Annotated in this window: 61 protein-coding genes, 1 tRNA gene and 3 pseudogenes (1 of these 65 only partly in view); 41 read left to right on the top strand and 24 right to left on the bottom strand. The window is 70.0% G+C overall.

The genetic code is table 11. The features are described 5' to 3' along the window. The 7 genes and pseudogenes from FG385_RS18890 to kdpF form a co-directional block, all read left to right on the top strand. On the top strand, nucleotides 1-201 hold the 3' portion of the coding sequence (locus FG385_RS18890; RefSeq protein WP_139098084.1) for a DUF190 domain-containing protein. Its footprint begins 138 nt before the window's first position; 201 of the gene's 339 nt are visible here — the last part of the coding sequence; its start codon lies off the left edge, out of view; the stop codon is at nucleotides 199-201. Further along, nucleotides 198-566 (top strand): fluoride efflux transporter CrcB, encoded by a 369-nt coding sequence (gene crcB, locus FG385_RS18885; RefSeq protein ID WP_139098083.1) that lies wholly within the window; start codon nucleotides 198-200, stop codon nucleotides 564-566. Before FG385_RS18890 ends, crcB begins: the two co-directional genes overlap by 4 nt. 62 nt (nucleotides 567-628) lie before the next feature. After that, nucleotides 629-970 carry a DUF190 domain-containing protein gene (locus FG385_RS18880; RefSeq protein WP_139098082.1) on the top strand — a complete coding sequence of 114 codons (342 nt, stop codon included), beginning with the start codon at nucleotides 629-631 and terminating at the stop codon, nucleotides 968-970. A 164-nt stretch (nucleotides 971-1134) separates the two neighbouring features. Then, nucleotides 1135-1669, top strand: a pseudogene (locus FG385_RS18875) (hypothetical protein); the annotation flags it as partial. Then, a pseudogene (locus FG385_RS18870) lies at nucleotides 1663-2241 on the top strand (winged helix-turn-helix domain-containing protein); the annotation flags it as partial. The pseudogenes FG385_RS18875 and FG385_RS18870, both read left to right, overlap by 7 nt. A 48-nt stretch (nucleotides 2242-2289) precedes the next feature. Next, nucleotides 2290-2472, top strand: coding sequence for a hypothetical protein (locus FG385_RS34395; RefSeq protein WP_200834547.1), 183 nt, complete (start codon nucleotides 2290-2292; stop codon nucleotides 2470-2472). 3 nt (nucleotides 2473-2475) lie between these two features. Further along, nucleotides 2476-2568 carry a K(+)-transporting ATPase subunit F gene (kdpF, locus tag FG385_RS18865; RefSeq protein WP_139098080.1) on the top strand — a complete coding sequence of 31 codons (93 nt, stop codon included), beginning with the start codon at nucleotides 2476-2478 and terminating at the stop codon, nucleotides 2566-2568. Nucleotides 2569-2615: 47 nt separating this feature from the next. Here kdpF and FG385_RS18860 read toward each other — a convergent pair whose 3' ends face one another. After that, nucleotides 2616-3254: a TetR/AcrR family transcriptional regulator gene (locus FG385_RS18860; RefSeq protein ID WP_139098079.1), complete on the bottom strand. Its 639-nt coding sequence runs from the start codon at nucleotides 3252-3254 to the stop codon at nucleotides 2616-2618. A gap of 105 nt (nucleotides 3255-3359) precedes the next feature. Here FG385_RS18860 and FG385_RS18855 point away from each other — a divergent pair, with 105 nt between their 5' ends. Both FG385_RS18855 and FG385_RS18850 read left to right on the top strand, forming a co-directional pair. Beyond that, complete coding sequence (locus FG385_RS18855) at nucleotides 3360-4451, top strand: NmrA family NAD(P)-binding protein (protein WP_160148842.1); 1092 nt, start codon at nucleotides 3360-3362, stop codon at nucleotides 4449-4451. Beyond that, entirely contained in the window at nucleotides 4448-5263 is an 816-nt protein-coding gene (locus FG385_RS18850; RefSeq protein ID WP_139098077.1) for a class I SAM-dependent methyltransferase, read from the top strand. The genes FG385_RS18855 and FG385_RS18850 overlap by 4 nt, the downstream gene beginning before the upstream one ends. Nucleotides 5264-5289: 26 nt before the next feature. Here the strand turns inward: FG385_RS18850 and FG385_RS18845 are convergent, their stop codons facing one another. The 4 genes from FG385_RS18845 to FG385_RS18830 are packed head-to-tail and all read right to left on the bottom strand — an operon-like array spanning nucleotide 5290 to nucleotide 7527. Next, the gene (locus FG385_RS18845; protein WP_139098076.1) at nucleotides 5290-6057 is read right to left on the bottom strand and encodes an ABC transporter permease; all 768 of its coding nucleotides are present in this window, start codon (nucleotides 6055-6057) and stop codon (nucleotides 5290-5292) included. Then, nucleotides 6054-6824 carry an ABC transporter ATP-binding protein gene (locus tag FG385_RS18840; protein ID WP_139098075.1) on the bottom strand — a complete coding sequence of 257 codons (771 nt, stop codon included), beginning with the start codon at nucleotides 6822-6824 and terminating at the stop codon, nucleotides 6054-6056. The genes FG385_RS18845 and FG385_RS18840 overlap by 4 nt, the downstream gene beginning before the upstream one ends. Further along, complete coding sequence (locus tag FG385_RS18835) at nucleotides 6824-7195, bottom strand: DUF1048 domain-containing protein (protein ID WP_139098074.1); 372 nt, start codon at nucleotides 7193-7195, stop codon at nucleotides 6824-6826. The genes FG385_RS18840 and FG385_RS18835 overlap by 1 nt, the downstream gene beginning before the upstream one ends. A gap of 2 nt (nucleotides 7196-7197) precedes the next feature. Next, nucleotides 7198-7527 (bottom strand): PadR family transcriptional regulator, encoded by a 330-nt coding sequence (locus tag FG385_RS18830; RefSeq protein ID WP_139098073.1) that lies wholly within the window; start codon nucleotides 7525-7527, stop codon nucleotides 7198-7200. A 134-nt stretch (nucleotides 7528-7661) separates the two neighbouring features. Between FG385_RS18830 and FG385_RS34390 the strand changes: the two genes are divergently transcribed. The 5 genes from FG385_RS34390 (at nucleotide 7662) to FG385_RS18800 (ending at nucleotide 12436) form a co-directional block, all read left to right on the top strand. Beyond that, nucleotides 7662-8762 (top strand): GNAT family N-acetyltransferase, encoded by a 1101-nt coding sequence (locus FG385_RS34390; protein ID WP_200834529.1) that lies wholly within the window; start codon nucleotides 7662-7664, stop codon nucleotides 8760-8762. Nucleotides 8763-8848: 86 nt separating this feature from the next. Further along, complete coding sequence (locus FG385_RS18815; RefSeq protein WP_235022654.1) at nucleotides 8849-10204, top strand: MFS transporter; 1356 nt, start codon at nucleotides 8849-8851, stop codon at nucleotides 10202-10204. Nucleotides 10205-10238: 34 nt separating this feature from the next. Continuing rightward, nucleotides 10239-10448, top strand: a complete 210-nt coding sequence (locus FG385_RS18810; protein ID WP_235022653.1) for a hypothetical protein — start codon at nucleotides 10239-10241, stop codon at nucleotides 10446-10448. A 99-nt stretch (nucleotides 10449-10547) separates the two neighbouring features. Continuing rightward, a complete protein-coding gene (locus FG385_RS18805; RefSeq protein ID WP_200834528.1) occupies nucleotides 10548-11174 on the top strand; it encodes a GntR family transcriptional regulator in 627 nt (208 codons plus the stop codon). Between the two features lie 20 nt (nucleotides 11175-11194). Beyond that, the gene (locus FG385_RS18800) at nucleotides 11195-12436 is read left to right on the top strand and encodes an alpha-hydroxy acid oxidase (protein ID WP_139098071.1); all 1242 of its coding nucleotides are present in this window, start codon (nucleotides 11195-11197) and stop codon (nucleotides 12434-12436) included. Nucleotides 12437-12590: 154 nt separating this feature from the next. Here FG385_RS18800 and FG385_RS18795 read toward each other — a convergent pair whose 3' ends face one another. From FG385_RS18795 to FG385_RS18765, 6 genes are all read right to left on the bottom strand, one after another. Next, nucleotides 12591-13457 (bottom strand): site-specific integrase, encoded by an 867-nt coding sequence (locus tag FG385_RS18795; protein WP_235022652.1) that lies wholly within the window; start codon nucleotides 13455-13457, stop codon nucleotides 12591-12593. A 446-nt stretch (nucleotides 13458-13903) separates the two neighbouring features. After that, on the bottom strand, nucleotides 13904-14455 hold the full coding sequence (locus FG385_RS18790; RefSeq protein ID WP_235022651.1) for an RHS repeat-associated core domain-containing protein: 552 nt from the start codon (nucleotides 14453-14455) through the stop codon (nucleotides 13904-13906). Nucleotides 14456-14518: 63 nt separating this feature from the next. Then, nucleotides 14519-15079, bottom strand: a complete 561-nt coding sequence (locus FG385_RS18785) for a hypothetical protein (RefSeq protein WP_139098070.1) — start codon at nucleotides 15077-15079, stop codon at nucleotides 14519-14521. Between the two features lie 693 nt (nucleotides 15080-15772). Continuing rightward, on the bottom strand, nucleotides 15773-16075 hold the full coding sequence (locus FG385_RS18775) for a HigA family addiction module antitoxin (protein WP_139098068.1): 303 nt from the start codon (nucleotides 16073-16075) through the stop codon (nucleotides 15773-15775). A gap of 18 nt (nucleotides 16076-16093) precedes the next feature. Continuing rightward, nucleotides 16094-16372: a type II toxin-antitoxin system RelE/ParE family toxin gene (locus FG385_RS18770; protein ID WP_139098067.1), complete on the bottom strand. Its 279-nt coding sequence runs from the start codon at nucleotides 16370-16372 to the stop codon at nucleotides 16094-16096. 191 nt (nucleotides 16373-16563) lie between these two features. Next, nucleotides 16564-16637 (bottom strand) — tRNA-Ile (locus tag FG385_RS18765). 334 nt (nucleotides 16638-16971) lie between these two features. Here FG385_RS18765 and FG385_RS18760 point away from each other — a divergent pair. The 7 genes from FG385_RS18760 to FG385_RS18730 are packed head-to-tail and all read left to right on the top strand — an operon-like array spanning nucleotide 16972 to nucleotide 25908. Continuing rightward, nucleotides 16972-17760 carry an SDR family NAD(P)-dependent oxidoreductase gene (locus FG385_RS18760; protein WP_139098066.1) on the top strand — a complete coding sequence of 263 codons (789 nt, stop codon included), beginning with the start codon at nucleotides 16972-16974 and terminating at the stop codon, nucleotides 17758-17760. Further along, nucleotides 17757-18818, top strand: coding sequence for a LacI family DNA-binding transcriptional regulator (locus FG385_RS18755; protein ID WP_139098065.1), 1062 nt, complete (start codon nucleotides 17757-17759; stop codon nucleotides 18816-18818). Before FG385_RS18760 ends, FG385_RS18755 begins: the two co-directional genes overlap by 4 nt. Next, entirely contained in the window at nucleotides 18815-20425 is a 1611-nt protein-coding gene (locus tag FG385_RS18750; RefSeq protein WP_139098064.1) for an FAD-dependent oxidoreductase, read from the top strand. Before FG385_RS18755 ends, FG385_RS18750 begins: the two co-directional genes overlap by 4 nt. Before the next feature lie 2 nt (nucleotides 20426-20427). Then, on the top strand, nucleotides 20428-21843 hold the full coding sequence (locus FG385_RS18745) for an FAD-dependent oxidoreductase (RefSeq protein WP_200834526.1): 1416 nt from the start codon (nucleotides 20428-20430) through the stop codon (nucleotides 21841-21843). A 29-nt stretch (nucleotides 21844-21872) separates the two neighbouring features. Continuing rightward, entirely contained in the window at nucleotides 21873-24011 is a 2139-nt protein-coding gene (locus tag FG385_RS18740; protein ID WP_139098063.1) for a hydantoinase/oxoprolinase family protein, read from the top strand. Beyond that, nucleotides 24008-24628: a hypothetical protein gene (locus tag FG385_RS18735; protein WP_200834525.1), complete on the top strand. Its 621-nt coding sequence runs from the start codon at nucleotides 24008-24010 to the stop codon at nucleotides 24626-24628. Before FG385_RS18740 ends, FG385_RS18735 begins: the two co-directional genes overlap by 4 nt. Further along, nucleotides 24628-25908, top strand: a complete 1281-nt coding sequence (locus FG385_RS18730; RefSeq protein WP_139098062.1) for a transporter — start codon at nucleotides 24628-24630, stop codon at nucleotides 25906-25908. Before FG385_RS18735 ends, FG385_RS18730 begins: the two co-directional genes overlap by 1 nt. A 36-nt stretch (nucleotides 25909-25944) precedes the next feature. Here the strand turns inward: FG385_RS18730 and FG385_RS18725 are convergent, their stop codons facing one another. Further along, complete coding sequence (locus FG385_RS18725) at nucleotides 25945-27207, bottom strand: LuxR C-terminal-related transcriptional regulator (protein WP_139098061.1); 1263 nt, start codon at nucleotides 27205-27207, stop codon at nucleotides 25945-25947. 159 nt (nucleotides 27208-27366) lie between these two features. On the opposite strand from FG385_RS18725, the gene FG385_RS18720 reads away from it, so the two are divergent. Beyond that, on the top strand, nucleotides 27367-28452 hold the full coding sequence (locus tag FG385_RS18720) for an S-(hydroxymethyl)mycothiol dehydrogenase (RefSeq protein WP_139098060.1): 1086 nt from the start codon (nucleotides 27367-27369) through the stop codon (nucleotides 28450-28452). Next, complete coding sequence (locus FG385_RS18715; RefSeq protein ID WP_139098059.1) at nucleotides 28449-29078, top strand: MBL fold metallo-hydrolase; 630 nt, start codon at nucleotides 28449-28451, stop codon at nucleotides 29076-29078. The genes FG385_RS18720 and FG385_RS18715 overlap by 4 nt, the downstream gene beginning before the upstream one ends. A gap of 16 nt (nucleotides 29079-29094) precedes the next feature. Here FG385_RS18715 and FG385_RS18710 read toward each other — a convergent pair whose 3' ends face one another. Further along, nucleotides 29095-30144: a LacI family DNA-binding transcriptional regulator gene (locus FG385_RS18710; RefSeq protein ID WP_235022650.1), complete on the bottom strand. Its 1050-nt coding sequence runs from the start codon at nucleotides 30142-30144 to the stop codon at nucleotides 29095-29097. Between the two features lie 131 nt (nucleotides 30145-30275). Between FG385_RS18710 and FG385_RS18705 the strand changes: the two genes are divergently transcribed. The 6 genes from FG385_RS18705 to FG385_RS18680 all read left to right on the top strand — a co-directional run bounded on the left by FG385_RS18705 (nucleotide 30276) and on the right by FG385_RS18680 (nucleotide 35840). After that, entirely contained in the window at nucleotides 30276-31295 is a 1020-nt protein-coding gene (locus tag FG385_RS18705) for an asparaginase (protein ID WP_139098058.1), read from the top strand. A 1-nt stretch (nucleotide 31296) separates the two neighbouring features. Continuing rightward, entirely contained in the window at nucleotides 31297-32175 is an 879-nt protein-coding gene (locus FG385_RS18700) for a polysaccharide deacetylase family protein (RefSeq protein ID WP_139098057.1), read from the top strand. 25 nt (nucleotides 32176-32200) lie between these two features. Further along, nucleotides 32201-33520: an MFS transporter gene (locus tag FG385_RS18695; RefSeq protein WP_139098056.1), complete on the top strand. Its 1320-nt coding sequence runs from the start codon at nucleotides 32201-32203 to the stop codon at nucleotides 33518-33520. Continuing rightward, entirely contained in the window at nucleotides 33517-34275 is a 759-nt protein-coding gene (locus FG385_RS18690) for an SDR family NAD(P)-dependent oxidoreductase (protein WP_139098055.1), read from the top strand. Before FG385_RS18695 ends, FG385_RS18690 begins: the two co-directional genes overlap by 4 nt. A 261-nt stretch (nucleotides 34276-34536) precedes the next feature. Beyond that, nucleotides 34537-35247: an SDR family NAD(P)-dependent oxidoreductase gene (locus FG385_RS18685; protein ID WP_139098054.1), complete on the top strand. Its 711-nt coding sequence runs from the start codon at nucleotides 34537-34539 to the stop codon at nucleotides 35245-35247. Further along, nucleotides 35247-35840 carry a hypothetical protein gene (locus FG385_RS18680; RefSeq protein ID WP_139098053.1) on the top strand — a complete coding sequence of 198 codons (594 nt, stop codon included), beginning with the start codon at nucleotides 35247-35249 and terminating at the stop codon, nucleotides 35838-35840. Before FG385_RS18685 ends, FG385_RS18680 begins: the two co-directional genes overlap by 1 nt. On the opposite strand, the gene FG385_RS18675 is transcribed toward FG385_RS18680, so the two are convergent. The 4 genes from FG385_RS18675 to FG385_RS18660 form a co-directional block, all read right to left on the bottom strand. Then, nucleotides 35810-36961: a sulfotransferase family protein gene (locus FG385_RS18675; protein ID WP_139098052.1), complete on the bottom strand. Its 1152-nt coding sequence runs from the start codon at nucleotides 36959-36961 to the stop codon at nucleotides 35810-35812. The genes FG385_RS18680 and FG385_RS18675 overlap by 31 nt on opposite strands. Beyond that, nucleotides 36958-37734 carry an SDR family oxidoreductase gene (locus tag FG385_RS18670; protein ID WP_139098051.1) on the bottom strand — a complete coding sequence of 259 codons (777 nt, stop codon included), beginning with the start codon at nucleotides 37732-37734 and terminating at the stop codon, nucleotides 36958-36960. Before FG385_RS18670 ends, FG385_RS18675 begins: the two co-directional genes overlap by 4 nt. Next, nucleotides 37734-38897, bottom strand: a complete 1164-nt coding sequence (locus FG385_RS18665; protein WP_139098050.1) for a hypothetical protein — start codon at nucleotides 38895-38897, stop codon at nucleotides 37734-37736. Before FG385_RS18665 ends, FG385_RS18670 begins: the two co-directional genes overlap by 1 nt. Nucleotides 38898-38999: 102 nt before the next feature. Beyond that, a complete protein-coding gene (locus tag FG385_RS18660) occupies nucleotides 39000-39485 on the bottom strand; it encodes a nuclear transport factor 2 family protein (protein WP_139098049.1) in 486 nt (161 codons plus the stop codon). Between the two features lie 57 nt (nucleotides 39486-39542). On the opposite strand from FG385_RS18660, the gene cysD reads away from it, so the two are divergent. Genes cysD through FG385_RS18645 form a run of 3 tightly spaced genes read left to right on the top strand, consistent with a single transcriptional unit; the run spans nucleotide 39543 to nucleotide 42773 of the window. Beyond that, nucleotides 39543-40454, top strand: a complete 912-nt coding sequence (gene cysD, locus FG385_RS18655; RefSeq protein ID WP_139098048.1) for a sulfate adenylyltransferase subunit CysD — start codon at nucleotides 39543-39545, stop codon at nucleotides 40452-40454. Between the two features lies 1 nt (nucleotide 40455). After that, nucleotides 40456-42276 (top strand): adenylyl-sulfate kinase, encoded by a 1821-nt coding sequence (gene cysC, locus FG385_RS18650; RefSeq protein WP_139098047.1) that lies wholly within the window; start codon nucleotides 40456-40458, stop codon nucleotides 42274-42276. Then, nucleotides 42273-42773: a pyridoxamine 5'-phosphate oxidase family protein gene (locus tag FG385_RS18645; protein WP_235022649.1), complete on the top strand. Its 501-nt coding sequence runs from the start codon at nucleotides 42273-42275 to the stop codon at nucleotides 42771-42773. The genes cysC and FG385_RS18645 overlap by 4 nt, the downstream gene beginning before the upstream one ends. Here the strand turns inward: FG385_RS18645 and FG385_RS35820 are convergent. After that, nucleotides 42770-43522: a multicopper oxidase family protein gene (locus FG385_RS35820; RefSeq protein ID WP_456061880.1), complete on the bottom strand. Its 753-nt coding sequence runs from the start codon at nucleotides 43520-43522 to the stop codon at nucleotides 42770-42772. The genes FG385_RS18645 and FG385_RS35820 overlap by 4 nt on opposite strands. 93 nt (nucleotides 43523-43615) lie before the next feature. On the opposite strand from FG385_RS35820, the gene FG385_RS35815 reads away from it, so the two are divergent. Further along, nucleotides 43616-43783: a hypothetical protein gene (locus tag FG385_RS35815; protein WP_456061881.1), complete on the top strand. Its 168-nt coding sequence runs from the start codon at nucleotides 43616-43618 to the stop codon at nucleotides 43781-43783. Here FG385_RS35815 and FG385_RS35810 read toward each other — a convergent pair. The 3 genes and pseudogenes from FG385_RS35810 to FG385_RS18630 all read right to left on the bottom strand — a co-directional run. Then, nucleotides 43723-44172: pseudogene (locus FG385_RS35810) on the bottom strand (multicopper oxidase domain-containing protein); the annotation flags it as partial. The gene FG385_RS35815 and the pseudogene FG385_RS35810 sit on opposite strands and share 61 nt — an antisense overlap. Beyond that, nucleotides 44120-44884 carry a tyrosine-protein phosphatase gene (locus FG385_RS18635; protein WP_139098046.1) on the bottom strand — a complete coding sequence of 255 codons (765 nt, stop codon included), beginning with the start codon at nucleotides 44882-44884 and terminating at the stop codon, nucleotides 44120-44122. The gene FG385_RS18635 and the pseudogene FG385_RS35810, both read right to left, overlap by 53 nt. An 11-nt stretch (nucleotides 44885-44895) precedes the next feature. Continuing rightward, nucleotides 44896-45636 carry a rhomboid-like protein gene (locus FG385_RS18630; RefSeq protein ID WP_200834524.1) on the bottom strand — a complete coding sequence of 247 codons (741 nt, stop codon included), beginning with the start codon at nucleotides 45634-45636 and terminating at the stop codon, nucleotides 44896-44898. Between the two features lie 80 nt (nucleotides 45637-45716). On the opposite strand from FG385_RS18630, the gene FG385_RS18625 reads away from it, so the two are divergent. Next, a complete protein-coding gene (locus FG385_RS18625) occupies nucleotides 45717-46733 on the top strand; it encodes an aminotransferase class V-fold PLP-dependent enzyme (protein ID WP_139098045.1) in 1017 nt (338 codons plus the stop codon). Nucleotides 46734-46735: 2 nt separating this feature from the next. Here the strand turns inward: FG385_RS18625 and FG385_RS18620 are convergent, their stop codons facing one another. Further along, entirely contained in the window at nucleotides 46736-47923 is a 1188-nt protein-coding gene (locus tag FG385_RS18620; protein WP_160148841.1) for a sulfatase/phosphatase domain-containing protein, read from the bottom strand. On the opposite strand from FG385_RS18620, the gene FG385_RS18615 reads away from it, so the two are divergent. Next, nucleotides 47901-48461 (top strand): MFS transporter, encoded by a 561-nt coding sequence (locus FG385_RS18615; RefSeq protein ID WP_160148840.1) that lies wholly within the window; start codon nucleotides 47901-47903, stop codon nucleotides 48459-48461. The genes FG385_RS18620 and FG385_RS18615 overlap by 23 nt on opposite strands. Before the next feature lie 130 nt (nucleotides 48462-48591). Here FG385_RS18615 and FG385_RS18610 read toward each other — a convergent pair whose 3' ends face one another. Further along, nucleotides 48592-49170: a TetR/AcrR family transcriptional regulator gene (locus FG385_RS18610; RefSeq protein WP_139098042.1), complete on the bottom strand. Its 579-nt coding sequence runs from the start codon at nucleotides 49168-49170 to the stop codon at nucleotides 48592-48594. Nucleotides 49171-49257: 87 nt separating this feature from the next. Here FG385_RS18610 and FG385_RS18605 point away from each other — a divergent pair, with 87 nt between their 5' ends. Continuing rightward, the gene (locus FG385_RS18605; RefSeq protein ID WP_139098041.1) at nucleotides 49258-50430 is read left to right on the top strand and encodes a cytochrome P450; all 1173 of its coding nucleotides are present in this window, start codon (nucleotides 49258-49260) and stop codon (nucleotides 50428-50430) included. 63 nt (nucleotides 50431-50493) lie between these two features. After that, the gene (locus FG385_RS18600; protein WP_139098040.1) at nucleotides 50494-51120 is read left to right on the top strand and encodes a hypothetical protein; all 627 of its coding nucleotides are present in this window, start codon (nucleotides 50494-50496) and stop codon (nucleotides 51118-51120) included. Here the strand turns inward: FG385_RS18600 and FG385_RS18595 are convergent. Further along, nucleotides 51117-52043 carry a ferritin-like domain-containing protein gene (locus FG385_RS18595; RefSeq protein WP_235022648.1) on the bottom strand — a complete coding sequence of 309 codons (927 nt, stop codon included), beginning with the start codon at nucleotides 52041-52043 and terminating at the stop codon, nucleotides 51117-51119. The two genes, FG385_RS18600 and FG385_RS18595, sit on opposite strands and share 4 nt — an antisense overlap. 207 nt (nucleotides 52044-52250) lie before the next feature. On the opposite strand from FG385_RS18595, the gene rimP reads away from it, so the two are divergent. The 4 genes from rimP to FG385_RS34885 form a co-directional block, all read left to right on the top strand. Continuing rightward, complete coding sequence (gene rimP, locus FG385_RS18590) at nucleotides 52251-52787, top strand: ribosome maturation factor RimP (protein ID WP_139098038.1); 537 nt, start codon at nucleotides 52251-52253, stop codon at nucleotides 52785-52787. Further along, nucleotides 52784-53809 carry a transcription termination factor NusA gene (gene nusA / locus FG385_RS18585; RefSeq protein WP_139098037.1) on the top strand — a complete coding sequence of 342 codons (1026 nt, stop codon included), beginning with the start codon at nucleotides 52784-52786 and terminating at the stop codon, nucleotides 53807-53809. Before rimP ends, nusA begins: the two co-directional genes overlap by 4 nt. Before the next feature lie 131 nt (nucleotides 53810-53940). Then, on the top strand, nucleotides 53941-54132 hold the full coding sequence (locus FG385_RS34890) for a YlxR family protein (protein ID WP_235022663.1): 192 nt from the start codon (nucleotides 53941-53943) through the stop codon (nucleotides 54130-54132). Nucleotides 54133-54284: 152 nt separating this feature from the next. Next, a partial coding sequence (locus FG385_RS34885) for a translation initiation factor IF-2 N-terminal domain-containing protein (protein WP_235022647.1) occupies nucleotides 54285-54594 on the top strand: 310 nt, incomplete at its 3' end.

Here is a 54594-nt window from a genome sequence, read left to right as displayed (position 1 = left end):
TGCGAGGGTTACGGCGCGGGCTCGGTCGTCCATACCACCCGGCTGCTCGACCTGACCGAGGACCTGCCGGTGGTCGTGATCATCGTCGACACCGACGAGAAGATCCGCGCTTTCCTGCCGCAGCTGGACGAACTGGTCGCCGAGGGCATGGTGACGCTGGAAGAGGTCGAGGTCGTGCACTACGCCGGGAGGAAGCCGTGACCGCCGTGCTCGTGTTCGCCGGCGCGATGATCGGCGCGCCCCTGCGTTACCTGACCGACCGGATGGTCCAGACCCGCCACGACAGCCTGTTCCCGTGGGGCACGTTCAGCGTCAACCTCGCCGGATGCCTGATCCTCGGCGGTCTCGCCGGGGCCGGCGCCGCGCTGCCCGCGCCCGCGCTCGCCTTGCTGGGCACGGGCCTGTGCGGCGCGCTGACCACGTACAGCACGTTCAGCTACGAGACCCTGCGACTGGCCGAGCAGCGGGCGTATTTCTACGCGACGGTCAACATCGTGGTGAGTGTGCTGGCGGGACTCGGCGCCGCCCTGCTCGGGTACGCCGTCGTCCACGCGAGCCTTGCGTGACCACCCCGTTCGCGGTGTACTGAACGCCAGGCGATGGAGCCCGCCCACCTCGGGAGGCGCCGGTGAAACTGCGCGATCGGGAGCTGCGGCTGTCGATCTTGATCGACGAGGGCGACCACTGGCACCACAAACCGCTGTATGCCGAAATCGTGCACCGCGCCCGCGAAGCCGGCCTGGCCGGCGCGACCGTGATCCGCGGCATCGAAGGCTACGGCGCGAGTTCCCGCATCCACACCACGCACCTTTTCCGCGTCGGCGACGATCTCCCGCTGCTGATCGTCATCATCGACACCGAAGACAGGATCCGCGGATTCCTGCCGAGGCTGGACGACCTCGGCATCGAAGGGCTGGTCGCGCTCGACGACGTCGAGATCGTCCGCTACACGGTGGAGAAACATCGCTGAAACCGTTGGAGGAACTGGGGTGGACGTCCTCGTCGCAGGAGCCGGCATCGGGGATTGAGCACGTTCAGCCTGCCGGCCCTGCGCTGGTTGTAGGGCCATGAGGTCCTGCCGGGACCAGCCGGTGCGGCCTGGAGGTGACGCCGCGCCGGACGGTCCGGTACCGGGACGCCGGGATCGAGGTGCTGTCCACGGTGAACGTGCAGCATCTGGAGAGCCTCAACGACGTGGTCGAGCGGATCACCGGCATGAAACAGCGCGAGACGGTGCCGGACGAGGTGGTGCGCCGCGCACGGCAGATCGGGCGCGCCGGATCGCGACGCGGGCCGGGGCGGATCTACTGGTGGTGCACGCGCTGCGCAGCGACGGTCTGGCCGGGGCGCCGGCCGACGCGCTGGCCCGCTACCGGCGGCTGGCCGAGGACGTCGGCGGCAGCTTCCACACCGTGGTCGGCGATGACGTGCCCGGCGCGCTGCTGGACTTCGCGCGCGGGGTCACGCGACCCAGCTGGTGCTGGGCACGTCCCGGCGATCCCGGCTGGCGCGGTTGTTCGACGAGGGCATCGGGGCGGCCACCGTGCAGGCTTCGGGTCCGATCGACGTGCACATGGTGACGCACGAGGAGGCGGCGCGGCGCCGGCTGCGGCATCTGGGGGAGGTGACCCGGGCCCCGGCGGGGTGGGTGCTCGCGGCGGTGCTGCCGACGAGCACAAACCCGATGTGGCGGTGCTCGACCTGGGGCTGCCCGACCTGGACGGCGCCGAGGTCATCACCGGCCTGCGCGGCTGGAGCCGGGCGCCGATCATCGTGCTGTCCGGCCGCACGGCCACCGCGGACAAGGTGGCCGCGCTGGCCGCCGGCGCGGACGATTACGTGACCAAACCGTTCGACGTCGCCGAGTTGCTGGCCCGCATCCGGGTCGCGGTGCGCCACGCGACCGTGACCGCACCCGATCCGGGCGAACGGGCGGTGGACGCGGGGGACTTCACGGTGGATCTCGCGGCGAAGAAGGTGGCCAGGGACGGCCGGGACGTTCGCCTGACCCCGACCGAATGGGCTGTGCTCGAGATCCTGGTACGCGACGAGGATCTGCTGGTCACCGGGGCGCAGCTGCTGAATGAGGTGTGGGGGCCCGAGCACGCCGAGGACACCCACTACCTTCGGGTCTACGTCGCCCAGCTGCGCCGCAAGCTCGAGCCGAACCCTTCGCACCCGCGGCATTTGATCACCGAGCCCGGCGTGGGCTACCGATTCACCCGCGAACCGGAGCGCTGACGGGTCGTTCTCCCGGGAAGAGTGTAAAGGCCGGTATGCACCTTACGGGTGATTCCGGTCTGCTGGGCCACGCGCAACTACTGGGACGTACCGGAACAATGGCCGATCTCGTCTTCATCCCAAGTCATCCTCGCCTTCTTCGGGCTGTCCGTGCTCTACGTGCGCGGGTGCGACCGGATCATCCGGCGTGACGAGGCCGCCGCGGAGCCCGAGCGTGAGGTGGCCCGGTAGGCCGTGGACACCGTAGACAACATCGTCGGGCTCGTCATCGCCGTGGCGCTGATCGCGTTCCTGCTCGCGGCGCTCCTGTTCCCTGAGAGGTTCTGATGTCGTTCAGCCGCGGATGATGCCCTCGTAACCGTAGCCGTGATTGTTCACGGTTCTTCGGCCGGACGGCGCAGCAATCCTCGTTCGATGAGGCCGAACACCTGCCGGAGCGCGAAGTCGAGATCGGCGCCGGTGGCCGGTAACGGTCCGTCGAGCAGCAGGCTGGCCAGGCCGTGGACCGCCGACCAGACGGCGATCTCGGCACCCGGTCTGCGGTCCTGGTCCAGCAGGCCGGCGGACTGCGCCTGATCGAGAACCTGACCGAGGATGTCGAACGGTTCGGCCTCGCCCCTGGCCGGTGCGCCGTCGTTGCCACCGGTGGCCGGGTGCTGGGCGAACGCGGTGCGGAACAGCCCGGGATTGGTCAGCGCGAAGTCGATATAGGCTGTCCCGACCGCAGCGAGCCGCTCCGGGGGATGGGTGACGCGGTTGAGGCGCCGGCGCATCTCCGCGGCCAGTTCGCCTCTGGCATGGCGCGACACCTCGGCGAGCAACGCCTCGCGGTCGGCGAAGTGGCGATATGCCGCCGAGTGCGACACCCCGGCCGCGCGGGCGGCCTCCCGCAGGATCACCCGGTCTGGCCCCCCTTCGCGCGCCAATGCGATACCCGCGTCGAGCAGAGCCTGTCGCAGCGCGCCGTGGTGGTAGGGCTTACGGCGGTCCGGATGGCCGCTGGCTGGACTCATGACGTCAGGATCGCACACCGACCCCGGATGTTGACAACGGTCACATGCGCCCGCATACTGACGATGTGACCAATGGTCACATGTCTTGATGTGAAGGGGAATCCGATGGCACAAACACGTGTGCTGGTCACCGGCGCCACGGGCAGGATCGGCGGCGCGGTTGCCGCGCAACTGCTGGCACAGGGCGTGCCGACCAGGGCGCTGGTGCACCGTGACGACGAGCGCGGCGCCCGCCTGCGGGCTTTGGGCGCCGAAGTCGTGGTGGCCGACATGGCCGACTACCAGCAAGTCCACGCCGCGCTCGGCGGGGTCGACCGGATGTTTTTCAACCCGCCCTACCATCCCCACGCGCTGGACAGCGCGGTCGCCTTCGCGGTGGCCGCGCGGCGCCAGGGGGTGCAGGCCGTGGTGGCGTTGGGGCAGTGGCTGGCCAGCCCCGAGCATCCGTCGCTGATGACCCGGCAGCACTGGCTGACCGGCAAGCTGTTCGCGCTGCTGCCCGACACCGCGCATGTCGCGGTCGATCCGGGATTTTTCGCCGACAACTACATGAATCTCATCCCGGTGGCCGCCCAGCTGGGCGTGCTGCCGATGCCGGCCGGCGCCGGCCGGAACGCACCGCCCTCCAACGAGGACATCGCCCGCGTCGTGGTGGGCGGACTGCTCGATCCCGGCCGGCACGACGGGCGGGCGTACCGGCCGACCGGACCGGCGCTGCTGTCGGCGCCCGAGATCGCCCAGGCCATCGGCGACGCGCTGGGCCGGCGAGTCCGCCACGTCGACGTCTCCCCGTCGATGTTCATGCGGGCCGTGCGGGTGGACGCAAAGCGCCTGCGGGCCGACCTGTTCTTCCAGTCCAGCCTGCGTCACTACCTTCCCGAGCACGCACTGGGGACCTGGGCGGTCGGCGGAGTGACCACGCACGTCCGCGACGTCGCCGGTGTCGAGCCGGAAGACTTCCCGACCATCGTCCGCCGCTACACCACGGGCCCGCGGACCCGGCGAACGGCCGGGAACTTCCTGCGCGTGCTGGCGGAGTCCATGGTGATGGCGGTCGTGCCGATGCACCGGCTGGACTCCTTCGACCGCAGGCAGCAGCATCCCCGGCCGGCGCACCCGGCGTTATCGGGCGAATCCGAATTCTGGAGCCGCGAGCACCCGGAGCGCGGCATCGGCTTGAAAAGGAGCAGACCATGACGGACGCCTCGATCCAGCACCAGTACGCGACCGGCGCCTCACGGGCCGGCATCGAGAATGCCCTGATCGCTGCCGGGAAAGACCTCCACCGCCTGGTGCCCGCCGACCTCGCGCCGCTGGAAGACTTCCACACCATGGGCCGATTGGCCACCAGTCACCTGGTGGGCCTGACCGGGCTCACCCCGCGGACCCGGGTACTCGACGCCGGCAGCGGGATCGGCGGTACCGCCCGCTACATCGCCGACCGATGTGGGTGCCGGGTGACCACTGTGGACGCGACCGAGGACTACTGCGGCACGGCCCGCCGGCTCAACCACCTCGTCGGGCTGGATGACCGGATTTCCGTTCACCACGGGGATGTCACCGCGCTCCCGTTCGCCGGGGCCGCCTTCGGGGTCGTGTTCACTCAGCACCTGCACATGAACGTCGCCGACAAGTCCCGCCTTTACCGGGAAGCGCGCCGGGTCCTGGTCGGCGGGGGACTGCTTGCGCTCTGGGAAATCACCGCCGGCGCGCCCGGCGAACTCGGCTATCCGCTGCCCTGCGCCGACCACCCCCGGCACAGCCATCTGGTCACCGCCGATGCGTTGCGCGGGGTCATCCAGGACGCGGGGTTTGCCGTCCAGACCTGGAACGACCTCACCGATCAGGCGTCCGCCACGATGCACGCGATGCTGGCCTCGCCGCCCGGCGCCCTGGGGCTGCACGCCTTCGTGCCCAACTTCACCGAGAAGGCCAGGAACCTGAGCCTGGCCCTCTCCGACGGCAGGCTCCGCGCCATCCAGGGCATCGCCCGGGCCGGCGGATCATGACATCGAGCCGGGCACGACCACCCGGGTCAGGAAATCTTGCGGCGATAGATGACCATCGCGAAGGCGAAGGCGACCAGCAGGGCGCCGACGGTCCAGGCGAGGGCGATCCAGATGTCGCTGCTGACCGGCTGCTCGGTGAACAGGTCCCGGATCGTGTTGACGATCGGTGTCACGGGCTGGTATTCGGCGAACCAGCGCACCGGGCCCGGCATCGTCTGCGTGGGCACGAACGCCGAACTGATGAACGGCAGGAAGATCAGCGGGTAGGAGAACGCGCTCGCGCCGGTGACCGATTTCGCGGAGAGGCCCGGGATGACGGCGACCCACGTCAGCGCGAAGGTGAACAGGATCAGGATGCCGGCCACCGCGAGCCACGCCCCGACGCCCGCGCCGGTACGGAATCCCATGGCGAGGGCGACGCCCACGACGATCGCGAGCGAGATGACGTTCGCGACGAGCGAGGTCAGCACGTGCGACCACAGCACGCCCGAGCGTGCGATCGGCATGGACTGGAACCGCCCGAAGATCCCGGTGGTCATGTCGATGAACAGCCGGAACGCCGTGTAGGAGATGCCCGAGGCGATCGTGATGAGCAGGATGCCCGGCAGCATGTAGCGGACGTACGTGCCCGAGTCGGCCCCCTGGCTGATCGCGCCGCCGAACACGTAGACGAACAGCAGCATCATCGCGATCGGGGTGAGCGCGGTCGTGATGATGGTGTCCATACTGCGCGTGACGTGCTTCAGTGATCGTCCCGTGAGGACAGCGGTGTCGCTGAAGAAGTGGGTGCTCATTGTCCGTTCCTGTCGTCGTCGCCGACGATGGCGAGGAACACGTCCTCGAGCGTCGGCTGCTTCTCGACGTACTCGACCTTCGCCGGCGGGAGGAGTTGCTTCAGTTCGGCGAGGGAGCCGTCCACGATGATCCGCCCGTGGTGGAGGATCGCTATCCGGTCGGCGAACTGTTCGGCCTCGTCGAGGTACTGCGTGGTGAGCAGCACCGTCGTGCCGCGCGAGGCGAGTTCCTTGACGGCGTCCCACACCTCGATCCGCGCCTCGGGGTCGAGTCCGGTGGTCGGCTCGTCGAGGAAGATCACCGGCGGGTCGCCGATGAGGCTCATCGCGAGGTCAAGGCGGCGGCGCATGCCACCGGAATACGTCGAAACCTTCCGCCCGCCCGCCTCGGTCAGCGAGAAGCGGGCCAGCAGGTCGTCCGCGATCGCGCCTGGACGCTTCAGATGCCGCAGCCTGGCGACGAGCACCAGGTTCTCCCGTCCGCTGAGGATCTCGTCGACGGCCGCGAACTGGCCGGTGAGGCTGATGGATTCCCGCACCTCGGCGCCCTGCGAGGCGACGTCGAAACCGTTGACGCCCGCGGTTCCCGCGTCCGCCTTGAGCAGCGTGGACAGGATGTTCACCACGGTGGTCTTGCCCGCCCCGTTGGAGCCGAGCAGGGCGAAGATGCTGCCCCGCGCCACGTCGAAGTCCACGCCGCGCAGCACGTGCAGCTTCCCGTAGGACTTCTCCAGGCCCCGCACGCTGATCGCCTGCTGCGCGAGCATCAGTCCGTCCCCTTTTCTTCTTCGGCACGTTCGATGGCGGTGATCAGCCGTGCCCGCTCCCGGGTGACATACCCGCCCTTGTCGTAGTTCTGAATCAGCGCTTCGACGAACTCGACCGGATCGTCGCCGACGATCTCGCGGATCGGCGTTCCGTCCGCCGCGGCACGTTCGAACAGATCGGCGACGTCCTCGAACAGCGACTCCGCATTCTCGGCCTCCATCGGCCCGAAGTGCATCAGGTACCGCTCGATCGCATCGACCGCCGTGCGGTAGTTCCCGGGAAGCTGCCGAACGCGCGCCTTGTACGCCCGCCACCGCTTCTTGGGGCCGATCACCTTTGCGACGAAGCCGCCCTTTTCCGTGTCGGACATGGTCACTTTCCTCCTTCGCGGAGCTGCTCCAGCCGTTCTGAGAGGAAGCTCCAGGTCCTCCAGAACTCGTCGAGGTATTCGCGTCCCTGAGCGTTGAGGGTGTACACCTTGCGCGGCGGCCCCTTCTCGGACGGGACCTTCTCCACGTCGACGAGGCCTCGTCGCTCGAGCCGCACGAGGACCGCGTAGACGGTGCCCTCGGCGATATCGGAGAAGCCCTGATCCCGCAGCCATGCCGTGATCTCGTAGCCGTACGCGGGCAGCGTGGACAGGATCGCGAGCACGATGCCTTCCAGAATCCCCTTGAGCATCTCCGTCGTCTGCTTGCCCATGGGTGCCTGCCCTCCTACTCAGTGTCGTTGACTACCAGTACATAGTAACGCTGACTACCGGTAGATAGCAACACTGACTAGTGAGCTGCGATTAAGCTGTACATAGATGTCCGAGTTAGGGGAAGAAGGGTCCGATGGTCGAGTCAGTCGCGGGAACGCCCGGCATCGAGGTCGAACTGCGCTCCGCGGAGCCGGCGGACGCCGCATCCATTGTCGGGATCTGGCGCGAGGGGTGGGCCGACGCGCACCTCGGTCACGTCCCCGATGCGCTGGTTGCCGCCCGCACGCCCGCCTCGTTCGATGATCGCGCCCGTCGCCGAATCGCCGACATCATCGTCGCGGTGCGCGACGGCGTCGTCGTCGGCTTCGTCCTGATCGACGGGGATCAGATCGACCAGCTCCACCTGGCCCGCACCGTCCGTGGCGGCGGGATCGGCGCAACCCTCCTGCGTGCCGCGGAACATGCCGTCGTGGCCGCCGGGCACCCGCGGGCGTGGCTCGCCGTCGCGACTGGCAACGCCCGGGCGCGGCGGTTCTACGAGCGGCAAGGGTGGGTCGATGAAGGGCAGTTCGCGCACCACGCGCCCGTTCCCGGCGGGGCCGTCGTGGTCGACTGCCACCGGTTCGTCAGCAGGGGGGTGGCCGGGTCCCGGATTAGGGCGAGCGCGTCCGCGGATCGCGGCAAGCGGGCTGACGCGCGCCGGAACATCGAGGCGATCGTCGAGGCGGCGACCCGGCTGCTCGCGGTCGATCCCGACGCCAGCGTGAACGAGATCGCGAAGGCTGCCGGCGTCGGCCGGGTCACGCTGTATGGCCACTTCGACTCCCGGACGGCGCTGATGCGGGAGGTCGCCGACCGGGCAATCCAGCAGACCGATCAGGCACTGACCGGAGTGGACCTCGGAGGCGATCCGCGCGATGCGCTCGGACGCCTGCTGGAGGTGACGTGGCAGCTGACCCACCGGTTCGGCGCTCTCGTCGTGGCGGCCTCGCACACGCTGCCTCCCGAGGCGATGCAGCGCGTGCACGACAAGCCGGCCGCGCGTGTCCGCACCCTGCTCGAACGGGGCCGCGACGCCGGGGAATTCCGCGGTGACGTGCCGATCGACTGGCAGCTCAGCGTGGTCCAGGCCATCCTGCACGGCGCGTCCACCGCGGTGCACCGCGGCGAGATCACCGCCGAGGCCGCGCCCGTACTGGTGCGCGACACCGTGCTCGCCGCACTCGCCGCGTGACCGCGCTCCTCACCGGCTCTTGTCGTACACGGATGTTCGAGTTACCGTATTCGTACATCACTGTTCGACTTATTGAGGTGGTTGAGGTGACTGCTCCCGATCCGCGTCGCTGGCGCACCCTCGCGCTGCTCGGTGTGGCGCAGTTGATGCTGATCGTCGACGTCACCGTGGTTGCGATCGCACTGCCCGACATGCAGGCCGACCTCGGGCTGGACCGCGCGGGGGTCACCTGGGTCGCAAGCGTCTACGCCCTGGTCTTCGGCGGCCTGATGCTGCTGGGCGGGAAGGCGGCCGACATCCTCGGGCCACGCCGGCTGGTGCTGGCCGGGCTGGCCCTGTTCGTCGTGGCGTCGCTGCTGGCTGGGCTGGCCGTCGCGCCGGCGGTTCTGCTGCTGGCGCGAGCTTTGCAGGGCGTGGGCGCCGCGGCGATGTCGCCGGCCGCGTTGTCGGTGATCGCCCGGACGTTCACGGGCGCTGAGCTGACCCGAGCGCTCGGGGTGTGGTCGGCGCTGGGTGGCGCGGGTGCCGCGGTCGGGGTGCTCCTCGGCGGAGTGCTGACCTCCGGTCCTGGCTGGCCGTGGGTGTTCTACGTCAACGTCCCGGTGGGTGCCGTACTGCTGGTGGGTCTGCTGCGCTCGGTCCGGCCGCTGCCGGGCTCGGGCGGCCGCCTCGACGCCGGCGGCTCCCTGCTGGTCACGCTCGCGACCGGCGCGGTGGTCTACGGCCTGGTCGCTGCCGGGGATCACGGCTGGCTCAGCGCGCACACACTGCTCGCGGTGCTCGCCGGGCTGGCCGGGTACGTGCTGTTCGTGCTGCGGGCACGATCGGCCGCCGTCCAGCTGATCGACCTGGCCATGCTCCGGCGGCGCCCGGTCCTGCGCGGCCTCGGCCTGATCTTCGTGGCCACGGCACTGATGATCTCGGTGTTCTTCCTCGGCTCGTTCACCCTGCGGCAGGTGCACGGGTTCACCGCGCTGCAGACCGGGCTGTCGTTCCTGCCGGTCGCGCTCGGCACCATCCTCGGCTCGAACCTTGCCGGGCGGGTCATCCCCCGGTGGGGCGTCCGCGTGGTGTCGGTGGCCGGGCTGCTCGTCGCGGCCGCCGGGCTGGCGGCGGCCGCGGGGATCGTCTCGATGACCGCGCTCATCGTCGCCACCAGCGTGGCCGGGTTCGGCATCGGCGCCACGTTCGTCGCCTCGGCCGGGAGCATGTTCTCCGCGGTGCGGCCGCAGGAGGCCGGGGTCGCCTCCGGCGCGCTCAGCATGTTCCACGAGTTCGGTGCCGCGACCGGGGTGTCGGCGGTCTCCAGCGTCGCGGCCACGACGTTGCTGGCACCGGGCTTCGACGGCTTCGCGTCGGGCTACTGGTTCGCGGCCGCCGTCGCCGTGCTCGTCGGCCTCGCCTCGCTGGCCCGGCCGCGCGCGGTCCGCCGAGCCGGCTGACCAACCTGTCCGGACTACATCCAAGGAGGCACACATGCGCAGGGGCATCTGCCCGTTCGGCGACGACGGCGGCGACGGGCGGGATCGGGACTGGAAGGGCCGGTGGGGCGACGATCCGCCGTTCCACGCCCCGGTCTTCGTGCTCACGCACTACCCGCGCGACCCGCAGCCGATGGACGGCGGTACCACGTACCACTTCGTCACCGACGGAATCGAGCCGGCGCTGGCCCGGTCACACACGTGACATACCGCGTACGTCGCTGAACCGCAAAGTTGCTAGGCGGCCTGATTGTTTGACAATCTGCTATATTGTCGACCAATCGTCGGTGCGGGCGGAGGCGTGATGGTCGTGGAGCAGCACGCGAGCGTGCTCCCTGAGGTGGTCTACGAGAGCCTGCGGTCGAGCATCATCGCGCAGGATGTGGCACCCGGTTCGATGGTGACCGAATCTACTGTCGCGGCGCGGTTCGGTGTGGCCCGGCAGACGGCGAAGGTCGCGATCGAGCGTCTCGTCGTTGAGGGGTTGTTGCGCCGTGAGAAGCACAAGGCGGCGCGCGTGCCCGTACTGACCGCGGCCGAGATCGCCGATCTCTACGACAGTCGTGCGGTGGTGGAGTCGGCCGCGGTCGCGCGGCTTGGGGGTATCCCCGCCGCGGCGCTCGCGGCCCATCGCGCCCTGATCGGGGCGGGCGCCGACTTCGCGCGCCATGACATCGCGTTCCACCGCGCGCTCGTCGCCGGCCAGTCCAGCTCGCGGCTCGCCCGCATGCACGCGCTCATCATGGGCGAGGTCGAGCTCTGCATCGGCCAGGTGCAGGCCGCCCGCCTGCTCAGCGCCAACGATGTCGGGGACCAGCACCAGGGCATCCTCGACGCCGTTCTCGCCGGTGATTCCGATCGCGCGGCCCGTCTCACGTCCGAGCACATCGCGGTCAGTCGCGACCGGCTGCTCGCGCACGCCGGCTCCTGAATCCCGTCGAAAGGCGCATCATGGTGACCCGTCAGGTTCCGAAGCCGAGCGAGCTGCGTGAGCTGATGAAGTTCAAGAAGCCGGTGTTCAACGGCAAGCAGCGCCGGCTGGCCGCCGCGCTCACGATCGACGACCTGCGCGCGATCGCGAAGCGCCGCACCCCCAGGGCCGTGTTCGACTACACCGACGGCTCCGCGGAGGGCGAGATCTCGCTGGACCGCGCACGCCAGGCGTTCCTCGACGTCGAGTTCAGCCCGTCGATCCTGCGCGGCATGCCCGACAAGGTCGACACGTCGACGGAGATCTTCGGTGGCCCGTCGGCCCTGCCGTTCGCGATCGCGCCGACCGGCTTCACCCGGCTCATGCAGACCGAGGGCGAGACCGCCGGTGCGTCGGCCGCGGCCGCCGCCGGCATCCCGTTCACGCTCTCCACGCTGGGCACGACGTCGATCGAGAAGGTCAAGGAGGCCAACCCGAACGGCCGCAACTGGTTCCAGCTCTACGTCATGCGCGACCGGGAAATCTCCTACGACCTCACGAAGCGCGCGGCCACGGCCGGTTTCGACACGCTGTTCTTCACCGTCGACACCCCGGTCGCGGGCGCGCGCCTGCGCGACAGGCGCAACGGCTTCTCGATCCCGCCGCAGCTGACCCCCAGCACGATCGTCAACGCGATCCCGCGGCCCTCCTGGTGGTGGGACTTCCTGACCACACCCAAGCTCGAGTTCGCATCGCTGACCTCGACCGGCGGTACGGTCGGCGAGCTGCTCAACGCCGCGATGGACCCGTCGATCTCGTTCGACGATCTCGCGGTCATCCGGGACCTGTTCCCGGGCAAGATCGTCATCAAGGGTGTGCAGAACGTCGCCGACGCGAAGAAACTCGCCGACCTTGGCGTCGACGGCATCGTGCTCTCCAACCACGGCGGCCGCCAGCTCGACCGCGCACCGGTCCCGTTCCACCTGCTGCCGGATGTGGTGCGCGAGGTCGGCAAGGACACCGAGATCGCGATCGACACCGGCATCATGTCGGGCGCGGACATCGTCGCCTCGATCGCCCTCGGCGCGAAGTTCACCCTCGTCGGCCGCGCCTACCTCTACGGGCTCATGGCCGGCGGCCGCGAGGGCGTCGACCGCATGATCGACATCCTCCGCGACCAGATCGAACGCACCATGACCCTGCTCGGCGTCACGACCATCGGCGAGCTCACTCCCCATCACGTCACGCAGCTACAAAGGCTGACCCCCCGGGCGAAAACCTAGAACCGGGGCTGGATCGGCAAGCTCCGGATCGTCCGGTTCGGTTCCGGCGCCGATGAACGCCGGATGCCGCAGGTCACGTGCGAAATGCATGAGCACGCGGCGTTCGCCGTCGGCCGCTAACCTCGCACTGCGCCCAGCTACGGCAACAACCGATTCAAAAAATGTTCCCGCTCGGCCACCTGACGTGGGATAAGGCGCCCCGGCCCGTCAGGCCCGGGGACGGTTGGGGCTCGGCCGATTGCAGCGGCCAGGCTGCCGCGAACCCAGCAGCATAGAGCGCTATCGCTCCACTGGGCGCCAAGATCGTTGTATCGCTGCTGGCATCGGGCCTTGTGCTCACGCAGGAGCACCGTGGTTTCGGTGTCGTCTCCTTGCCGTTGCCGTGCAGTTTCGTATAGCTGCGGCGGATTTCGATGATCCCTTCGTCGAGGTGAACCCGATTCCAGCGAAGGGCGCAGACCTCATCTCGGCGAATTCCGGTCGTCATGACAAGCCACACGAGCGTGCCCCACTCCTCGTCCATCGCGAATGCCTTTTCGACGAGGCGAGCGGCATTGGCGGATGACGGCGGGTCAGGTTGTGGAGGTGCCTGTTTCGGGCGCTGCGCGATGCGCGCGGGGTTGGCGCTAATCCAGTCCCATCGGACGGCCGCATTAATGACGCCGCTGACGATCGAGTGGATCTGGCGAACGCTCGACGATGCCATGCCGATGCATTTGTGAGCCTTGCACCTCAGATTCTTGCAGTCGTGCTCGCGTTCGGCTTTGTGCTCGATGAAGGGGCGGCCATCGCATCGGGCGCGGCCGCGGCGAAGCTCGCCGTAGAACGTCTCCAACATTCGCGTGGTCAGCTTGTTCACGGGCACGGTGCCGATTGCGGGCCGGATCGTGCGCTCGATGTAGCCGATGTACCGGTGCCGCGTGGTGTCCTCGATATCCGCCGTGCGTAGCCGTTCGTCGATGGCGTACGAGAGCGTGACCGATGAGGTCGGCGAGCATTGCTGATCTATCTGGGCCTGCAATCGGGTGAGCGTCTTCTCTGCCTGCTTGTGGGCGGCCTTGTCCGTGCCTTTGACCGTCTCGTGAGGTAGCTGGGCTTGCCGGTCACGGGGTCGATGCCCGCGTACACGCGGACCTGGAGGGAGTTGCCGCGCTGGCGGATGTTGCCGCGTTTCCGGCCGTTGTCGCTGCTCGTCGGCTTGATCATGGCGTCAGCGTGAGCCCGGCATGATGGACAAAGATCAACTTTATGATCAAGAAATCCAGCAAATCCCCTGATCAAACGGCGTGGGCCTAACGTGTCAGCATACGAACCACGAAGTGCTGGTCGAAGGCCCTGAGATCGCGATTCGTCCGGTGGGTACTCGTCGTCTGGTGGCGGGTGGTTCCCGGTGAGCGACGACACGATCATCAGCGGTCTGACAGCTCTGCAAGCTGACGAGCTCGCCTACGTGACGTGTGGAGCCGACTACCTCCGTGCCCACGACACCGTATGCGCCCGTCCGTTGCCGATGGCTTTGAGGGTGCCGCAGAGCCATTTCCAGCAGCGGCCGTCGAGGTCGAGGTTGGTGATGGGGTCGCCGCCGGTGTAGTCGTAGTCGTTGGCGGAGCCGCCGGGGACGGGGTCGGTGGAGAGGAAGCGGCCGAGGAGGGGGCTGTAGGGGCGGGCTCCCATTTGGACGAGGGCGAGGGAGCCGGCGTGTTCGTAGGGGCGTTGGTGTTGGCCGAGCCAGCCGTAGTCCATCTGGCCGGGCTGGTTGTCGGGAACGGCGTCGGGGTCAACGGTGCCGGTGGGAGTGATGGGCTGTCCGTAGGGGTCGTAGGTGCGCAGCGGCCCGACCTGCGCCCTGGCCTGGTCGGTGGCGAGGGCGAAGTCGCCGCGGACGGTGGGGTGACTCCAGCCGGAGGACGTCCCGTCCGCGGGGGTGGTGTAGAGCACGCCGCCGGGCAGGGAGATCGAGCGGTGGTAGTTGACCCCAGGGCCGCAGGAGTACCACATCCCCGATTGACCCACAGCCACGCCGCCCGCAAGGTCTCCCGGCCGAGACATCGTCGCAGGAAGGCTGCGTGGGGAAGTCATCGCTTACAGGCGGACCAGTGCAGCCAAGCCGATGAAGATGGCATAGATCAGAATGAATCGCCAGATCCCGAACCGCCTTCGCTGGTAGGCAACCGGCTCCATGCCCGAGGTGGCTTCGCGGCGTGCTTGCTCGATCTGGTCACGCAGACCCCGCAGGTGCCGGTTCCCGCGTAATGCCGACGCGACTGATCCACCACCGACCGATGGATAGATCCGGAATCCGTTGGATAGAACGACAACCAGGTGGTCGTCGACGTCTAGTTCGTCGATCGCGGTCCAGGTGATCCACCATGAGAAGAACCAGTTACGCACATAAATGCCATCAGTACGGATCACCACCCGCGCCATCAGGACGGCGATCAGCAACCATAACGCCGGGGTGACCACGAGAATGACTCCAGCGACAGTACCGAAGTTGTCCTCGCGATCCTCCAATGGTGTGATAATCGTGAACATGAACCCAAGCGAGGCGACAAGGCAAACGATGCCGAATATGCGTTCGCCTTTTCGGTAGAGGACGGTGATGATGTCGCCGCTGCCGGGGGTTTTGGCTAGAACATGCATGCGCGGTTTCCTTGTTGGCAGATCACGGTGTTGACGCCGGTGCCGTAGGAGTACCAGACCCCGGATTGGCCCGTGTTCCACACGTAGTTCAGCGCAGTGGCTCTCGTGTTCACAGGTGCGCGGTGCCGTCCGCGATCACGTTGCACCGGCGGCTGGCTACGGTCTTGCACGATGTTGCGCCTACCAGGGTTGAGCGCACCCTTGCCGCCCACGACACGTGCGATCCCAACACCGGCAGCGAGCCCGGCCAGGTTCATTCCCGCCGCTGCCCAGTTGACACTTCCTCGAGTACGGTACTCGCCGGCTGTCGTGGCGAACCACAGAACAACACCTGCCGCTGCGCAGGCTCCGGCGCTGACGACCCGGCTCCGCCCGGTCTTCCGCATCCCCCAACCGCACAACCACGACGAGGCCACCCCCGCCGGACCAGCGGAAACGGCCCCGAAGGGAACGGTTCGCACAATGACCAAATCGGTGGGCCCGGCGGGGCTCGAACCTGTCGCGACGGCGATTCTGGCTCCGTCCGGTGAGGTGCAGAGCGACTACATCGGACGTTGGCGATTGTTGTTCGGCGATGGGTGCAGAGTGTCTGCGGATTCGGGATGCGCACCCGAACGTACTCCCGGCGAAATCCGACGACCATTGCGGTATGGCTGCTCGTCACGCCGTCGAATCGCATATCCACTGCGCGGGCTAAGAGGCGAGGTCGAGGGGGTGGATGTCGGCTAGCTCGGTGCCGATCCTGTCGCGTTCTCGTTCGAGGTCATATCGGGCCTGGAGGTTGGTCCAGAATTGGTCGGAGGTGCCGAAGAATCGTGCCAGTCTGAGGGCGGTGTCGGCGGTGATGGCGCGTTTGCCGTGCACGATTTCATTGATCCTGCGGGGTGGAACGTGGATGTTGACGGCTAGCTTGTGTTGGGTGAGCGCGAGTGGGGCGAGGAACTCCTCGGCGAGGATTTCACCCGGGTGGATGGGTGCTAGCAGGTCTTCGGTCATGGTGTTTTCTCCCTTCGGTTAGTGGTAGTCGCAGATTTCGACATCTTCTGGGCCCGCTTCGGTCCACCGGAAGCAGATTCGAAATTGGTCGTTGATACGGATACTGTGCTGACCGAGCCGGTCTCCGCGCAGCGGTTCCAGTCGGTTTCCTGGGGGCACAGTCAGGTCTGTCAGGGTTGCCGCCGCGTTGACCATCTCCAGCTTGCGCCGGGCGATTCGTTCGACTGACTCGAACCGTTTGACACGCGTGCGTCGCCAGAGCTTCTCAGTGTCCTTGTCCGCGAACGATCTGATCACCCTGCAAAGCTTAACGTGTCGCGTTATTAACGTCAAGCGTCATGTCGGAGCGATGTTAGCGTCGAGATGCTGCACGGGATGTGGTCGAGGCTGGTCGCATTGTCGGCACGGGGTGGCACAGGTCCGCAACTTGCACCCAAAGATCAACTTCGAGGCATCTGCTGCGAAGTGTTTACCCAGGTCAAACCAGGTGGGCCGGGCGGGGCTCGAACCCGCGGCCAAGGGATTATGAGTCCCCTGCTCTAACCAACTGAGCTACCGGCCCCCAGCGGCATCACGTGGCGCCGACATCGCTGAAGCTGCAGGTCAACATACTGCACCACGCTCCTCTGCCGCGTAAGGGGCATGCCGTCGCGGAGGGCTGAGCCGGCGAGGGGGGCGAACTGCTTCGCGCGGACGGCCGGGTCCCGCTCCGGCAGCCGCCAGTTCGACGGGTCGAGGGACGGGGACTCGTGAGGTCCGCGCGCCCTTCAGACGAGGATCGTCCACAGTGGAGCGTTCATCGGCGGCCGTGGTCGGCGAGGGTTGACAGATCGGTTCCGGCCGGGTCAAAATTTCCGAAAGTTGTTAATTAATACGCATTAATGAAACGAGAGGCAATGAGCACCAGCAACGGGGCCGGGTTGGCTCCCGAGTGCCGCGCGTTCGCGTCGGACGGCTTCGCCGGCCGGGTCGCGCTCGTGACCGGGGCGGCGGGCGGAATGGGGCTGGCGGCCGCGCAGGCGTTCGCCGCGTGTGGGGCACGGGTCGTCCTGGCCGACCGCGACGAGGACGGGGTGCGCGAAGCGGCCGTGCCCGGAGCCACGGCCCTCGTGCTCGACGTGACCGACGAATCGGCCGTCGCGCGGGCGGTGGACGGGATCGTCGAAGAGACCGGCCGCCTCGACCACGTGCTGCACTGTGCCGCCGTCATCACCGCCTGCCATTCCCGCGAGGCGGACGCCGCGCACTGGCGGCGGGTGCTCGACATCAACCTGGTCGGCGCCTTCGTCGTGGCTCAGGCCGCGCTCCGGCACATGGAGAAGGCCGGCTCGGGCACCGTCGTGCTCGTGGCGTCGGACGCCGGCTTCCGTGGTGGGGGCGGCCTGATCGCCGACTCGGCGTACGCGGCGAGCAAGGCGGGCGTGCTGTCCCTGGTCAAGTCGCTGGCCAGGGAGTTCGCCTCGACCGGCGTGCGGGTCAACGCGCTCGTGCCGGGTCCGTCCGACACCCCGATGCACGCCGCCGTGCCGGCCGAGCTCAAGCAGCGCATCGCGACGGCCATCCCGGTCGGCCGGATGGGACGGCCCGGCGACATGGCCGCGGCCGCGTTGTTCCTGTCCTCCCCGGGCGCTTCGTTCGTCCACGGGGCGGCGCTCGACGTCGACGGTGGGCTGATGCTGCGATGACCGGACGTCGCGGGGGCCGTCCCCGGCAGGCCGACATCGCCCGCATCGCCGGGGTCTCCCAGGCGACCGTGTCGCTGGTCCTCGGGGGTTCGGAGACCGCGCTCGCGCTCGCGCCGGAAACCCGCAAGCGGGTCATGGACGCGGCCAGGGAACTGGGCTATGTCGCCGATCCCGCCGCGCGCCGGCTGGTCTTGCGCAACAACCGCCTGCTCGGCGTGTACACGTTCATGGCCACCTTCCCGGTCGACTTCCGCAACTCCTACTACCCGTTCCTGGTCGGCGTCGAAGAGGAGGCCGCCGCGCAGGGGTACGACCTGCTGCTGTTCACCGGCTCGGGCGGCGAGCCGGACAGCACCGGCCTGAACCGGTTACGGCTGGCCGACGGCTGTGTCCTCATCGGACGTCACGCGCCGGCGGACGAACTGGCCCGGCTGCTCGACGACGAGTTCCCGATCGTCTACCTCGGTCGCAACGACAGCGTGGGCACCCGGTTGCCCTACGTCGGTGCCGACTACGTGCGGGCTTCGGCCGACGTCGTCGCCGAACTGGCCGCGCTGGGCCACCGGCGCGTCTACTACGTCCGCGAACCCGACCAGGCGGTGGCCTCCGTAGACCGGGAAGACGGTTTCCGGCTGGGGCTGCGGGAGACGGGGCTGCGGGGCGAGGTGATCCGGACCGACGGCGGCGATCTCGGCCCGGACCGCCTGCGGGCCTGGCTCGCCGAAGGTGCCACGGCACTGGTCGTGGAAGCGACCGACACGCAGGCGGCGGCCGGCGCGCTGCGCTCCGCCGCCGAATCGGCCGGGCTCGGCTGTCCCGGCGACTTCTCGCTCGCGATGCTCGGCGAGGAGGTCTACCAGCGTCCCGGTGAACCGGTGGTGACCGGTTTCGCCCTGCCACGAAGGGAAATGGGCCGTCGCGCCGCGCGCATGCTGATCGCCCTGTTGTCCGGTGACCGCGCCGCGGGCAGGCAGGAGCTGCTGGCCTGCACACCGGTCGAGGGCAGCACGACCGCGGCGCCGCGCGCCGCCCGTACCGCCGAAATGGGGGAGCTGTGACCGAAATCCGTACCGAAGTGCTCGTCGTCGGAGGCGGCGTCGGTGGCGTGGCCGCCGCGCTCGCCGCGTGCCGGGCCGGCCGTCACGTCGTGCTCACCGAGCCCACCGACTGGCTGGGCGGGCAGCTGACGAGCCAGGCGGTGCCGCCCGACGAGCACCCGTGGATCGAACAGTTCGGGGCCACCGCGTCCTACCGCCGGCTCCGCGACGGTATCCGCGGCTACTACCGCGATCACTACCCGCTCACCGAGGCCGCCCGGGCGACGCGGCACCTCAACCCCGGCGCGGGCAGGGTGAGCAAGCTGTGCCACGAGCCCCGGGTCGCGCTGGCCGTCCTCGAGTCGATGCTCGCGCCGCATCGCGCGGCCGGCCGCCTGACCGTCCTGATCGGACATTCGCCGGTGGCGGCCGAAGTGGACGGTGACCTGGTCCGTGCGGTGACCCTGCGCGCGCCCGGCGGTGAAACCCTTACCGTGCAAGCGGACTACGTGCTCGACGCCACCGAGGGTGGCGACCTGCTGCCGCTGGCCGGCGCGGAGTACGTGACCGGGGCGGAGAGTCAGGACCGGCACGGCGAGCCGCGCGCGCCGTCGGTCGCGCGGCCGGACAACATGCAGGGCATCACGTTCTGCTTCGCAGTGGACCACCGTGAAGGTGAAGACCATGTCATCGACCGGCCTCGCGAGTACGGGTTCTGGCGCAACTACCAGCCCGAGTTCTGGCCAGGCCCGCTCCTCGGGCTGAAGGCGCCCGACCCGCGCACGCTCGAGGTCTCCGAACGGACCTTCGTGCCCAACCCGGGCGAAGACACGACGAGCGTCGACGCCGACCAGAGCCAGGACCAGGGCGACCGCGGCTTGTGGCTGTTCCGGCGCATCATCGCCGTCGCGAACCATGTGCCCGGCGCGTTCGACTCGGACGTCACGCTCGTGAACTGGCCGATGAACGACTACTGGCTCGGCAACGTGATCGAGGTCGACGCGGACACCGCTGGGCGTCACCTCGACCAGGCGCGGCAGCTGTCGCTGAGCCTGCTGTACTGGCTGCAGACCGAAGCGCCGCGCCCGGACGGCGGCACCGGTTTTCCCGGTCTGCGCCTCCGGCCGGACATCGTCGGCACTGACGACGGCCTGGCGAAAGCCCCTTATATCAGGGAAAGCCGGCGGATCGAGGCTGTTCGCACCGTCACCGAGAACGACGTTTCCCTTGCCGTGCGAGGCGAACGCGGCGCCACCCGGTATGCCGACTCGGTCGGTGTCGGCTCGTATCGCATCGACCTGCACCCCTCGACGGGCGGCGACAACTACATCGACGTGGGCAGCCTCCCGTTCCAGATCCCGCTCGGCGCGCTGCTTCCCGTCCGGCTGCGCAACCTGCTGCCCGCGGCGAAGAACATCGGAACCACGCACATCACCAACGGCTGCTACCGGCTGCACCCGGTCGAATGGAACATCGGCGAGGCCGCGGGCGCACTCGCCGCGCACTGCCTCGCCCACCGCAGGCAGCCGCACCAGGTGCACGGCGACCCGCGGCTGCTGGCCGAGTTCCAGTCGGAGCTGCTCAGCCACGGCGTCGAACTGGCCTGGCCCGAAGTGAAGGGGTATTGAGCGTGTCCATCGAACCGTCCACTGTGGAGTATTCGCGGCGCGTTCCGGTCGCACCACCGGTCGACGTGCTCGTGGTCGGTGGCGGCCCGGCCGGTATCGCCGCGGCGATCGCCGCGGCCCGCTCGGGTGCGCGCACCCGGCTGGTCGAACGGTACGGCTACCTCGGCGGGAACCTCACCGCGGGACTGGTCGGCCCCTGCATGACGTCCTTTTCGCTGGACGGCTCGGAGCAGCTGATCCGGGGCGTGTTCGACGAGCTCGTGCGGCGGATGGCGGAGCTGGGCCAGGCCCGCCACCCCAGCGAGATCCCGGCGGGCAGCGCGTACAGCGGGTTCATCGAGTTCGGCCACGACAAGGTCACCCCGTTCGAGCCGGAGGCGGTGAAGCTGGTCGCCGAGCGGATGTGCCAGGAGGCCGGGGTCGAGCTGCTGCTGCACAGCTTCGTCGCGGACGTGTGCACCGAAGGCGGCGCGGTGACCGGTGTGGTGTGCGCGAGCAAGAGCGGGCTGCGCCTGTATCCGGCGCGGGTCGTGGTGGACTGCTCGGCGGACGCCGACGTCGCGGTCGCCGCCGGGGCCGAGTCGGTCACGGGCCGGGAATCCGACGGGCTGACCCAGCCCATGACCCTGTTCTTCCGGGTGCGCGGTGTCGACGACGAACGCGTCGAGGAGTACGTGCGCGGTCATCCGGACGACTTCCGCCCGTTCGCCTCCATCGTCGCCGCGGCCACCGCCGAGGGCCGGTTCCCGGCGCCCCGGCGCGGCGTCGGCATGTACAAGACCTTGCGGCGGGGGGTGTGGCGGATCAACACCACCCGGATCCTCGGGCGGGACGGCACCGACGTCGCCGACCTGACCGCTGCCGAGCTGGCGGGGCGCGACCAGGTCGACCGGCTGGTGCGGTTCTTCCGGGCGGAACTGCCCGGGTTCGCCGAGTGCGAACTGCTCGACACGGCCGCCACGATCGGCGTCCGGGAAACGCGGCGGATCGTCGGGGAACACGTGCTGTCGCTGGCCGACCTGCAACGCGGCACGCATTTCGACGACGTCGTGGCGCTGTGCGGCTACCCGGTCGACATCCACGACCCGACGGGTGCCGGCGGCGGCGTCGACGATTCGTGGGGGACCGCGAACGCCTACGAGATCCCGTACCGCTCGCTCGTGCCGGTGCGGATCGACCAGTTGCTCGTGGCCGGGCGCTGCCTGTCCGCGACGCACGAGGCGCTCGCCGCGATCCGGGTGATGCCCCCGGCGTTCGCCACCGGAGAGGCCGCGGGCACGGCGGCCGCCCTCGCGGCGCGACTGGGGGTCACCCCCCGCGAAGTCCCCGTCGGCGAACTGCAGCGTGCGCTGCTTGCCGGGGGCGTTTACCTGGGCCGGACGACCGGGCCGGCCAGCAGTCCACAACCCGCGCCCTAGCGGGCTGGCACCACAAGGAGGTGGCGCACATGCCAGCACGGATCCGCGTCGGCATCGATGTCGGCGGCACGTTCACCGATGCCGTCGCGATCGACGCCCAGACGCTCGAGCTCGTCGGCCAGGTCAAGGTCCCGACGACACACCACCATCCCGAGGGCGTGGCCCACGGCATCGTCGAAGCGCTGACCGCGCTGCTGGCGCGGTCCGGGCATGCCTCCGGGGACGTCGGGTTCCTCGCGCACGGCACCACGCAGGCCACCAACGCCCTGCTGGAAGGCGACGTCGCGCACGTCGGGATCGTCGGCCTCGGCCGCGGGTTCACCGGCTGGCGGACCCGGCGGCTGGCCCGCGGCCACGACATCGAGCTGGCGCGGGGCAAACACCTGCGCACGAGCTACGCGCACGCCCCGGGCGCGGGGGCCGCGGTCGGCGAAGCGGTGCGGCGGCTGGTGGGCGAGGGTAGCGAGGTCGTCGTGGCCGCGGAAGCGTTCAGTGTGGACGATCCCGCCGGTGAGGACGCGGCCGCGAGCTGCGCCAGGGAGCTGGGTGCGATCGCCTCGACCAGTCACGAGATCACCAAGCTGTACGGGCTGAAGACCCGGGTGCGCACCGCGGTGATCAACGCCAGCATCCTGCCCCGCATGCTCGGCACCGCCGAGCTGGTGGACAAGAGCATCAAGGCGGCCGGGATCACGTCGCCGCTGATGGTGATGCGCTGCGACGGCGGGGTGATGGACCTGGAGCAGATGCGCCGCCGGCCGCTGCTGACCGTGCTGTCCGGACCGGCGGCCGGGGTGGCCGGCGCGCTGATGAGCGAGCGGATCGGCGAAGGGATCTTCCTGGAGACCGGCGGCACGTCGACCGACATCAGCGTGATCCGGCGCGGCAGGGTCGCGGTCCGGCACGCCGAGATCGGCGGTTACCGCACCTTCCTGACCTCGCTGGACGTCCGCACGATCGGGGTCGGCGGCGGTTCGCTGATCCGGGTGCGCGGTGGGAAGGTCACCGAGGCCGGCCCTCGCAGCGCCCACATCGCCGGGTTGAGCTATGCCGGTTACGCCGATCCGGCGGCGCTGCGCGGCGCCGAACTCGTCAGCGTGCGCCCGAAGGAAGGCGACCCCGACGACTACGTTGCCGTCGATGGCGAGGGTGGCCGGTTCGCCCTGACGACCTCGTGCGCGGCCCTCGCGCTGGAGCTGGTGCCGGAAACCGACTACGCGCACGCGGATCCGGCGGCGGCGCGGCTGGCGTTCGCGCCGCTGGCGAAGTCGCTCGGCGTGAGCGTCGCCGAAGCGGCGCGGGAGGTTCTGCGCGCCGCCGTGCGACCGGTCCGGGACATGGTGGAGTCGCTGGTCAGGGAGTACCGCCTGGACCGCCGCTCCCTGGTGCTGGTCGGCGGCGGAGGCGGAGCGGCGTCGGTCACCCCGTTCCTCGCCGCGGAGCTGGGTGCGGCCTCCCGTATCGCCGCGCACAACGAGGTGATCAGCCCGATCGGCGTGGCCCTGGCGATGGTGCGCGAGCAGGTCGAACGGGTCGTGCCCGATCCCGGCCAGGCGGACGTGCTCGCCATCCGGCGGGAGGCCGAACAGGCTGTGGTCGCCCAAGGCGCCCGGGCCGAGTCGGTGGAGGTGGACGTCGTCGTCGATCCGCGGCGCAACACCGTGCGGGCGGTCGCGACGGGCGCCACCGAACTCCGGACGAAGGACGTCGGCGACGGGCCCGTCGCCGAGGAGCAGGCCCGCGCCACCGCGGCGGAAAGCGCGCGCGCCGACGCGGCCGGCCTCCGGCTGCTCGCGGAGACCCGGCACTACCGCGTATACGGCGTGCTCGGCGAGCGGCGAGGACCGATCCGGCTGTCGCGCCGCAAGGGCGTCCCGTTGCGGGTGGTCGACCGCGAAGGTGTGGTGCGTTTCCAGGCACCGGACGGCCAGGTCCGGGTCGCGACGTGTGGTGCGGGGCGCGAGCTGCTCGGCGCCGCGCTGGAGGAGCTGACCGAGTACGGCGACGGCGGTGCCCGGCTGCCCGCGCTGCATCTGCTGCTCGGCGGCCGGATCGTCAACCTCGCCGGGATGACGAAGGCCGAACAGGTCCTCGGGGTGGCCGAGACCGAGTTCGCCGGCCGGGAAGCCGACGAGCCGGTCGCCCTGATCTCGGAGGCCAGGGCGTGACCGCGGCCGTGGGCTCGGCGGTGCTGCGCCGGTGCGCCCGGCTCGCCGGGCTCGACGACGTCGAGCTGGCTACTCGCTTCCTCAGCGACCAGCAGGTCCACGCGCACCGGGAGCGCGCGGTGCTGAGCCGGTGGGCGGCCGTCGCGACCGAAGCCGGACACGACGCGGCACGCTCGGAATCGGGTGCCGAGGGCGGGTTCACCGTGGTGACCGACCGGGCGGGGCTGCGTCCAGGCTGGGTCGTCGTCGCCGAATACTCCGAGCGCCGGCACGAGATCCGGCTGCACGACGACGTCCTTGAACTCGCCGGCGCGCTCGTGGAGCGGCTCGGCTGGGCGGAGTGGTACCCGGCGGGCGTGCTCCGTGAAGCGGCCGTCGCGCACGAAGTCGGGCACGGGAGGCTGCACGGCGCCGCGGCCCGCGCGCTGCGAGAACGGCTCGGCGTGCGCGCGCTGCGGCTCGGCCGCTACCGCCGCTACGCGCACATCAGCGGGACTCCGGAGCTGTTCGCGCACGGATACGCGCACCAGGCCTGCGGGCTCGGCCGTTCACCACTTCTCCTCACCGCCGCGCTGGCCGTCGCCGCCGGCGCGCGCACCGGAAAGGACGCCGTCTGATGGCCGTGCTCATCCTCGTCGTGATGGCGGCGTGTGTCGCCCTGATCCTCAGCCGGAAGCTCCCCACCGCGTTCGCCCTGGTGCTGCTGGCCGTCGTGATCGGACTGATCGCCGGCGCGCCGCTGGTGAGTGGCAAGAACAGTATCGGCGAAGGCATCCTGCAGACCGGGTCGGCCTCGCTCGCGTCGACGATCATCGCGATCATCCTCGGCTCGTGGCTGGGCGCGCTGATGGACCACACCGGCATCGCGTCCACAGTGGTCCGGAAAACCGTCGAGCTCGGCGGCGACCGGCCCTACGGCGTCGCGGTCGGCGTGTTCCTGGCCGCGACCCTGACCGGCACGGTGACCGGTTCGGCGCCCGCGGCCATGCTCATCGGGCTGATCGCCATCCCCGCCCTGATCGGCATCGGCCTGCCGCCGGTGACGGCCGCGGGGGTGGTGGTCGTCGGTCTGTCGGCCGGGATCCCGTTCGAGCTGTTCTCGTGGCAGTTCCTGTCCCAGGCGGTCGGCGTGCCGGTGTCGGCGGTGCGGGACTTCCAGCTCACGCTGTTCCCGATAGTGCTGGTCCTCGGGCTGGCCTACGTGCTCATCGAGGCGCGCCGCCGTGGCACCTTGCACGCCTGGGCGATGCGCACCGAGACGCCGGGCAGGTCCGCGCGGGCCAGGCCGGACGCGCCCTGGTACTCGCTGCTCACCCCGCTCGTGCCGATCCTGCTGGCCCTCGTGCTGGACGTGCCGATCGTGCCGGCCCTGCTGATCGGGATCCTGTACGCGCTGCTGACCACCACGCGGCCCGGCAAACTCGGCCCGACGGCACTGCGCACGGCGTTCCGCGGTTTCGAAGTCGCCGCGGCCCCGGCGATGCTGTTCGTCGCGATCGGGATACTCCTGCAGGCGGTCAAGCTGCCCGGGGTGGTGCACGCGCTCGGCCCGCTCGTCACCGCGATCACGCCGCACAACCCGGTGCTGTTCGTCGTGGTGCTCGGTGTGCTCGCGCCGCTGTGCCTTTACCGCGGGCCCTTCAACATCTACGGCATGGGCGCCGGGGTGGCCGGGGTGCTGCTGGCGGGCCACGTCTACCCGGCGCAGGCGGTGCTCGGCATCATGGCTTCCTACAACCAGCTCCTTGGCGTGTCCGACCCGACCAGCACGCAGACGGTGTGGAGCGCCGAGTTCGCCGGCGTCCGGCCGGAGAAGCTGATGACGCGCACGCTGCCGTACACGTGGCTGATCGCCATCGGCGGGCTGACCTTGACCGCAGCCCGCTTCCTCGCCTGAGCTCCGCGTCAGGCGCGGCACCTGGACCGGTGCCGGTTATTGTGCGATTCCGGCCTTCAGGGCGAGCGCGGCCGCCTCGCCGCGCGAGGCGACCTCCAGCTTCTTCAGCACGCCGGTGACGTGGAACTTGACGGTGCTTTCGGTGACGCCCAGCTCCGTCGCGATCGCCTTGTTGCGGGTACCGCGGGCCAGCAGGCGCAGTACGTCCAGCTCTCGCCGGTTGAGTCTCGACAGCCGGTCGTCGCGCTCGTGGTCCGAGGTGGATTCCAGCGGGAGTTCGATGGTGGCGCGGCTGCCCCAGTCCGGTACCGCGTCCAGGCCGATCGTCGCCCCGAGGGTGCGGGCCCGGCCGTCGAGCTGGTGGTGCAGGGCGGTCACGTCGAGGCGGCCGGAGTCGCGCTCGCGCATGTCGACGCGCAGGCTCGCGCCGTCGAGGAGCCAGGCGATCCGCAGGCTCGCCACTCCTGGTTGCGCGGTGAAGGCGAGCGCCGCCGTCCTGGTCATGGCGCGCGCGGCGTAGGCGACGTCGCCGGGCAGCGGCCGCCCCGCGTCCGGCGGGGACACGAACTCGATTCTCGCCTGATGATGCCGCAGCATCTGACGGATCTCCTTGCGCAGCTTGGCGAACGCGGCCGGTGCGGGCTCCGCGGACAGCGTCAGGTCGGACTCCTGAGTGGACCGCAGCGCCACCAGCGCCGCGGAGGCGGACTCGGTGGCGGCGAGCCGGGCGCGGCGGTCGCCGAGGCTGGTGGAGCGCAGCGTGGTCAGGATCGTGACGAGCGTGCCTTCGTGCGCCGCCGCCATCTCCGCGATCGTGCGTGCCCGTTCGTTCGACGCCGCGCGGGATTCGGCGAGATAGTCGGGGCTCGCCTGCGTGACCTGCTGCCTGATCGAAGTCGCGACGATGCCGAAGATCTCGGCGAGAACGGCGGGCTCCGGGAACCGCTTCGCGTTCGCACGGGGAACGAGCACGAGCAGCGTGCCCACCGGATCCCGCACGGCCCACACCGTGCGGGCGGCCCCGGCGATCGTGGCCGTCGTGCTCAGCGGACGGCCGGGTTCGACGGCCGCCTTGAGCTGTTCGAGCTCGTCGATGGTGACCTTGTTGATCATTTTGGTCGCCCCGGCGACCTTCCGTGGCCGGCCGGTGCACTCGCGGGTGAAGATGACGAGGGCGGTATGCGGCCACCGGCCGGACAGGAACCGCGAGAACCGGCCGGCTATCTCGTGCAGCGCGCCGTCGATCACTTCCCGCAGTGCGACGAGGCTGGTGTCCTGCGGGGCCTTGGCGTCGGGCATCCGGCTGAGTGTAGCCGCCGGGCTACCTGGTCGGAAGTCGAGGTTTCCCTGGCCCGACGGCCAGGTCGCGCGCACACCATCCCTGGTTAGCGTGGCGACTGTATGCGTGGGGGCGCATGCCTTTTCGCTGAACGCCAAGTGATGGAGGTGCCGGTTCCGATGCCACAGCAGGTGCGCGGTGTGATCGCCCGTTCGAAGGGGGCCATGGTCGAGCTCGTCGATATCGTGATTCCCGATCCGGGACCGGGGGAGGTCGTCGTCGCGGTTGCTGCCTGTGGGGTGTGCCACACCGATCTGACCTATCGGGACGGTGGGATCAACGACGAGTTCCCCTTCCTGCTCGGCCACGAGGCCGCCGGCACCGTGGAAAGTGTCGGTGAAGGCGTCGAGTCGGTGAAGCCGGGTGATTTCGTCGTGCTCAACTGGCGCGCGGTCTGTGGCCGGTGCCGGGCCTGCAAGCGCGGGCTCCCCCAGTACTGCTTCGACACGTTCAACGCGAGCCAGAAGATGACGCTCACCGACGGCACCGAGCTCACCCCCGCGCTCGGGATCGGCGCGTTCGCGGACAAGACGCTTGTCCACTCCGGACAGTGCACAAAGGTCGACCCGGCCGCGGACCCCGCGGTCGCGGGGCTGCTCGGCTGTGGCGTGATGGCCGGGCTGGGCGCAGCGGTCAACACCGGCGCGGTCGGCCGCGGGGATTCCGTGGCGGTCATCGGCTGCGGGGGCGTCGGTGACGCGGCCGTCGCCGGTGCCCGGCTCGCGGGCGCGTCCACGATCATCGCGGTAGACCGGGACGAGAAGAAGCTGGCGTGGGCCGCTGAGCTGGGCGCCACGCATACCGTCAACGCCTCGGACACCGATCCGGTCGCCGCGATCGCCGGGCTGACCGGTGGGTTCGGCGCGGACGTGGTCATCGACGCGGTCGGCCGCCCCGAGACGTGGAAGCAGGCCTTCTACGCGCGGGACCTGGCGGGCACCGTCGTGCTCGTCGGCGTGCCGACCCCCGACCTGCGCCTGGACATGCCGCTGCTGGACTTCTTCTCGCGCGGCGGTGCGCTGAAGTCCTCCTGGTACGGGGATTGCCTGCCGGAGCGGGATTTCCCGGCGCTGGTCGACCTCCACCTGCAGGGCAGGCTGCCGCTGGAGAAGTTCGTCACCGAGCGCATCGGGCTCGACGACGTCGAGAAAGCCTTCCACACCATGCATTCCGGCGAGGTGCTGCGTTCGGTGGTGATCCTGTGAGTTCCCTCCGGATCGACCGCGTCGTCACCACCGGCGTCTTCGAACTCGACGGCGGCACGTGGGACGTGGACAACAACGTCTGGCTGATCGGGGACGACGACGAGGTCGTCATCGTGGACGCGGCGCACGACGGCAAGTCGATCACCGAGGCCGTGGGTGATCGCAACGTCGTCGCCGTCGTGTGCACCCACGGGCACAACGACCACGTCACCGTCGCGCCGCAGCTCGGCAGGCAGCTGTACGCGCCGGTCCTGCTGCACCCCGGTGACCAGGAGCTGTGGGAGATGACCCATCCCGGGGAGTCGTTCTGGCAGACGGCCGACGGCGAGCGGATCGCCGTCGGCGGCACGACGCTCGAAGTGATCCACACGCCGGGACACTCGCCCGGTTCGATCTGCCTGTATCTGCCCGAGGCGAAGGCGCTGTTCTCCGGGGACACCCTGTTCTCCGGCGGTCCCGGCGCCACCGGCCGGTCGTTCTCCGACTTCCCCACGATCGTCGCGTCGATCCGGGACCGGTTGTACGCCCTGCCCGCGGAAACCCGCGTGTACACCGGTCATGGCGACGGCACCACCATCGGCACCGAGGCGCCGCACCTCGAGGAATGGATCGCCCGCGGACACTGACGGATCCCGGCTTCGCTCAGCCGGTGCTTGACGCGCGGACCATCAGCGTGGGTGCGAGCCGCTGCGACTCGACGTCCTCTCCGGCCATGAGACGCACCAGCAGCGACAGACCGCGATAGCCCATCTCATGCATCGGCGAGCGGATTGTGGTCAGCGGGATCGGCAGTTCGGCGGCGAGGGGAGTGTCGTTGAAGCCGACGACCGCGAGGTCCGTCCCGGCCCGCAGGCCGCGGTCACGCGCCGCGCCGATGGCGCCGATCGCGGCGAAGTCGTTGACCGCGAAGATCGCGGACGGCAGCGGATGCTGCGTGAGCAGCTTCTCCGCGCCGAGCCGCCCGCCGCGCGCGTCGAACGGGGTGTGCACGATCCTCGACCCGGGGACCGGCACCCCGGCGTCGCGGTAGGTGTCCACGAAACCCGCTGTGCGGTCGATCCCGGTGCTCGCATACGGCTCGCCGGCGACGACCGCGACCGTGCGGTGCCCTAGGGACAGCAGGTGCTCCGCCGCGAGCCGCCCGCCCTGGTAGTCGTCGCAGGTGACCGACGGATGCTCGCCCGCGCGGCGGCTCACGAGCACGAACGGGACACCCCGCGCGGCGATGCCGGACAGGAACTCCGCGTCGATGTAGGCGTCGCCGAAGATCAGGCCGTCCACGCGGCGGCCGAGCACCATCTCGGTGCGGGCGCGCTGCACGTCGGGCACGTCGCGGGTGTTGGTGACGAAGGTCGAGAGGCCGTGCTCGGCCGCCGCTTCCTCGATGCCTTCGTAGATCGTCGCGAGGACGATGTCCGACAGCCGGGGCACCAGCACGCCGACGAGGTTGCTGCGGCGCGTGCGCAGGCTCGTCGCATGCGGGTTCGGCCGGTAGCCCAGCTCGTCGGCCAGCTTGCGGATCCGCTCGACGGTCGCCTCCGAGGCGGCACGGGCGCCCTCGTCCGGCTTCGCGTGCAGCACGCGCGACACCGTCGAGACGTGCAGTCCCAGCTGGTCGGCCAGCGTGCGGAGCGTGACCGGTGGTTTGTGCTCACTGCCCACTTTCGCGCTGGCCCTCCGGCAAGTTTTCACGACTTTCACGATCGTAACAGCGAGTTAATTGACTCCTGCCGCTCGTCGTGTGCATGATACCCAAACGTTTGGGCCAAACGATTGGGTAACGAGAAGTGACCGCGGTGGTCACTCAGAGGAGGGAATGCCTGGTGGGCAAGGTCGTGGTGTTGTCGACGGGCGGGACGATCGCCTCGCGTCAGAACGAGCGAGGCGCGAGCCTCGCCAGTGACGAGGTGAAGACGCTGCTCGGGCGGCTGCCGTTCGATGTCGCCGTGCCGGTCGAGGGCCGGGACGTGCTGTGCGTCGGCAGCTACCTGCTCACCCCGGCCGACATGGCGGATATCGCGCGGGAGGCCCGCCGCGCCCTCGGTGAGGACGGGGTGTCGGGTGTCGTCGTCACGCATGGCACCGACACGATGGAAGAAACCGCTTTCCTGGCCGACCTCGTGCACGACGACCCGCGGCCGGTGGTCTTCACGGGCGCGCAACGGCCGGCCGACGCGGCCGACACCGACGGCCCCCGCAACCTCGCCGACGCCATCATCGTCGCCGCCGACGAACGCGCCCGTGGTCGTGGTGTGCTCATCACCTTCGACGGCGCGGTGTTCGCCGCGCGCGGCACCCGCAAGACGCAGACCCTGGCCGCGGCGGCGTTTTCCAGCCCGGACAACGGCCAGATCGGGCTGGTCCGCGAGGGTGCCCTGATGTTCACCGCCGCGCCCGCGCCGCGCCCGCGGGTGGAACTGTCCGATCTGGACGCCCGGGTGGACATCGTCGCGCTGTACCCGGGCATCGACACCGCCGCGCTCGACGCCGTCGTCGCGGCCGGGGCCGCCGGTGTGGTGCTCGAAGCCACCGGCGCCGGAAACGCCAACCACGAGATCCGTGACGCCGTCGCCCGGCACACCGCGGCCGGGATCGTCGTCGCGCTCTCCACCCGCGTGCACGCCGGGCCCGTCGCCGGTCTCTACGGCAACGGTGGCGGCGTGGACCTGATCGAAGCGGGCGCCGTCCCCACCGGGATGCTCCGCCCGTCGCAAGCCCGGATCCTGCTGATGGCTCTGCTCGCCCGCCACCGCGACCCGGTGCGCGCCGCCCAGGAACTCACCCGGCACGCCGAAAACCCGTTCGGCGCGAGGATTCCCGTGTCTGTTGGAAGGAAGTACTGAAGTGCCCAAGGAAATTCGTGTCGCCTTCGGCGTCGACGTGGACGCCGTGGCCGGCTGGCTCGGCTCGTACGGCGGCGAGGACTCGCCGTGCGACATCTCGCGCGGGATGTTCGCCGGTGAGGTCGCCGTGCCGCGGCTGCTGAAACTGTTCGAGCGCAACGATCTGCGCACCACCTGGTTCATCCCCGGCCATTCGATCGAGACCTTTCCCGACCAGACGCGGATGGTCGTCGACGCCGGGCACGAGATCGGCGCGCACGGCTATTCGCACGAGAACCCGATCGCGATGTCGCGGGCGCAGGAGAGCGCGATCCTCGACCGCAGCATCGAGCTGATCGAGAAGCTGACCGGCGCCGCGCCCACCGGGTACGTCGCGCCGTGGTGGGAGTTCTCCCCGGTCACCAACGAGCTCCTGCTCGAACGTGGCATCAAGTACGACCACTCGTTGATGCACAACGACTTCACGCCGTACTACGTGCGCGTCGGCGACAGCTGGACGAAGATCGACTACGCCAAGCCGGCGGAGGAGTGGATGAAGCCGCTGGTGCGTGGCGAGGAGACCAGCCTGGTCGAGATTCCGGCGAACTGGTACCTCGACGACCTGCCCCCGATGATGTTCGTCAAGGCCAGCGCCAACAGCCACGGCTTCGTCAGCCCGCGCGAACTCGAGCAGACCTGGCGCGACCAGTTCGACTGGGTCTACCGGGAGCTGGACTACGGCGTGTTCACCATGACGATCCACCCGGACGTCTCGGGCCGCCCGCAGAACCTGCTCATGCTCGAGCGCCTGATCGAGCACATCAACGGCCACGAAGGCGTGCGCTGGTCCACTTTCGACGAAATCGCCGACGATTTCCTCACGCGGTTCCCCCGTTCCTGAGTACTTTCCCCAGAAGGGTCCCCCCATGTCCACTGCGGCTTCCGCCGGTGTGCGCACCTTTCCGCGGGTCGGCGTCAAGGCCACCCGCAAGGCGACGATCATCGCGTTCTTCGCATGGCTGTTCGCCGTCTACGACTACATCCTGTTCGGCACGCTGCTGCCGGAGATCGGCGGCTATTTCGGCTGGAGCGACTCGACCGCGTCGCTGGTGTCCACCTTGGTCTCGGTCGGGACCGCGGTGGTCGCGCTGGCGGTCGGCCCGATCGCGGACCGGATCGGCCGCCGCCGCGGCATGATCCTGACGGTCTCGGGCACCGCGGTCGCCTCCGCGCTCAGTGCCGCGACCCCGGGCGCCGGGTACCTCGTCGGTGTCCGGGCGTTCGGCGGGCTCGGCCTGTCCGAGCAGGCGGTGAACGCGACGTATCTCAACGAGATCTACGCGGTCACCGAGGACGAGAAGATCAAGAAGCGCCGCGGCCTGATCTACAGTCTCGTGCAGGGCGGGTGGCCGCTCGGCGTGCTGCTGGCCGCGGCCTTCGTCGCGATCTTCCTGCCGCTGGTCGGCTGGCGCGGTTGCTTCCTGCTGGCGGTGTTCCCCGCGGTCGTGATCGCGCTCGTGCGGCGTGGCCTCAAGGAGAGCCCCCAGTTCGAACTGGAACTGAAGCTGCGCAAGCTCCGCAAGGCGGGCAAGGCGAACGAGGCTGCCGCGCTCGCCCGCGAGTACGGAGTGGACGATCAGCCCTCGGCTCCGCTGGCGTCGATCTTCAAGGGCGCCGCGCTGCGCAACACGCTCGTGCTGGGCTTCGCGTGGCTGATCAACTGGTTCGGCATCCAGGTGTTCAGCGTGCTGGGCACGACGGTGCTGACCTCGGGCAAGGGCGTCAGCTTCACCGGTTCGCTGGTGATGCTGATCGTGATCAACGCGATCGGCTATCTCGGTTACGTGTTCCACGGCTGGGTCGGGGACAAGTTCGGTCGCCGCAACGTGATCGCGATCGGCTGGCTCATCTCCGGCGTCCTGTTCGCGCTCACGCTGACGGTCGCGAGTGGCACGATCGCCGTCGTGACGCTGTACTCGCTCGGGATGTTCTTCCTGATCGGGCCGTACGCGGCGCTGCTGTTCTACATGGGCGAGTGCTACGAGACCCGGTGCCGGGCGACGGGAACGGCGTTCCTGAACGCGCTGTCCCAGCCGGGCGCGATCCTCGCCGGGGTGATCACGACGGCGATGCTCGCCTCGGGCGCGACGTGGAACTCGGCGGCGCTGCTCGTCGGCGCGGCCGGCACGTTCGTGTCCGGTCTGGTGATGTTCGCCGCCCGCAAGGTCAAGACGCTGGAGGCATGATGGAGGTCGCGATCATCAGCGGTGCCGCGAGCGGGATCGGCCGCGCGCTGGCCGTGGCCTACGCCGAGCGCGGGGTGGCCACGGTCGTCGGCACCTTCCCCGGTGACCCCCACGATCCTGTTGAGACGGTCGCTGCGGTCAAGGCGGCCGGCGGGGAGTGCGTGGTGCACGAGGTCGACGTGCGCGAATCATCCCAAGTGGATGGTTTCGCGCAGCGGGCGATCGACGAGTGGGGGCGGCTGGACTTCGCGGTCGCCAACGCGGGCGTGCTGCGCAAGGCCGCGCTCGCCGAACTCGACGACGCCGCGTGGGACGACCTGCTGCAGGTCGACCTGACCGGGGTGCTGCGGGTGTTCCGCGCCGCGGCGGCCAGGATGGGCGGGCCGGGTGCGATGGTCGCGGTGTCCTCGATCGCGGGTGGCGTGTACGGGTGGGGCGAGCACGCGCATTACGGTGCGGCGAAGGCCGGCGTGTTCGGGCTGAGCCGGAGCCTCGCGGTGGAACTCGCGCCGCGGGGCATCCGAGTGAACACGGTGGTGCCCGGCTTTGTCGTGACGCCGCAGTCGCTGGACCCGGTCAACTCGCTCGGCCCCGAAGGGCTCGAGCGGGCGGGCCGGGACATCCCGCTCGGCCGCCCGGCCCGCCCGGAGGAGGTCGCCTCGGTGATCCGGTTCCTGACTTCGGCGGATGCCTCCTACGTCACCGGCCAGACGATCACCGTCGACGGCGGCCTCACCGTCCGGATGCCCGCCTGATGCCCCGGCGAGTCCGGCTCCCGCCACCCGCGAGTCCGGCTTTCGCCACCCGCGAGTCGGGCTTCCGCGGTGCGCGAGTCCGGCTTTCCCGGTGGGTGGCGAGTTGGGGGTTGGCACTGCGCGAGTCCGGCTTTCGCCGCCTGCGAGTCCGGCTTTCGTCGCGGGTGGGTTCGGTTTCGCGGCGCGTGGGTTGGGCTCCCGGCGCGGGTGAGTTGGTGGCGGGCGGGCTGGGCGTTCGCGCGAGTTGAGGAGGTAGGTGCGTTGACGTTGCTGGAGAACCGGACGGCGCTCGTCGTCGGCGGGGCGAGTGGGATCGGGCATGCCATCGCCACCGCGTACCTGAAGGAGGGGGCGCGGGTGGTGGTGGCCGACCGGACCGCCACCACCGACTTCGACTCGGTGCCGGTCGATGTGACGGACGAGAACTCCGTCGCCGAGGCCGTCGCGGCGGCCGGCGCACGGCTTGGGGAGATCGACATCCTGGTCAACTCGGCCGGCATCCTCACCGAGGCGCCAGTGGTGGAGATGGACCTGGCGACCTGGTCGCAGACCCTCGCGGTCGACCTGACCGGGGTGTTCCTGTGCTGCCGCCACGTCGTCCCCCGGATGGTCGAGCGCGGGCGCGGGCGGGTGATCAACATCGCCTCCCAGCTCGGCATCAAGGGCGGGCACGGGCTCGCGCACTACTCGGCGGCGAAGGCCGGGGTGATCGGGCTGACCAAGTCACTCGCGCTGGAGGTGTCCGGGCGGGGAGTGCTGGTGAACGCGATCGCGCCCGGCCCGATCGAAACGCCGATGGTCGAGGGAATCACCGAGGAGTGGAAGACCGCCAAACGTGCCGAGTTGCCGCTCGGGCGTTTCGGCCGGGCGGAAGAAGTCGCTCCCACGGCGGTGCTCCTGGCCAGCGATCCGGGTGGGAACCTCTACTGTGGACAGACGCTCGGCCCCAACTCGGGGGACGTGATGCCCTGATGTGCGGGGCGTGCGGTGAGCAGGGCAAGCTCGACTGGGCCCGGCCGTTCCTGGCCGGGCTCCCCGCCAGAAGCGCCGTCGCGGCGGCGCTGAAAGCGCTTGCTCGCCCCGGGCTCCGCGTCACCGCCCGTGGCGGCGGCTGGCTCGTCGCCGCGCCGACCGGGCGGACCAGCGCCTGCTCGAGCCTCACCGAACTGATCGCCACCGCGCGCCCGTGGCTCGACGCGCCCGGTGAGTTCGAACCGCGCGGCTCCGGCACGGTGACGACGCCCGAACCGGACGCCCGGCGGCCGGTGCGGATCTGGGTCGATCCGGACGCCGAGCCGCAGTCGCTCGCCCGCGGCGGGGACGTGGTCGTGCCCGACCGCGAACACGAGGCGCTCGCGCTCCGGCAACTCGCCACACCGCCGTGGTCACTGCGCTGCTACCTCGCGCCGACCGGACCGCCGGATTTGCGGGCCGCGCCCGAGGACGCGGCCGACCTGCTCGTCTGGCTCGAACTCGCCCGGCCCGAAGCGATCGTCGCCGCCTGCGCCGGCCTGGACATCGAGGTCCGCGACGGTCACGTCGTGCGAGCGTGCGCTTCCTGGTAGCGCGCGAACCGCTCGTCGACCTGATCGGCGGTGAGCCCGAAGTCCGCCAGTGCGTACCGGTGCCCCGGCCGGGAAGCGCTTTCACGGCTCAGCGCGGTCATCGCCGTACGGGCGTCCTCGCCGAACGGCAGCCCGAAATGCCGGTAGATCGACTCGACGGTCCCGATGGGATCGGCCACGAAATCCTCGTAATACACATCGCAGAACTGGGCCTGGTCATACCGCGGACGATCGTCGAGGAACTTCTCCGCACCGCGCGCCCACAACTCCAGTTGCGCCTGGCCCACCACGGAACCGTGAAAGGCCGTGGACCACTCGCGCGAAGCCTGCTCGTTGAGGCTGCACACCGACGCGATGATGGTCCGCGGCGCCCGATGCGTCTGGATGATGAGAGCATCCGGATACACCGCTAGCAACGCGTCGAGCGCGAACAGGTGGCTCGGGTTCTTCAACACCCACCGCTTGTCCTTGTCCGGTAAGCCGATCAGCTGCAGGTTCCGCCGGTGGCGCTGGTAGGCGTCGGTCCAGTCCTGCGTCCGAAGCCACTCCGAATACGTGGGCAGATACGCGAGGCACTCGTAGGAGACCGACTTCACCGTCTGCCGCAGCAGTTGCCAGCATTCCTCGACCTGATCGGCCGACATCTCGTGCGCGCCCAGGAATTCCGGATGCTCGATGTGGTGTTGCTCGTACCCGGCCTGGATCCGCTGGAACACCGGGTTTTCCGCCCAGGTCGCGCGCGGTGGCCGCGGCTGTGGCACCTCGGTCAGCCAGACCTCGAGCCCCTGGTGCGCGGGATCCGCGGTCAGCAGGCGATGCAGCGCCGTCGTGCCGGTGCGGGGGAGCCCGGTCACGAAGATCGGCCGCTCGACCGGCACATCGGCGTACCCGGGATGCGCCTTCCAGGCGGCCTCGCTCAGCAGCCGCGCGACCAGTGCGCCGCGCAGGAAGGCGCGCTTGACCCGCTTCCCGAACGGCGTCAGCGAGGCATCCCGTTCGTAGGATTCCAGCAACACCGCGAGACCTTCGCGGTGTTCGTCGGTTCCGAAGTCGTCCAGTCCGGTGAACCGGGTGGCGGAGGCATGCAGATCCTCGACCGTGCCGACGTTTTCGCGCGTCATAGGTGGTACTCCCCGCAGTTGACGTCCAGGCACTGCCCGGTGATCGCCCGCGCGAGATCCGACGCGAGGAACACCACGGCGTCCGCGATCTCGTCGGGTTCGGGCAGCTTGCGCAGGTCGACCGTGCCGGCCGTCTCCTGATAGATCTCCTCGGCCGTGACGCCGCGCTTCTTCGCGAGGTAGTCGAAGTAGAACTTCAGGTTGTCACCCCAGATATAGCCTGGCGCGACCGAGTTGACGCGAATCCCGCGCGGCCCGAGTTCGGTGGCGAGCACCTGCGCCGCGGCCAGCAGGCTCGACTTCGCCATCTTGTACGGACCGAAGCCGCGCTGCGAATGGCGCAGCACCGCCGAGTTGATCATCACGGCGGAGCCGCGGCTCTTCTCGAGTTCGGGGGCGAAAACGCGGGTCAGCCGGATCGCGGCGTACACATTGGTCTCGAACGAAGCGCGCACCTCGTCGAGCTCCACTTTCGCCAGCTCCCGGATCGGTGGCATCGCGAACGCGTTGTTCACCAAGGCATCCACCCGGCCGAAGGCGTCCACAGTGGAGCTTAACAGGGTACCGACGGCGGTCTCGTCGGTCACATCGGCGGGCACGGCGACCGCCCGGCGGCCCAAGTCGGTGACCTCCTTCGCGACCTCGGTGAGCCGGGCCTCCGTGCGCGCGGCGAGCACGACGTCGGCGCCCGCCCGCGCACACTGCAAAGCGATCGCGCGGCCGAGACCGCTGCCGATCCCCGAAACCACGACGACCTTGTCCTGGAGCAGCATCAGCCGAGCATCCTCCGCGCGACGGCGGCCTGGCGGGCCGCGATCCGGTCGGCGAACTCGCCGGGAGTGATCTTCGCGTTGTCGTAGAACGGAAGCGTGCTCGCGAGATCGTCCACTTCGACCACCTCGAAGTCGGGCCCGTCCGCGGGCGTGAGGTCACGGGAAAGCTGCTGCCAGCGGATCTGGATGTACCCGCGGCTGTGCCCGGTGCGCTCCAGCCAGTTCGCGACACCCGGGTCGCGTTCGCTGATCACGAACCGGATCTTCCCGTCCGGGTCGACGCGAGCCTGATCGGCGGTGAGGCTCGTCTGGTGGTTGAGGTAGTCCAGCGAGATGTACCACATGCTGCCGAGTTGGATGCCCTGGTACGGCGCGTCGGATTTCGGCACCGTGACCACCATGGCCTGGTCGTCGGCCAGGTCGTAGTGCCCGACCGAGGAGAACTGCGTGCTCAGCCCGCCCGGCGTCGCGCGCGGCTCGGTGAGCGTGTTGACCGGCAGGTTCAGGTAGAACCATTTCGGGAACGCGAGGAAGGTGTTCAGCCGCGACAGCAGGATCTTCCCGGCGACGCCGTACCGCTTTTCCAGCAGGTCACGGCTGAGCGGTGGCGGCGCCTGCCCGGTCGTGTCCGCGCGCCGGATGCGGATCGTGCCGCGCTCCTCGCGGCTCCAGTCGCTGTACACCTCGCGCGCGACGAGCATCGCCGAGCCCGGCCCGAGCGTGAAGTAGTTCGGCCCGGACTTGCCCGGCCCGAACCGGATCTCGTAGCTGCCGTCGTCCGCGATGTCGATCTGGCGGTCGTCGAACGCGGTGAGGCTGTCCGGCACGTCGACGGGGGAGTAGTCACCGTTGAGGATCTGGAAGCTCAGGTCGCGTGTCGTGCCGCGCGTGCCGGTGACGACGTACTCGGCGTCTTCGCGCAGGTACGAGTGGAAGTAGAGGGTGTCGGGATTGTCGAGGCCCATCTTCGTGTACGGACCGGTGGACTGGACGAAGAACGGGAAGTCGCGCTCGTAGGCCCAGGCCATCTGCAACGACGCCCGGATGCTGCCGGCGAGATAGTCGTAGCCCTCGACGAGGTCCTGCTCGGTCCGGACGTGCGGCGCCCCGGCGATGATCTTCTCGGCCTCGCCGAGCGCGGCGGCGAACTTGTCGGTGAGCATCGCATCCTTCCTACAGGCGCTCTTGGAAGCGGCGGAGCCGCTTGCTGTGGGCCGCCTCAGGTTCCGCTACCCAAACCGCCACGCAGACCACCTTTCAACTCTCTAGAACGCGTTCTCGCGATCGGCCCAGCGGTTGGCGGTGAACTTGAGACTCGGCAGGTTCTTGAGCGGGAGCATGAACTCGTACGTGCGGGTGTAGCCGGTGTGCGCGATACGCCAGCGCCCGTCCTCGCAGCGGCGGTACCGGTCCTCGTACACCGCCGCGCCCTTGATCATCACCTGGTACTCGGTGGCGATCACGGTGTCCTCGAACGGCCAGGTCCCCGCCGCGGTGTCGCCCTCGATGTCGATCTCCGGCTGCACCGCGAAATGCGTGGTGATGATGTTTCCGCCCAGCTTCTCGCGCAGGAACCCGACGATCGCGTCGCGTCCGGAGAGCGTGATCGGCTCGCCGTAGGTGGGCGTGCCGTAGCTCGCGGTCGCCTCCGGGGCGAAGGTGTCCGCGACGTCGTCCCACCGCTTCAGGTCCACGCAGCGCAGATAGCGGTGCTTCACGCGTTTGATCTCTTCCAGCGCGACGAGGTCCATGCCGCCAGCATGCTCCGGGGATTGACCGAAAGCAAGAACGTGTTCTAATTTTCCTCCATGACCAGCACCTACGAGCTGTCCCATCTCGACGCGCTCGAGGCGGAGTCGGTGCACGTGTTCCGCGAGGTGGCGGCCACCTTCGAGCGGCCGGTGCTGCTGTTCTCCGGGGGCAAGGACTCGGTGGTGATGCTGCACCTGGCGCGCAAGGCGTTCTGGCCCTCGCCGCCGCCGTTCCCGGTGTCGCATGTGGACACCGGGCACAACTTCGACGAGGTGCTCCAGTTCCGGGACCGGACCGTCGAGAAGCTCGGCGTACGGCTGGTCGTGGGCCGCGTGCAGGACGATATCGACGCCGGGCGGGTCGTGGCGGAATCCGGCCCGCGCGCCTCGCGGAACAGGCTGCAAACCGTCACTCTGCTGCGGCTGATCAGGGAAAACGGGTTCGATGCGGTTTTCGGCGGTGCCCGGCGTGACGAAGAGAAGGCGCGGGCGAAGGAACGGGTCTTCAGCTTCCGGGACGAGTTCGGCCAATGGGATCCACGCAACCAGCGGCCCGAACTGTGGAATCTCTACAACGGCCGTCATCGCCGGGGTGAGCACATTCGCGTCTTCCCGCTGTCGAACTGGACCGAGCTGGATATCTGGTCCTATATCGCGGCCGAGGGAATCGAGCTCCCCTCCCTCTATTACGCGCACCGCCGCGACGTCGTGCAGCGGGACGGCATGCTCCTCGCGCGCACCCGGCACCTGACCCTTTTCGAAGGGGAACAGCCTTACCCGGCAACGGTTCGCTTCCGTACCGTCGGCGACGCGACCTGCACCGGCTGCGTCGAGTCCACGGCCGCCACGCCCGCCGAGGTGGTCGCCGAGACGGCCGCGACCCGGGTCACCGAACGCGGCGCGACCCGGGCCGACGACCGGATCTCCGAGGCGGGAATGGAAGACCGCAAGCGGGAAGGCTATTTCTGAGATGGCCCGGGAATTGCTCCGGCTCGCCACGGCGGGCAGTGTCGACGACGGCAAGTCCACCTTGATCGGGCGGCTGCTCTTCGATTCCAAAACGCTTTTCACCGACCAGCTTTCCGCGGTGGAGCGCACCAGCCGGGAGCGTGGTGAGGAATACCCGAACCTCGCGTTGCTCACCGACGGATTGCGCGCGGAGCGCGAACAGGGAATCACCATTGACGTGGCGCATCGCTATTTCGCCACCCCGCGCCGGAAATTCATCATCGCCGATACACCGGGCCATATCCAGTACACCCGCAACATGGTCACCGGCGCCTCGACGGCCGACCTCGCGCTGATCCTCGTCGACGCCCGCAAGGGCGTGCTCGAACAGTCGCGGCGCCACGCGTTCCTCGCGAGCCTGCTCGGAATCCCGCATCTGGTGCTGTGCGTCAACAAGATGGACCTCGTCGGCTGGTCGCGGGAGCGCTACGAGGAGATCCGGGACGATTTCCGCCGGTTCGCGATGAAGCTGGACGTGCCGGACCTGACGTTCGTGCCGGTCTCGGCGCTGCACGGGGACAACATCGTGCACCGCGGCGCGAGCATGCCCTGGTACGAGGGCGCTCCGCTGCTGCACCATCTCGAAGAGGTGCACGTGGCCTCCGACCGGAACCTGATCGACGCCCGGTTCCCGGTGCAGTACGTGATCCGCCGGCACGACCGTGACTTTCGCGGCTACGCGGGCACCGTTTCCGGCGGAACGTTCAAGCCCGGCGACGAGGTTCTCGTGCTGCCGTCCGGATTCCGCACGACTATCCGGGCCATCTGGGGTCCCGGCGGCAAGGAGGTCACCGAGGCGTTCGCCCCGCAGGCGGTGACCGTCCAGCTCGCCGACGACCTGGACATCGCCCGCGGCGACCTGATCTGCCGCCCGGGCAACCGGCCGCACAGCGGGCAGGACCTCGACGCGATGGTGTGCTGGTTCGCCGACCGCTCGAGCCTCACCCCCGGCGCGACGTACACGCTGCGGCACACCACCCGCGCCGCGACGGCCGAGGTCCGCTCGCTCGAATACCGGCTCGACGTCAACACCCTCCACCGCGACGAGTCCGCGACCTCGCTGGCACTCAACGAGATCGGCCGGATCCAGCTGCGCACCCGGCAGCCGGTGCTGTTCGACCCGTACCGGCGCAACCGGGCGACCGGCAGCTTCATCCTCGTCGACGACGTCACGAACAACACCGTCGCCGCCGGCATGATCACCGGTCCGGCGACGCGCGTCGTCTGGCACGCCGCGACCGTCACCCGCGACGAGCGGCCGACCCGCGGGCTGACCGTCTGGCTGACGGGGCTGTCGGCTTCGGGGAAGTCGACCGTCGCCGCCGAGCTGGAACGCCTGCTCGTCGCGGCCGGGCGCCCCGCGTACCTGCTGGACGGAGACAACCTGCGGCACGGGCTCAACGCCGACCTGGGGTTCAGCGGGCAGGACCGCGCGGAGAACGTGCGCCGCGTGACGGCCGTCGCTCAGCTGTTTGCCGACGCGGGGACGGTGGCGATAGTGTCGTTGATCAGTCCTTACCGTGGCGACCGGGCGAAGGCCCGCGCCGCGCACGAGGTTGCCGGATTGTCCTTTGTGGAGGTTTACGTGGACACGCCACTCGAGGTGTGCGAGGCGCGCGATCCGAAGGGCATGTACGCCAAGGCGCGGGCGGGGGAGATCCGCGGGTTCACGGGCATCGACGATCCGTACGAGCCACCCGTGTCCCCCGAACTCGTGTTACGCCCCGGCGACGGCGACCCCGCCGCGATGGCCTCCGCCATCCTGAGATTCCTGGACCGATGATGGGTGTGAACCAGCGGGCGCAGATCCGCATGAGCGAGGACGAGATCACCGCGTTCGTGGCGCGCAGCCGCACCGCGACGATGGCGACGCTGGGGCCGGAAGGCGTGCCGCACCTGGTCGCGATGTGGTACGCCGTGGTGGACGGCACGGTCTGGTTCGAGACGAAGGTCAAGTCGCAGAAGGTGGTGAACCTTCGCCGTGACGACCGGATCACGGTGCTCATCGAGGACGGGCTGACCTACGACAAGCTGCGCGGCGTGTCGATCGAAGGGCATGCGGTGATCAGCGACGATCCGGACGACATCCTGCGGGTCGGGATCAGCGTGTGGGAACGCTACAACGGTCCGTACAGCGAAGAGGTCCGCCCCGCCGTGGACGCGATGATGAACAAGCGCGTCGCGGTCCGCGTCGATCCGAAGCGCGTGCGGTCCTGGGATCATCGCAAGCTCGGCCTGCCCGAACTGCCCCTGGCCGGGAGTACGGCGGACTACCTCTAGGTCACCTCGAAATTGCCCATCATGGCCATGTCCTCGTGTTCGAGGTTGTGGCAGTGGAACACGTACTTGCCGCGGTAGCCGTCGAACCGGATCGCGATCGCGGCCTCCTCCGCCGGGCGCAGGTCGATCGTGTCCTTCCACCCGGCGTCGAACGGGCCCGGCCCGGCGAGGCCCCGGGAGAGCACCTGGAACGGGTTCAGGTGCAGGTGCACCGGGTGGTGGAAATCGCTCACCAGCCGCCATACCTCGACGCTGCCGAGCGCCGGCCTGGCCGCGATCGCGTGCGGGCTGAACAGTTCGCCGTTGATCAGCCAGCCTTTCGTCCCGCCGGCCTGGAAATGCAGCGTCCGCGTCACCGCCGGCGGGCCCAGCGGTTCGATGGTGGACAGCCGGCCGGGCAACCGGAAGCCGTCCGGCGCCCGCTCGCCGACGCGGAACCGCAGCACCTCGCCCATCCGCCCCTCGCCGAAGTCGTTGACCAGGCTCACGGCGGTGCCGGGCGGGTAGGCGGAGAAGTCCACGATCGCGTCGAGGCGTTGCGCGGGTGCCAGTACGAAATGCTCATGCCGCAGAGGTTGGGCCAGCAGGCCGCCATCGGTGCCGATCTGGGTGAGCGGTCGGCCGGGGTCCAGGCGCAGGTCGAGGCGGCGGGCGTTGCACGCGTTGAGGATCCGCAGCCGGTACTGGGCGCCCTCGACCGTGGCCACCGGCCAGGGCGCGCCGTTGACCAGCATGACGTCGCCGAGCACCCCGCCGGCGTACCGATCGGTGACACCCGGCGCCGCCAGCGTGGGGTCGAGGCTGGGTACCGCAGCGAACCGTCCGCGCCGAAACTGCGATCGGTGATCATCAGCGGGAGTTCCCTCGCGGGCAGCCCGAGCGCGCCCTCCTCGTCGTCGCGCACCAGATGGAATCCGGCGAGCCCGCGCCAGACGCCCGGCCCGGTGAAGTCCATCCGGTGGTCGTGGTACCACAGCGTCGCGGTGCGCTGGTCGAGCGGATACGTGTAGTCCACCGTGGACATCGGGGCGACCAGATCGGTGGGGTAGCCGTCGCCGGCGGGCGGGGTGCGGCCGCCGTGCAGATGCGTGACCGTGGGCACGGGCAACAGGTTCCGGTGCCGGACGACGGTGGTCGCCCGCGGCGGCTGACGATCGTCGGGTGAGGACGCGTTCGCCACCGCGAGGCGGCTCGCGGGCGAGTCGGCGCGAGACCTGTTCGGAATGTTCAGCGAGACCGAACTGGAGACGCTCGAAGAGCTGCTGGCCCGGTTCGTCGCGGGGGCGCCACCGCGGTGACCGGTGGCGGTGGGCGCCTCGGTGAACAGTGCTGGTTGCGGCGCGGCGCTACGCCACGAGCTTCGTCCGTAACCGGTCCGCCTCGTCCTCGCCGAAACCATGGCGCTCGAGCCACGCGAGGACGCCGCCGTAACGGGAGCCGACTTCGGTGAGGAACGCCTCCATCGTCTCGGCCCGGGGACGGTGCGCGTCGCTGCCGCCGCCGCGTTTTTCGAGGTCCGGGCGGTAGGTGGGCGAAGCCAGCAGCCGCGCCATGATGCCGTCGATCCGGGTGCCGCTGGCGGCGTAGTCGGCGACCACGGCGTCGCGGGCCACACCGGCGACGGTCAGCGAAAGCGCGACAACCACGCCGGTCCGGTCCTTGCCCGCGGCACAGTGCACGAGCGCCGCGTTCGGCGATTCGGAGATCGTGCGCAGCGCGGCGACCACGTTCTCCGGCCGGTCTTCGAGGTAGCCCAGGTAGAGCGCGCACATCGGGTCGTCGGGGTAGCGGGCGAGCGCCTTCTCGCGCCGCGCGAAGAGCGCCTCGGCCGAGTACTCCCGCTCGAGCAGCATCGACAGCTGCACATGGCGCACGGTGCCGATCGCACGAAGCGGACCAGGCCCTTCGGCCTCGACCTCGTGCGTGCTGCGCAGGTCGACGACGGTGCTCAGGCCGAACTCCTCGACGAGGAGCTTGACGTCCGTGGGTGTCAGGCCCTGCAGGTTGTCCGCGCGCAGGAGAGTCCGCTCGGCGATCGTGCCGCCGTCCGAGGTGGGCAACCCGCCCACATCACGGGCGTTCGCCGCCCCTTCGAGTTCGAGCCACCGCATGCCTTCATCGTCTACCGCGTACCGGAACCGGCCAAGGGAGAGTCCGGCCCGAACTGATCTTCCGGGGCCGGCTTCGGGGGCCGGGTGAACCGCAGCGTGCCGGCGAGCCCGCGCCGCCGCAACCACGGCCACCAGCCCAGCATCCCGATATGCGCGGCGATCGCGTGCCCCGCGACGGTCACGATCGACAGCAGCGAGCCCGGATCGTCCGTGAGGTAGATCACGACGATGAGCACCTCGATGACGGCCACGGCGACGAGCCGCAGCCGCTTCGCGAGGATCGGCACCATCGCCCCGGCGGTCGCGAAGAACCCGTAGCTGACCCCGATGTCGAGCCAACGCCCGTCCGCGGCGGGCAGCCAGCCCTGACGCAGCGCCACCATCACCGGCAGTTCCGTGGCGAGCGTCGCGAGGACATGCCCGCTGGCGAACACCGCGAACGTCCAGCCCGCGCCCACCCGCCGTTCGAGCGGCGCGACCGCGAGCGCGAAGATCAGCACGTAGACCAGCCAGCCGGAGTCCTCGATCCACAGCGCGCTGCTGATCAGGCTCATCACCGGCCGGTGCCACAGGTTGTGCGCGTCCGTGCTGGCCCCGGCGAGCAGGCGCGCGGACACCGATTCGCCGACCACCCGCTGCAGGACCGTCGTCGCCAGCAGCAGCGTCAGATACCAGAACGTGAACGGCGTCGCGGACGGGCTCGGCAGCAGCACGGCGGCGCGGCTGGTCCACGGCAGTCGATCTCTCGGCACGTCGCCAGTCTGCGGGCTCACCCTGAAAACGAACCATCGGTCACCTGTGAGTTGACTGAGAACCAGGGCAGAGTGGAGCCATGCGCACTGCCTTTGGAGCACAGTTCGACATTCCGGACGGATACCTCAACACCCCGAGCATCGGCGTCCCGCCGGTGCACGCGGGCGAGGAGGTGGCCGCCTGGGTAGACCGGTGGCGACGCGCCGGCACCCAGCCCGCGGACTTCGACGAGGCGGTCGCGCGCGGGCGCCAGGCCTTCGCGGACCTGATCGGCGCGCCCGGCGAGCGGGTCGCGGTCGGCGCTTCCGTCTCGCAGATGCTGGCCGTGGTCGCTGCCGGGTTGCGCGCGGGTGCCCGCGTGCTCGTCGCCGAGGGGGAGTTCACCAGCGTGACCTTCCCGTTCGCGGCCGTACCCGGGGTGAGCGTGACCGAGATGCCGCTGGAGAAACTGCCTGAAGCGGTGGCGGGGCACGATCTCGTCGCGGTGAGCGTCGTGCAGTCGGCAGACGGGGCGATCGTCGATCTGGACGCGCTGCGCGCGGCGGCCGAAGCGGCGGACGTACCCGTCGTACTCGACGCGAGCCAGGCCGCGGGCTGGCTGCCGCTGAGCCTGGAGTGGGCCGACTGGGTGGTCGCGGCCGGCTACAAGTGGCTGCTGTCGCCGCGCGGCTCGGCCTGGCTCGCGGTGCACCCGCGGGCCCTCGATCGCGGGCGGGCGGTCAGCGCCGGCTGGTACGCGGGCGAGGATCCGTGGCAGTCGCTGTACGGGATGCCGCTGCGGCTGGCCGGGGGCGCCCGCCGGTACGACCTGTCGCCGGTGTGGCTGGCCCAGGTGGGGGCGGCGGTCGCCTTGCCGTACCTGGCCTCGCTGGACCTCGAGGCCGTGCGTGCGCACTGCGTGGGGCTCGCCGACACCCTGCTCGAAGGCCTCGGCCTGCCCGCCCGCGGGTCCGCGATCGTCTCGTTCGACGCGGATCCCGAACAACTCCAGGCGGCGGGCGTCGTCGCGAGCGCCCGCGCGGGCAGGGCACGGATCGGGTTCCATCTCTACAACACGCTCGCCGACCTGGAACTGGTGCTGCGCGCGGTGCGCTGAGCTCAATCCCGCTGGAGCGCGCCGAGCCATTCGTCGCCGGTCGTGTCGGCCTGGTCCGGGGCGAGGTGTATCTCGACGTGGTGCAGGGTGCCGGTGAACCGGTACGGGCTGTCGTAGCGAGGACTCACCGGTGACGGGCTGTTGTGACCGGCTTGCGTGCTCAGGCAACCGAACCCGCCGGGCAGGGTGCGGTCGAGGTGCGCCCGCCCCGCCGGCCGGCTGTCGATCAGCAGGGTCGCGTCGGCGCCCTCACCGTCGCGCGCGAGTTCGACGGCGAGGGCGGATTCGCCGGGCGGGACCGGGCGATCGCTGCGGATGAGGGTGTGGCGCCCGGCGAGGTTGTAGTCGAACCAGAGACGGTTCTCCTGGACGTACAAGGAGAATCCCGCCGCGCGACGGCCGTGCGCCAGCAGGACGCCGGCACCGGCACGGCCGACGTGGGCGGTGACGCGGAACGATCGTGCGGCGAAATCCGGGCCCAGCACCCGGTTGAGCGCGCGGGTGCCGGGCAGGAACCGGAAGTACGTGCGGCCGCGCGCAGCGGGATCGGTGGCGGCGGCGCGGTCCCGGCCCCGGTCGTCGAGCGGAAGCACGTGGTAACGCTCGGCGTCGGCCCACCACGTCTCCACCAGTTCCTTGACCAGGCCGGGGTGCTCGGCCGCCAGGTCCCGGGTTTCCGCACGGTCGGTGTCGACCTGGTAGAGCTCCCAACGGTCCTCGTCGTAGGGTGTGCCGGACTCGTGCTTGGTGAGTACCTTCCACCCGGCGCGCCACAACCCGCGCTGCCCTGCCGTCTCGAAGTACTGTCTGTCCCTTGTAGATGGTGCTTGTGGACTGTCGAATGTGTAGCGCAGCGACACGCCGTGCAGCTCCATCTGCGGCACACCGCGATAGGTCCTTGGCGGTGTCACGGCGGCGAGGTCGAGCAGCGTCGGAGCGAGGTCGATGACGTGGTGGAACTGGTCGCGAACCCCTGGCACGCTCGAGATCCCGGCCGGCGGTTTCACGATCAGCGGGGTCCGGATTCCCCCCGAGAAGGTGTAGCTCTTGTAGTACTTGAACGGGGTGTTGCCGGCCTGCGCCCAGCCCGCCGGATAGTGGTTGTGCGTCCACGGCCCGCCCACCTCGTCCATCGCGTCGATGGGCCGGGCCACGGAAGCGGCGAACGTGAGCGAATGGGCCGGGATCACACCCGAATCCACGGCGCGGCTGCCCGAAGGCTCGCAGCTCAAGCGCAGCATAGCGCTGCTCGCCGGGCCGTACCGGCGCAACCTGATCGTGCTCAGCGCGCTCTGCGTGTGCGGCAGCATCGCCTCCCTGTTCCTCGGCTCCTACTCGGCCTTCCTGGCCAAAGTGGTCGGTGCCACCAGCGACCGGGCGGCGATCCTGTTCGGCATGACGATCTGGGGCGCGTACCTGCTGGGCAACATCGTCAACATCGCGGTCACCGACCGCGTCGGCCGCAAACCCCTGCTCATCGCCGGCGGTGTCATCACCACGCTCTCCCTCCTGCTCGCCGCGTGGATCCGACTGTCGAAGGACCACGCGGGCGCCGTCTTCGCGATCTTCGCGGTCGGCGCGTTCGCCTACTGGGGCGGCGTGAACCAGGCCATCTGGCAGTACACCGCGGAACTGTTCCCCGCCCAGATCCGCGGCACCGCACGAGGTTTCAGCACCAGCTGGACCCGCACCGCCGCGACGGCCTCGGCACTGCTCACCCCACCCTGATCGCCAAGCTGGGCTTCGGCCCGTCCATGCTCGTCTTCGCTCTCGGCATCATCGTGTGCGGCGCGCTCCTGCCCGAGGTCAAAGGCCGCGACCTCGGTGAAATCGGCACGTCCCAGCTGCGCGCGGCGGGCTAAGCCGACCGCGCGGCCTGGATCACTTCACCGACGATGTAGCCGATGCGGCCCGGGGCGTGCTCGGGGTCCGGCCGGCCGGCGTCGAGCCAGGCGATGACGGCTTCGAGCACGACGGTGGGGATCAGGCTTGCCGCCCAGTCCTGCCACGGGCCCTCGGGCACGGCCTCGGCGAGGTGGCGCTGGGCGATCTCGGTCGAGGCCGCGCGGATGCCGTCGACGACGTCGCGGAACTCCGGTTCCCTTGCCGCATGGCGAAACAGCAGGCGGAACCCGTCGGGGTCGTCCGACGCGGCGCGCAGCAGGGCGGGGATCGCGGCTTCGTCGTAGGTTCCCCGGCCGACGGTCTCGGACAACCGGTCCTTGGCGCGGTCGAGCACGGCGCGGTAGAGATCGGCCTTCGACGCGAAATGCCGGTAGACGATCACGTGCGTGACCCCGGCCTCGGCGGCGACCTGGTCCAGACCGGTGGCCGCGTAGCCGGCGCGGGCGAAGGCGCGGGTGGCCGCCGCGAGGATCTGTTCGCGCCGCTCGGCCCGCGGCAGGCGCCGGGCGGCGGCCTTGCCGTCCGCGACCATCGCACCTCCTCTTGTCGATCCGGGACTATACAAGTACCTTTGTTTAAGACTACTTATACAAGCTGGTTTCAACCACTGGAGGTCGTGATGAGCGCCGTGGCGCAGCTGCCCTTCGAACAGCCGGATCCGCTGCGTGTCGCGCCGCGATTGCGTGAACTGCAGAGCGAGGGGACGGTCCACCGGGTGCGGACCGCGGTGGGCGACGAGGCCTGGCTGGTGACCGGTCACGCCGAGGTGCGGCGGCTGCTCGACGACGACCGCCTCGGCCGCTCGCATCCCGCGCCGGAGAAGGCGGCGCGCACCGGCGAGTCGGCGTTGTTCGGCGGCCCGCTCGGCGACTTCGGCACCGAGCAGACCGACCACGCCCGCATGCGCGCCCTGCTGCAACCGCATTTCTCCCCGAAACATCTGCGGGCGCTGCGGTCGCGGGTCGAAGCGCTGGCGGCGGAACTGCTCGACGGGCTGGCCGCACAAGGGCCGCCCGCGGATCTGCATGCGGCGCTCGCGGTGCCACTGCCGATCCTGGTGATCTGCGAGCTGCTCGGCGTGCCCTACGCCGACCGCGACCAGTTCCGCGCCTGGACGGTCGACGTCGCCAACACGCGTGACCGGGCCCCCTCCGAACGGGGCCTGGCCGAGCTGTTCGGGTACAGCCGGCGGCTCGTCGAGCGCAAGCGCGCCGATCCCGGCGACGACGTGATCTCGCGGTTGTGCGCGACCGAGGGCGTCTCCGACGAGGAGGCCGCGGGGCTGACGATGGGGCTGCTGTTCGCCGGGCACGAGACCACCGTCGTCCAGATCGGGCTGGGGGCGCTGCACCTGCTGGCCCGTGATCAGTGGCAGGTCCTCGTCCGCGACCCCGGTCTGGTCCCGAACGCGGTGGACGAGATCCTGCGGGCGCCGGGCCGGGGCAGCGGCGGCATTCCCCGCTACGCCCGCACGGACCTGGAGATCGGCGGCGTCACCGTGCGCGCCGGCGAGCTGGTGCTGCTGGACATCACGGCGGCCAACCACGATCCGGCGGTCTTCGCGGACCCGGACCGGGCCGACGTCACGCGCGCGGCCGGGGCGCAGCTGGCCTTCGGCCACGGCGCGCGGTACTGCCTCGGCGCGCCGCTCGCGCGGATCGAGCTGCGGGCGGTGTTCACGCAGCTCGTCGAGCGTTTCCCGGGGATGCGGCTCGCGGCGGGCGTGGACGAGCTGCGGATGCGTCAGGACATGCTCACCGGAGGCCTTACCGCGTTGCCGGTCGCGTGGTGAGCGGTAGTGAGATAACACCGATTCCCGCCCGGCCGGGTGAACCGTCCAGTACGGTGTCCCTCCGTGGTTGCACCGCAGTACCCCCCGGCCGGCGGTGGCGGTACCGCGCCGCTGCCCCGGATCCCCGCTGCCCCGGCGCGCGGCCGTGCCCGGCTGCTCAAGGCCATGGGCCTGGTCGCCGTCGCCGTGGTGGCCGGGCTGGTCTGGTGGCTGATCCGGCACGAACCCGAAGCGCCGGTCGCGCAGGCGCCGGCCAAGGAGTTCAGCTTCACCGCGGCCGGCGGCCCCGTCGCGGGCACCGACTGCGCCGGCAAGTCGACCGGTGAGGTCAGGAGGTGGTTCGCCGACCATGCCTGCCGGAAGCTGACCCGCGCGCTGTTCACCACGAACGCGAGCGGCTCGAAGGCGCTGGTGTCGGTCGTGGTCGTGACGATGCCGACGGACGCCGGAGCGGGGCGGCTCAAGGCGCTCGTGGACACCGACGGCACCGGCAACGTCCTGGACCTCGTCCACGACGGGACAGCCCGGATCGCGGGCGCCCCGGCCCTCGCGGGCGGCGAGTACGCCTCACACGCGGACGGCAACCGCGTCACGATCGTCCTGTCCGCATTCTTCGACGGCCGTCAGGACCGTGCCACCCTGGGCCGGGTCAACACCGAGGCCCTGGATCTGGCCACCCGGCTGGGTTAACCGGCGGTCACCCCGATGAGGGCGACCGCTGCGGGGGACTCACCGGCCGCGTCGCGCCAGCGGGTGCCGCGCCGGGCCGAGCCCAGCAACGCCGTCAACGCCACCGCCCGCAGCGCCTGGTCGTCCGTGCGGGCGATCACCCCGGCCCACGCCTTCGCGGTGTCGGCTTCCGCGCTCGCCACGACGCTCTTCGCGGACGTCGCGTCCGTGACCGGTTTCGGCGTGACGTAGGCGGGTTGCGGACCGTCCGGGGTCACGCCGGCGGCGTCGAGCATCCGCTCGCACGCGTCGCGGCGGTCCTGGTGCTCCTGCGATCCGTCCGCGACCCCCGCGTTGTACTTCGCCGGCAGGTAAGCGCTTACGAGCCCGTACACCCATACCGCGGCGTGCTCCGTGTCCAGGGCCTCCTGCAGCGGCGCGACCGCGTCGCCCGGCACGGAGGTCACGGGCCTGACGGGGCCCGGATCGGTACCCGGCCCCAGCTGGTCACTCAGCTGCTGCAACCCCGCGCATCCGGCCGCGACCGCGGCCACCAGGCCCGCGCGGTACCGCCCGAGACCGCCGACCAGGGGTTCCGTCTGTCCACGTGCCGTGGCCAGCCGCTGTTTGAGCCCGGCGAGCCCGCCGTCACGTGGGTTGACCACGGGCACCGTCGACTTGGGCCGGTTGAGCCGGTCGACTTCCGCCTGCAGGGCCCGCGCGTGCTCGCCGCGCGCCACCGCGACCTGCCGTGCGAGACCGGCCTCTGTGGACGATCCGGTGGCCAACGCGTTCGCGGCGGCGGCATCCGCGGTCGCCTGTTCGGCGAGCAGCGTGAGCGGATCGGGTGCGTCGGAATAGCCGGTGCTGCACGCGGCGAGCGGGACGGCGGCGGCCGCCAGCGCGCTCAGCCGCAGGACGTCGCGACGGGTACGGGTGGTCACGTCGCGCCATCCTGCCAGGGCCGTGACGACCACGGGCGGTGACGGGGGTCGGCCCATTACCAAGCCGACCAAGAGTAGGCCCGCCCGACGACCGGCAGCCGACCTACGATTGGTCGATCGCCGTGACTGCTGGTCGGCTTGGTAGCCAACGGCACAGTAAGCTGTTCCCTCATCGACAACCGATTCAACAGGAGAGAGAGCGCCAAGGTGCCAGGAGAACTCGCCGGCGAACTCGAGCCCATCGTGGCCGAGGCGGTGGCCGGCGCTGGTTTCGACCTCGACGCGCTCGAAGTCCAGCAGGCGGGGCGGCGCAAGCTGGTGAAGGTCGTCGTGGACGCCGACGACGGCGTCGGACTCGACGAGGTCGCGAAGGTCAGCCGCGCCGTGTCGGCGGTGCTGGACGCCCATGATCATCTCATCGCGGGCGCCTACACCCTCGAAGTGACCTCCCCGGGGGTGGACCGCCCGCTGACGGCCCAGCGGCACTGGCGGCGCGCGAAGTTCCGCCTGGCGCGGATCACCCCGTACGAAGGCCCCGGCTTCCTCGGCCGTGTGGGCCACGCCGGGCCCGAGGCCGCGCGCGTGCTCGCCGACGGCGGGATCCGTGACGTGCGCTATCGCGACGTGGCCAAGGCGGTCATCGAGATCGAGTTCAAGCAACCGCCGACGGAGGACCTGAAACTGCTGGAGCAAGACGCCTCGGGGATGATCGACACCGCCGGGACGGAGGAGGAGCCGAAGTGAACGTGGACATCGCCGCACTGCGCGCGATCGAGCGGGACAAGGACATCCCCTTCGAAACCGTGCTCGAGGCCATCGAGACAGCGCTGCTGACCGCGTACAAGCACACCGAGGGTCATCAGCAGCACGCCCGTATCGACATCGACCGCAAGACGGGCTACGTGCGCGTCCTCGCGCATACCTTGAGCGAGGACGGTGAAATCGAGGAGGAATGGGACGACACGCCCGAGGGCTTCGGCCGGATCGCCGCCACCACCGCCCGGCAGGTCATCCTGCAGCGCTTGCGCGACGCCGAGCACGAGAAGACCTACGGTGAGTTCTCCGCCAAGGAAGGGGAGATCGTCGCCGGGGTGGTCCAGCGCGACGCCCGCGCCAACGCGCGCGGCATGGTCATCATCCAGGTCGGCGACATCGAGGGCGTGCTGCCCGCGGCCGAGCAGGTGCCCGGCGAGTCCTATCAGCACGGCAGCCGGATCAAGGCGTACGTGGTGACGGTCTCGCGCGGCAGCCGCGGCCCGCAGATCACGCTCTCGCGCACGCATCCCAATCTGGTGCGGAAGCTGTTCGCGCTGGAGGTCCCCGAAATCGCCGACGGCGCGGTGGAGATCGCCGCGGTCGCCCGCGAGGCCGGGCACCGGTCCAAGATCGCCGTGCGGTCCACCGTGCCCGGCGTGAACGCGAAGGGCGCGTGCATCGGCCCCATGGGCGCGCGCGTGCGCAACGTGATGAGCGAGCTGGCCGGGGAGAAGATCGACATCATCGACTACTCCGAGGATCCCGCCCGATTCGTGGGGAATGCGCTCTCGCCCGCGAAGGTTGTGTCAGTCACCGTCGTGGACGAGCGTGCGAAGACCGCGCGAGTGGTGGTGCCGGACTTCCAGCTTTCACTGGCGATCGGCAAGGAGGGGCAGAACGCCCGCCTCGCCGCACGGCTGACGGGCTGGCGGATCGACATCCGCAGCGACGCGGCCGGAAGTGAGTCCGGCACCACAGCGCGCCCCGCGACAACCGGTTCGGCTGAGTGACGGACCACCAGCTAGACTCGAAGATGGTTGAAAGCCCGCGTTCGGGTAACGCGCGCGACCGGCACCGGGAGGCACCGGTCCGTCTGTGCGTGGGGTGCCGGAGGCGGGCTTCGGTCGGTGAGTTGCTGCGAGTGGTCGCGAAGGACGGGCAGGTGGTCGTCGACGAGCGTCGGCGGTTGCCGGGCCGGGGTGCCTGGTTGCATCCCGATCCCGGTTGCCTGGCCAAGGCCGAGCGGCGGCGGGCGTTTCCCAGAGCGTTACGAAGCTCTGGAACACTCGGCGTCGAGGCCGTGCGGCGGTATCTGCGGCCGCACGCCGGATGACGGGCGGGGGAGCCTCCCCCGCCCGAACGAAACGAAGGAAGCAGGTCGACCCGTCATGAGTCAGCCGTGAAGCTGAAGCCATGAACGCGCGACGATAGGACGAGGTCAGCGGGTCCCTTACCGCCGGCTGGCCTCACCAGTTGAGGAGAGCAGTGGCAGGCAAGGCCCGCGTGCACGAGCTCGCGAAAGAGCTCGGTGTCACCAGTAAGGAAGTTCTCGCCAAGCTGAAGGAGCAGGGCGAGTTCGTGAAATCCGCGTCCTCCACCGTCGAGGCACCTGTTGCCCGGCGGCTGCGGGACGCGTTCGCCGCGGGAGGCGGCAAACCCGGCGGTAGGCCCGGCGGCCGCAAGCCGGTGCCCGGCCCGTCGAACGGCAACGGCGGCGCCCCGGCGCCGTCGCGGACCCCGGAAAGCGGCCAGGACCGGCCGCGCCCCGGCGCGGCACCCCGGCCCGGCCCCGGCC

The organism is Amycolatopsis alkalitolerans, assembly GCF_006152065.1.
GTDB classification, from domain to species: Bacteria; Actinomycetota; Actinomycetes; order Mycobacteriales; family Pseudonocardiaceae; genus Amycolatopsis_E; species Amycolatopsis_E alkalitolerans.
The sequence above is the reverse complement of the archived record's forward strand: the minus strand, read 5'-3'. Positions and strand labels throughout refer to the sequence as shown.

What these genes read in the sequence shown, in the direction of transcription:
- FG385_RS18785 (WP_139098070.1), bottom strand. Translation starts at nt 15,079, where the DNA reads ATGCATGTTCTAGCCAAAACCCCCGGCAGCGGCGACATCATCACCGTC.
- FG385_RS18645 (WP_235022649.1), top strand. Translation starts at nt 42,273, where the DNA reads ATGATGGGTGTGAACCAGCGGGCGCAGATCCGCATGAGCGAGGACGAG.
- FG385_RS18840 (WP_139098075.1), bottom strand. Translation starts at nt 6,824, where the DNA reads ATGCTCGCGCAGCAGGCGATCAGCGTGCGGGGCCTGGAGAAGTCCTAC.
- FG385_RS18740 (WP_139098063.1), top strand. Translation starts at nt 21,873, where the DNA reads ATGCCAGCACGGATCCGCGTCGGCATCGATGTCGGCGGCACGTTCACC.
- FG385_RS18660 (WP_139098049.1), bottom strand. Translation starts at nt 39,485, where the DNA reads ATGGACCTCGTCGCGCTGGAAGAGATCAAACGCGTGAAGCACCGCTAT.
- FG385_RS18690 (WP_139098055.1), top strand. Translation starts at nt 33,517, where the DNA reads ATGATGGAGGTCGCGATCATCAGCGGTGCCGCGAGCGGGATCGGCCGC.
- FG385_RS18850 (WP_139098077.1), top strand. Translation starts at nt 4,448, where the DNA reads ATGACGGACGCCTCGATCCAGCACCAGTACGCGACCGGCGCCTCACGG.
- FG385_RS18760 (WP_139098066.1), top strand. Translation starts at nt 16,972, where the DNA reads ATGAGCACCAGCAACGGGGCCGGGTTGGCTCCCGAGTGCCGCGCGTTC.
- FG385_RS18755 (WP_139098065.1), top strand. Translation starts at nt 17,757, where the DNA reads ATGACCGGACGTCGCGGGGGCCGTCCCCGGCAGGCCGACATCGCCCGC.
- FG385_RS18665 (WP_139098050.1), bottom strand. Translation starts at nt 38,897, where the DNA reads ATGCTCACCGACAAGTTCGCCGCCGCGCTCGGCGAGGCCGAGAAGATC.
- FG385_RS18605 (WP_139098041.1), top strand. Translation starts at nt 49,258, where the DNA reads ATGAGCGCCGTGGCGCAGCTGCCCTTCGAACAGCCGGATCCGCTGCGT.
- FG385_RS18625 (WP_139098045.1), top strand. Translation starts at nt 45,717, where the DNA reads ATGCGCACTGCCTTTGGAGCACAGTTCGACATTCCGGACGGATACCTC.
- FG385_RS18835 (WP_139098074.1), bottom strand. Translation starts at nt 7,195, where the DNA reads ATGTCCGACACGGAAAAGGGCGGCTTCGTCGCAAAGGTGATCGGCCCC.
- FG385_RS18855 (WP_160148842.1), top strand. Translation starts at nt 3,360, where the DNA reads ATGGCACAAACACGTGTGCTGGTCACCGGCGCCACGGGCAGGATCGGC.
- FG385_RS18695 (WP_139098056.1), top strand. Translation starts at nt 32,201, where the DNA reads ATGTCCACTGCGGCTTCCGCCGGTGTGCGCACCTTTCCGCGGGTCGGC.
- FG385_RS18680 (WP_139098053.1), top strand. Translation starts at nt 35,247, where the DNA reads ATGTGCGGGGCGTGCGGTGAGCAGGGCAAGCTCGACTGGGCCCGGCCG.
- cysD (WP_139098048.1), top strand. Translation starts at nt 39,543, where the DNA reads ATGACCAGCACCTACGAGCTGTCCCATCTCGACGCGCTCGAGGCGGAG.
- FG385_RS18610 (WP_139098042.1), bottom strand. Translation starts at nt 49,170, where the DNA reads ATGGTCGCGGACGGCAAGGCCGCCGCCCGGCGCCTGCCGCGGGCCGAG.
- FG385_RS18720 (WP_139098060.1), top strand. Translation starts at nt 27,367, where the DNA reads ATGCCACAGCAGGTGCGCGGTGTGATCGCCCGTTCGAAGGGGGCCATG.
- FG385_RS18725 (WP_139098061.1), bottom strand. Translation starts at nt 27,207, where the DNA reads ATGCCCGACGCCAAGGCCCCGCAGGACACCAGCCTCGTCGCACTGCGG.
- FG385_RS18730 (WP_139098062.1), top strand. Translation starts at nt 24,628, where the DNA reads ATGGCCGTGCTCATCCTCGTCGTGATGGCGGCGTGTGTCGCCCTGATC.
- FG385_RS18830 (WP_139098073.1), bottom strand. Translation starts at nt 7,527, where the DNA reads ATGGGCAAGCAGACGACGGAGATGCTCAAGGGGATTCTGGAAGGCATC.
- FG385_RS18800 (WP_139098071.1), top strand. Translation starts at nt 11,195, where the DNA reads ATGGTGACCCGTCAGGTTCCGAAGCCGAGCGAGCTGCGTGAGCTGATG.
- FG385_RS18805 (WP_200834528.1), top strand. Translation starts at nt 10,548, where the DNA reads ATGGTCGTGGAGCAGCACGCGAGCGTGCTCCCTGAGGTGGTCTACGAG.
- FG385_RS18775 (WP_139098068.1), bottom strand. Translation starts at nt 16,075, where the DNA reads ATGACCGAAGACCTGCTAGCACCCATCCACCCGGGTGAAATCCTCGCC.
- FG385_RS18675 (WP_139098052.1), bottom strand. Translation starts at nt 36,961, where the DNA reads ATGACGCGCGAAAACGTCGGCACGGTCGAGGATCTGCATGCCTCCGCC.
- FG385_RS34390 (WP_200834529.1), top strand. Translation starts at nt 7,662, where the DNA reads ATGGTCGAGTCAGTCGCGGGAACGCCCGGCATCGAGGTCGAACTGCGC.
- FG385_RS18635 (WP_139098046.1), bottom strand. Translation starts at nt 44,884, where the DNA reads ATGCGGTGGCTCGAACTCGAAGGGGCGGCGAACGCCCGTGATGTGGGC.
- cysC (WP_139098047.1), top strand. Translation starts at nt 40,456, where the DNA reads ATGGCCCGGGAATTGCTCCGGCTCGCCACGGCGGGCAGTGTCGACGAC.
- FG385_RS18845 (WP_139098076.1), bottom strand. Translation starts at nt 6,057, where the DNA reads ATGAGCACCCACTTCTTCAGCGACACCGCTGTCCTCACGGGACGATCA.
- FG385_RS18810 (WP_235022653.1), top strand. Translation starts at nt 10,239, where the DNA reads ATGCGCAGGGGCATCTGCCCGTTCGGCGACGACGGCGGCGACGGGCGG.
- FG385_RS18860 (WP_139098079.1), bottom strand. Translation starts at nt 3,254, where the DNA reads ATGAGTCCAGCCAGCGGCCATCCGGACCGCCGTAAGCCCTACCACCAC.
- FG385_RS18670 (WP_139098051.1), bottom strand. Translation starts at nt 37,734, where the DNA reads ATGCTGCTCCAGGACAAGGTCGTCGTGGTTTCGGGGATCGGCAGCGGT.